This is a genomic window from Rhizobium sp. NZLR10 (assembly GCF_019685125.1).
Taxonomy (GTDB): Bacteria; Pseudomonadota; Alphaproteobacteria; order Rhizobiales; family Rhizobiaceae; genus Rhizobium.
In genome coordinates this window covers 114117-171787 of record NZ_JABDWE010000015.1, presented here as the reverse complement: position 1 = coordinate 171787, position 57671 = coordinate 114117, and the positions used below count along the sequence as shown (strand labels likewise).

Annotated in this window: 48 protein-coding genes and 1 tRNA gene (2 of these 49 cut by a window edge); 23 read left to right on the top strand and 26 right to left on the bottom strand. The window is 61.2% G+C overall.

Annotated features, from left to right (window positions below; all coding sequences use genetic code 11):
* Together pyc and HJB82_RS22130 are read right to left on the bottom strand one after the other, a co-directional pair.
* On the bottom strand, positions 1-1633 hold the start of the coding sequence (pyc, locus tag HJB82_RS22135; protein ID WP_221141414.1) for a pyruvate carboxylase. 1832 nt of this gene lie to the left of the window's left edge; the window shows 1633 of its 3465 coding nt (coding positions 1-1633); the start codon lies at positions 1631-1633; the stop codon falls past the left edge of the window.
* Positions 1634-1849: 216 nt separating this feature from the next.
* Positions 1850-2605, bottom strand: coding sequence for a LuxR family transcriptional regulator (locus tag HJB82_RS22130; protein WP_221141413.1), 756 nt, complete (start codon positions 2603-2605; stop codon positions 1850-1852).
* A gap of 319 nt (positions 2606-2924) precedes the next feature.
* Here HJB82_RS22130 and HJB82_RS22125 point away from each other — a divergent pair, with 319 nt between their 5' ends.
* Entirely contained in the window at positions 2925-4688 is a 1764-nt protein-coding gene (locus HJB82_RS22125; protein ID WP_207582242.1) for a glucan ABC transporter ATP-binding protein/ permease, read from the top strand.
* Positions 4689-5125: 437 nt separating this feature from the next.
* A complete protein-coding gene (locus HJB82_RS22120) occupies positions 5126-5479 on the top strand; it encodes a VOC family protein (RefSeq protein WP_207582243.1) in 354 nt (117 codons plus the stop codon).
* A gap of 52 nt (positions 5480-5531) precedes the next feature.
* Here the strand turns inward: HJB82_RS22120 and HJB82_RS22115 are convergent, their stop codons facing one another.
* From HJB82_RS22115 to HJB82_RS22055, 13 genes are all read right to left on the bottom strand, one after another.
* A complete protein-coding gene (locus tag HJB82_RS22115; RefSeq protein ID WP_207582244.1) occupies positions 5532-6770 on the bottom strand; it encodes an OpgC family protein in 1239 nt (412 codons plus the stop codon).
* A 100-nt stretch (positions 6771-6870) separates the two neighbouring features.
* A complete protein-coding gene (locus HJB82_RS22110) occupies positions 6871-15390 on the bottom strand; it encodes a GH36-type glycosyl hydrolase domain-containing protein (protein WP_221141411.1) in 8520 nt (2839 codons plus the stop codon).
* Positions 15391-15955: 565 nt separating this feature from the next.
* Positions 15956-16120 (bottom strand): hypothetical protein, encoded by a 165-nt coding sequence (locus HJB82_RS22105; protein WP_007632282.1) that lies wholly within the window; start codon positions 16118-16120, stop codon positions 15956-15958.
* Between the two features lie 143 nt (positions 16121-16263).
* Positions 16264-16452, bottom strand: coding sequence for a hypothetical protein (locus HJB82_RS22100; protein ID WP_207582246.1), 189 nt, complete (start codon positions 16450-16452; stop codon positions 16264-16266).
* Between the two features lie 162 nt (positions 16453-16614).
* Positions 16615-17364, bottom strand: a complete 750-nt coding sequence (locus HJB82_RS22095; RefSeq protein ID WP_207582247.1) for an ABC transporter ATP-binding protein — start codon at positions 17362-17364, stop codon at positions 16615-16617.
* Positions 17361-18194: an ABC transporter ATP-binding protein gene (locus tag HJB82_RS22090; protein ID WP_207582248.1), complete on the bottom strand. Its 834-nt coding sequence runs from the start codon at positions 18192-18194 to the stop codon at positions 17361-17363. Before HJB82_RS22090 ends, HJB82_RS22095 begins: the two co-directional genes overlap by 4 nt.
* Positions 18191-19126, bottom strand: a complete 936-nt coding sequence (locus HJB82_RS22085) for an ABC transporter permease (RefSeq protein WP_207582249.1) — start codon at positions 19124-19126, stop codon at positions 18191-18193. Before HJB82_RS22085 ends, HJB82_RS22090 begins: the two co-directional genes overlap by 4 nt.
* A complete protein-coding gene (locus HJB82_RS22080; RefSeq protein WP_207582250.1) occupies positions 19123-20190 on the bottom strand; it encodes an ABC transporter permease in 1068 nt (355 codons plus the stop codon). Before HJB82_RS22080 ends, HJB82_RS22085 begins: the two co-directional genes overlap by 4 nt.
* A gap of 18 nt (positions 20191-20208) precedes the next feature.
* On the bottom strand, positions 20209-21852 hold the full coding sequence (locus tag HJB82_RS22075; RefSeq protein WP_221141410.1) for an ABC transporter substrate-binding protein: 1644 nt from the start codon (positions 21850-21852) through the stop codon (positions 20209-20211).
* A 38-nt stretch (positions 21853-21890) separates the two neighbouring features.
* Entirely contained in the window at positions 21891-22949 is a 1059-nt protein-coding gene (locus tag HJB82_RS22070) for a dipeptidase (RefSeq protein ID WP_207582252.1), read from the bottom strand.
* A 157-nt stretch (positions 22950-23106) separates the two neighbouring features.
* Positions 23107-24132: an ABC transporter permease gene (locus HJB82_RS22065; RefSeq protein ID WP_221115416.1), complete on the bottom strand. Its 1026-nt coding sequence runs from the start codon at positions 24130-24132 to the stop codon at positions 23107-23109.
* Positions 24133-24166: 34 nt separating this feature from the next.
* Positions 24167-25708 carry a sugar ABC transporter ATP-binding protein gene (locus HJB82_RS22060; protein WP_221115414.1) on the bottom strand — a complete coding sequence of 514 codons (1542 nt, stop codon included), beginning with the start codon at positions 25706-25708 and terminating at the stop codon, positions 24167-24169.
* A 68-nt stretch (positions 25709-25776) separates the two neighbouring features.
* Positions 25777-26706, bottom strand: coding sequence for a sugar ABC transporter substrate-binding protein (locus HJB82_RS22055; RefSeq protein ID WP_221131615.1), 930 nt, complete (start codon positions 26704-26706; stop codon positions 25777-25779).
* A 373-nt stretch (positions 26707-27079) separates the two neighbouring features.
* Between HJB82_RS22055 and HJB82_RS22050 the strand changes: the two genes are divergently transcribed.
* Entirely contained in the window at positions 27080-27577 is a 498-nt protein-coding gene (locus HJB82_RS22050) for a DUF1993 family protein (protein ID WP_221141409.1), read from the top strand.
* 57 nt (positions 27578-27634) lie between these two features.
* Here HJB82_RS22050 and HJB82_RS22045 read toward each other — a convergent pair whose 3' ends face one another.
* Both HJB82_RS22045 and galE read right to left on the bottom strand, forming a co-directional pair.
* The gene (locus tag HJB82_RS22045) at positions 27635-29191 is read right to left on the bottom strand and encodes an alkaline phosphatase family protein (protein WP_221141408.1); all 1557 of its coding nucleotides are present in this window, start codon (positions 29189-29191) and stop codon (positions 27635-27637) included.
* Positions 29169-30152, bottom strand: a complete 984-nt coding sequence (galE, locus tag HJB82_RS22040) for a UDP-glucose 4-epimerase GalE (RefSeq protein WP_207582258.1) — start codon at positions 30150-30152, stop codon at positions 29169-29171. Before galE ends, HJB82_RS22045 begins: the two co-directional genes overlap by 23 nt.
* 247 nt (positions 30153-30399) lie before the next feature.
* Between galE and HJB82_RS22035 the strand changes: the two genes are divergently transcribed.
* Positions 30400-31044, top strand: a complete 645-nt coding sequence (locus tag HJB82_RS22035; protein WP_207582259.1) for a ThuA domain-containing protein — start codon at positions 30400-30402, stop codon at positions 31042-31044.
* A gap of 192 nt (positions 31045-31236) precedes the next feature.
* Here HJB82_RS22035 and HJB82_RS22030 read toward each other — a convergent pair whose 3' ends face one another.
* Positions 31237-31491 carry a DUF2934 domain-containing protein gene (locus HJB82_RS22030; RefSeq protein WP_207582260.1) on the bottom strand — a complete coding sequence of 85 codons (255 nt, stop codon included), beginning with the start codon at positions 31489-31491 and terminating at the stop codon, positions 31237-31239.
* A 201-nt stretch (positions 31492-31692) separates the two neighbouring features.
* Between HJB82_RS22030 and HJB82_RS22025 the strand changes: the two genes are divergently transcribed.
* Both HJB82_RS22025 and HJB82_RS22020 read left to right on the top strand, forming a co-directional pair.
* Positions 31693-33129, top strand: a complete 1437-nt coding sequence (locus HJB82_RS22025) for a DUF6880 family protein (RefSeq protein ID WP_207582261.1) — start codon at positions 31693-31695, stop codon at positions 33127-33129.
* A gap of 37 nt (positions 33130-33166) precedes the next feature.
* Positions 33167-33727: a thioredoxin domain-containing protein gene (locus HJB82_RS22020; RefSeq protein WP_221115410.1), complete on the top strand. Its 561-nt coding sequence runs from the start codon at positions 33167-33169 to the stop codon at positions 33725-33727.
* A 52-nt stretch (positions 33728-33779) separates the two neighbouring features.
* On the opposite strand, the gene HJB82_RS22015 is transcribed toward HJB82_RS22020, so the two are convergent.
* Positions 33780-33869: transfer RNA gene (locus HJB82_RS22015), tRNA-Ser, on the bottom strand.
* A gap of 304 nt (positions 33870-34173) precedes the next feature.
* On the opposite strand from HJB82_RS22015, the gene rplU reads away from it, so the two are divergent.
* The 4 genes from rplU (at position 34174) to HJB82_RS21995 (ending at position 36161) form a co-directional block, all read left to right on the top strand.
* Complete coding sequence (rplU, locus tag HJB82_RS22010; protein ID WP_003543907.1) at positions 34174-34491, top strand: 50S ribosomal protein L21; 318 nt, start codon at positions 34174-34176, stop codon at positions 34489-34491.
* A 33-nt stretch (positions 34492-34524) separates the two neighbouring features.
* On the top strand, positions 34525-34794 hold the full coding sequence (rpmA, locus tag HJB82_RS22005; RefSeq protein WP_003543909.1) for a 50S ribosomal protein L27: 270 nt from the start codon (positions 34525-34527) through the stop codon (positions 34792-34794).
* Positions 34795-34920: 126 nt separating this feature from the next.
* Entirely contained in the window at positions 34921-35577 is a 657-nt protein-coding gene (locus HJB82_RS22000; RefSeq protein WP_221141406.1) for a GNAT family N-acetyltransferase, read from the top strand.
* Positions 35574-36161: a GNAT family N-acetyltransferase gene (locus tag HJB82_RS21995; protein ID WP_207582262.1), complete on the top strand. Its 588-nt coding sequence runs from the start codon at positions 35574-35576 to the stop codon at positions 36159-36161. Before HJB82_RS22000 ends, HJB82_RS21995 begins: the two co-directional genes overlap by 4 nt.
* Before the next feature lie 39 nt (positions 36162-36200).
* Here the strand turns inward: HJB82_RS21995 and HJB82_RS21990 are convergent, their stop codons facing one another.
* Positions 36201-37067, bottom strand: a complete 867-nt coding sequence (locus tag HJB82_RS21990) for an endonuclease/exonuclease/phosphatase family protein (RefSeq protein ID WP_221141404.1) — start codon at positions 37065-37067, stop codon at positions 36201-36203.
* Between the two features lie 84 nt (positions 37068-37151).
* Here HJB82_RS21990 and obgE point away from each other — a divergent pair, with 84 nt between their 5' ends.
* The 7 genes from obgE to modC all read left to right on the top strand — a co-directional run bounded on the left by obgE (position 37152) and on the right by modC (position 44572).
* Positions 37152-38246: a GTPase ObgE gene (gene obgE / locus HJB82_RS21985; protein WP_207582264.1), complete on the top strand. Its 1095-nt coding sequence runs from the start codon at positions 37152-37154 to the stop codon at positions 38244-38246.
* Positions 38233-39402: a glutamate 5-kinase gene (gene proB, locus HJB82_RS21980; RefSeq protein WP_207582265.1), complete on the top strand. Its 1170-nt coding sequence runs from the start codon at positions 38233-38235 to the stop codon at positions 39400-39402. The genes obgE and proB overlap by 14 nt, the downstream gene beginning before the upstream one ends.
* The gene (locus HJB82_RS21975) at positions 39395-40678 is read left to right on the top strand and encodes a glutamate-5-semialdehyde dehydrogenase (protein ID WP_207582266.1); all 1284 of its coding nucleotides are present in this window, start codon (positions 39395-39397) and stop codon (positions 40676-40678) included. Before proB ends, HJB82_RS21975 begins: the two co-directional genes overlap by 8 nt.
* Positions 40679-40715: 37 nt before the next feature.
* Entirely contained in the window at positions 40716-41315 is a 600-nt protein-coding gene (locus HJB82_RS21970) for a nicotinate-nucleotide adenylyltransferase (RefSeq protein WP_246762703.1), read from the top strand.
* A gap of 491 nt (positions 41316-41806) precedes the next feature.
* On the top strand, positions 41807-42598 hold the full coding sequence (gene modA, locus HJB82_RS21965) for a molybdate ABC transporter substrate-binding protein (RefSeq protein WP_221115408.1): 792 nt from the start codon (positions 41807-41809) through the stop codon (positions 42596-42598).
* 208 nt (positions 42599-42806) lie between these two features.
* Positions 42807-43508 (top strand): molybdate ABC transporter permease subunit, encoded by a 702-nt coding sequence (modB, locus tag HJB82_RS21960; protein WP_221131604.1) that lies wholly within the window; start codon positions 42807-42809, stop codon positions 43506-43508.
* Positions 43505-44572, top strand: a complete 1068-nt coding sequence (gene modC, locus HJB82_RS21955) for a molybdenum ABC transporter ATP-binding protein (RefSeq protein WP_221115406.1) — start codon at positions 43505-43507, stop codon at positions 44570-44572. The genes modB and modC overlap by 4 nt, the downstream gene beginning before the upstream one ends.
* Here modC and HJB82_RS21950 read toward each other — a convergent pair whose 3' ends face one another.
* Positions 44573-44947 carry a winged helix-turn-helix domain-containing protein gene (locus HJB82_RS21950; RefSeq protein WP_221115405.1) on the bottom strand — a complete coding sequence of 125 codons (375 nt, stop codon included), beginning with the start codon at positions 44945-44947 and terminating at the stop codon, positions 44573-44575. It abuts the gene before it with no gap.
* Positions 44948-45155: 208 nt separating this feature from the next.
* Between HJB82_RS21950 and rsfS the strand changes: the two genes are divergently transcribed.
* The 6 genes from rsfS (at position 45156) to HJB82_RS21920 (ending at position 50913) form a co-directional block, all read left to right on the top strand.
* A complete protein-coding gene (gene rsfS, locus HJB82_RS21945) occupies positions 45156-45599 on the top strand; it encodes a ribosome silencing factor (protein ID WP_007632221.1) in 444 nt (147 codons plus the stop codon).
* A gap of 118 nt (positions 45600-45717) precedes the next feature.
* Positions 45718-46200 (top strand): 23S rRNA (pseudouridine(1915)-N(3))-methyltransferase RlmH, encoded by a 483-nt coding sequence (gene rlmH, locus HJB82_RS21940; RefSeq protein WP_207582272.1) that lies wholly within the window; start codon positions 45718-45720, stop codon positions 46198-46200.
* 163 nt (positions 46201-46363) lie between these two features.
* A complete protein-coding gene (locus HJB82_RS21935; RefSeq protein WP_207582273.1) occupies positions 46364-47764 on the top strand; it encodes a murein hydrolase activator EnvC in 1401 nt (466 codons plus the stop codon).
* Positions 47754-49076, top strand: a complete 1323-nt coding sequence (locus HJB82_RS21930) for a S41 family peptidase (protein ID WP_207582274.1) — start codon at positions 47754-47756, stop codon at positions 49074-49076. The genes HJB82_RS21935 and HJB82_RS21930 overlap by 11 nt, the downstream gene beginning before the upstream one ends.
* A gap of 76 nt (positions 49077-49152) precedes the next feature.
* Complete coding sequence (locus HJB82_RS21925; protein WP_207582275.1) at positions 49153-50346, top strand: divergent polysaccharide deacetylase family protein; 1194 nt, start codon at positions 49153-49155, stop codon at positions 50344-50346.
* Between the two features lie 33 nt (positions 50347-50379).
* Positions 50380-50913 (top strand): RNA pyrophosphohydrolase, encoded by a 534-nt coding sequence (locus HJB82_RS21920; RefSeq protein ID WP_221131602.1) that lies wholly within the window; start codon positions 50380-50382, stop codon positions 50911-50913.
* Between the two features lie 85 nt (positions 50914-50998).
* On the opposite strand, the gene bfr is transcribed toward HJB82_RS21920, so the two are convergent.
* From bfr to HJB82_RS31690, 5 genes are all read right to left on the bottom strand, one after another.
* Complete coding sequence (gene bfr / locus HJB82_RS21915) at positions 50999-51484, bottom strand: bacterioferritin (protein WP_003589587.1); 486 nt, start codon at positions 51482-51484, stop codon at positions 50999-51001.
* On the bottom strand, positions 51450-51848 hold the full coding sequence (locus tag HJB82_RS31695; protein ID WP_246762769.1) for a (2Fe-2S)-binding protein: 399 nt from the start codon (positions 51846-51848) through the stop codon (positions 51450-51452). The genes bfr and HJB82_RS31695 overlap by 35 nt, the downstream gene beginning before the upstream one ends.
* A gap of 122 nt (positions 51849-51970) precedes the next feature.
* The gene (locus tag HJB82_RS21905; protein WP_207582278.1) at positions 51971-55429 is read right to left on the bottom strand and encodes an error-prone DNA polymerase; all 3459 of its coding nucleotides are present in this window, start codon (positions 55427-55429) and stop codon (positions 51971-51973) included.
* Positions 55426-56871: a DNA polymerase Y family protein gene (locus tag HJB82_RS21900; protein WP_311043796.1), complete on the bottom strand. Its 1446-nt coding sequence runs from the start codon at positions 56869-56871 to the stop codon at positions 55426-55428. The genes HJB82_RS21905 and HJB82_RS21900 overlap by 4 nt, the downstream gene beginning before the upstream one ends.
* A 10-nt stretch (positions 56872-56881) precedes the next feature.
* On the bottom strand, positions 56882-57671 hold the 3' portion of the coding sequence (locus HJB82_RS31690) for an ImuA family protein (RefSeq protein ID WP_246762705.1). It continues 155 nt past the right edge of the window; 790 of the gene's 945 nt are visible here — the last part of the coding sequence; its start codon lies beyond the right edge, outside the window; it ends in the stop codon at positions 56882-56884.

Below are 57671 nucleotides of genomic sequence, written 5' to 3'. Positions count from 1 at the left end.
TGTCGGTCAGAAGCACGCGTTTTTCATTGCGCATCCATTCGCCGAATTTCTTCGGACCGAGCGTGTCGAGCAGTTGCTTCGTTCCATCCTTGACCGTGTTGCCATTGGCGTAGGGAACCACCGGCTGGGCAGCGTTATCAAGCGGCCTTGGCCTGTCCTTGGCCTCGGGATGACCGTTGACGGTGACGTCGGCCAGATAGGTCAAGAGCTTCGTCGCGCGGTCCTGGCGCTTGACCTGCTGGAAGAGTTCCGGCGTCGTGTCGATGAAACGTGTCGTGTAGCTGTTGTCGCGGAACTTCGGATGGCCGATGATCGCTTCGAGGAAGGTCAGGTTGGTAGCGACGCCGCGAATACGGAACTCGCGCAGCGCCCGGTCCATGCGGCTGATCGCTTCGGACGGGTTCGGCGCCCAGGCCGTGACCTTGACGAGCAGCGGATCATAATAGCGGGTGATGATAGCGCCCGAATAGGAGGTGCCGCCGTCGAGACGGATGCCGAAACCCGACGCCGAGCGATAGGCGGTGATGCGGCCGTAATCCGGAATGAAATTGTGCTCCGGATCCTCGGTGGTGATGCGGCACTGCAGCGCATGACCGTTCAGGCGGATGTCAGCTTGAGCGGGAACGCCCGATTCCGGCGTGCCGATCGCAAAGCCGTCGAGAATGTGGATCTGCGCCTTGACGATGTCGATGCCGGTGACGACTTCGGTCACCGTATGCTCGACCTGGATACGCGGATTGACCTCGATGAAGTAGAATTTGCCGGTATCGCTATCCATCAGATATTCGACGGTGCCGGCGCCGACATAATTGGTCGCCGAGGCGATCTTCATCGAATAAGCGGCAAGCTCCTGGCGTTGCGCTTCCGAGAGGTAGGGCGCAGGCGCGCGCTCGACGACCTTCTGGTTACGGCGCTGGATCGAGCAGTCACGTTCAAACAAATGAACGACATTGCCGTGTGTATCGCCGAGAACCTGGCTTTCGACGTGGCGGGCGCGTTCGACGAGCTTTTCCAGATAGACCTCGTCCTTGCCGAAGGCGGCCATCGCCTCACGTTTGGCCTCGGTCACTTCACGGGCCAGATCCTTCGGATCGCGGATGGCGCGCATGCCGCGACCGCCGCCGCCCCAGGAGGCCTTCAGCATGACGGGATAGCCGATCTCCTCGGCCATCTTCGCCACTTCGGCCATATCCTCCGGCAACGGCCCCGTTGCCGGCACCACAGGCACGCCGACCGAGATCGCCAGGTTGCGCGCCGCGACCTTGTTGCCGAGCTGGCGCATCGTATCGGCCTTCGGGCCGATGAAGATGATGCCGGCCTTGTTGCAGGCATCGACGAATTCGGGACTTTCCGACAACAGGCCATAACCTGGATGAATGGCATCGGCGCCTGAGAGCTTGGCGACGCGGATCACTTCCTCGATCGACAAATAACTTTCGATCGGGCCCATGTCCTTGGCAAGATGCGGGCCGCGGCCGACCTGATAGCTTTCGTCCGCTTTGAAACGGTGCAGCGCCAGTTTGTCTTCCTCCGCCCAGATCGCCACGGTTTTTATTCCAAGCTCGTTGGCCGCGCGAAACACGCGAATGGCAATTTCGGAGCGATTGGCAACGAGTATCTTGGAAATGGGCAAAACGGTCTCCTCAGGCGTTCAGACGCGGGCATGCTGCACCCGCGAAGGAAATTCTTAACTTCTTGTTACAGGAAGTTCAATTTCTCTTGCGACTGCGAAATGTAATTTCTCGCCATTCTGAATGCTGATGATGTCAGGCCGGATCGGACTAAATCATATTTCTCATCAAAATCAAAGGCATAGCATGAAAACCGCTCATCCTTTCGGCATCATGCTCTAGCTTATCAGGCGGTGACGGAAGGCAAGCGCCACCGCCTGCTGCCGGTTTTTCGCCTTTAGCTTGTTTTGCAAGCCGTTCATATACCAGTCGACGGTGTGGTTTGAGATCTTCAGCATCTTGCTGATTTCCATCGAGGTCATGCCTTCGGCGAGATAATGCAGGATCTCCATTTCGCGTCGCGTCAGCGGCGTGTCGGCCGGTAGCACGGTTTCCAGCGCCTCCGCCTCATCCTTCAGCTCGAGCAATCGCCAGAAGCTTTTGCGTGCCACGGCCTCGAAAAGGGCGATCTCCACCGGCGACAACTCGATCGGCTTGCCGGCGAGACTGAGGTTGCCGAGAATGCCGTTCCGTCCGTGGATCGGAAAGATATAACCGTCTTCCAGTCCGTGACCGAAAGCATCGACCATCATCTGCTCCATCCGACGCTTCTGCGCATCCTTGCGGAATGCTGCCAGGCTTTCCCGCCAGCGGAAAGGCCGCTGCGCATGAGCGAGGTAGCGCACCATCGGATCGATCAGCACATATTTTTTCGCGGTATAGATTTGCGGCCATTGTTGCGGCCAGCGGCCGGCAAGCGCCGCAGCCCAAGGTTCCAGATTCTGCTGCGCCGGATTCTGCGGCAAATGGCGCCGTAGGCCGTAATATTCGAAGCCGCAATCTTGGATGACCTGCTCCAGCTCGGTAACCACGGCCTGAGGATTTGACGTTTCTTCCAGAATGATAAGCAATTGAATTAACAAATTAATATTCACAAAATGCCCCTTGCCCGGACGGATGCCCGCATCGAGGCCGTCGGCGGCTTTTCAAATTGGTCGCGAAACGGTCTTCTTCAAAAAATGCAGTCTCTAATTTAATGCTGCGCTAAATATTTATTAAAATGCAAGCGCAAATTGTTGCAGGGATATAACCGAGCAGAAAATTCAGCGCCATAGTCATCTCGTCGAATCCCACGATAATGCGATCGGGTTACTCGTCGCCTCGATGGACCCTGAATACTCCGTTAATCGCCGGTTCAGGTAACCTTTTGTAGCATCGCATCATCCAGTTTCGCAGATGCATAAGAGGTTCGACGTGACGCTATTCAAGGTCTATGCAAGAGCTCTGCGCTATCTCAGCGCCTACAAGCTGCGCGTATCCCTGGTCGTGGTCGCAAACATCGTTCTGGCGACAATTACCATCGCGGAGCCGATCCTGTTCGGTCGCATTATCGATGCGATTTCGGGCAAGGGTGAGGTCAAGCCCATCCTTTTCATGTGGGCGACCTTCGCCGTTTTCAACACGGTTGCCTTCGTCCTGGTCGCCCGCGAGGCCGACAGGCTGGCCCATGGCCGGCGCGCGACGCTGTTGACGGAAGCCTTCGGCCGGATCATCTCCATGCCGCTTGGCTGGCACCATCAGCGCGGCACCTCAAACGCGCTGCATACATTGCTGCGCGCCTGCGAGACGCTGTTCGGTCTCTGGCTGGAATTCATGCGCAACCACCTGTCGACGGTTATCGCGCTTGCCCTTCTGATACCGACGGCAATGGCGATGGACCTGCGCCTTTCCGCCGTGCTCATGGTGCTCGCCGTCGCCTACTGGATGATCGGTCGCGTCGTCATGAGCCGCACCAAAGACGGCCAGGCTTCGGTCGAAAACCATTATCACACCGTCTTTTCGCATGTCAGCGACTCGATCAGCAACGTGTCTGTCCTGCACAGCTACAACCGCATCGAGGCTGAAACCAAGGCGCTGAAATCCTTTGCCGACCGCCTGCTCGAAGCCCAGTATCCGGTGCTCGACTGGTGGGCGATCGCCAGCGCGTTGAACCGCATGGCGTCGACCATTGCAATGATGGTGGTCCTGATCATCGGCACCATGCTTGTTCAGGCCGGCCAGCTGCGCGTCGGCGACGTCATCGCCTTCATCGGCTTTGCCAACCTGCTGATCGGCCGCCTCGACCTGATGCGCCAGTTCGCCACGCAGATTTTCGAAGCCCGTTCCAAGCTCGAGGAATTCTATGCGCTCGAAGACTCGGTGCGTGAACGCGAAGAACCGGCCGGCAATGGCGAGATCAAGGACGTCAAGGGTGCGATCGAATTCCGCGACGTCTCCTTCGGCTTCGGCAACAGCTCGCAGGGCCTGCACAATGTCTCCTTCTCGGTGAAGGCAGGCCAGACGGTCGCGATCGTCGGCCCGACCGGTGCCGGCAAGACGACGCTGGTCAACCTGCTGCAGCGTGTTTACGACGCCCAGGGCGGCCAGATCCTTGTCGACGGCACCGATATCACCAAGGTGACCCGCAAGTCGCTGCGTCGTCACATCGCCACCGTCTTCCAGGATGCGGGCCTGCTGAACCGTTCGATCAGCGACAATATCCGCCTCGGCCGTGAAGGCGCCAGCGAAGAGGACATGCGCCGTGCGGCCGAAGCCGCCGCTGCCGCCGACTTTATCGAGACCCGTGAGGATCGCTACGATACGCATGTCGGCGAACGCGGCAACAAGCTCTCTGGCGGCGAGCGTCAGCGCATCGCCATCGCCCGCGCTATCCTCAAGGACGCGCCGATCCTGGTGCTCGACGAGGCGACCTCGGCGCTCGACGTCGAGACTGAAAACCGCGTCAAGGCCGCAATCGACAACCTGCGCCAGAACCGCACCACCTTCATCATCGCCCACCGCCTGTCGACGGTCCGCGAAGCCGATATGGTGCTCTTCCTCGACGACGGCCGCGTGGTCGAACAGGGTAGCTTCGACGAACTCAGCCACAGCAACGGCCGCTTCGCCGCCCTGCTGCGCGCCAGCGGTATCCTGACGGACGAAGAGGTCCGCAAGGCCCATACCACCGAAGCCGCCTGATCGGCTTGGGTTTCAAACAAAGGCCGGAGGGGTAACCCCCTTCGGCCTTTTTTGTTGGGCTGGGTTAAGAGGCTGCATCGAACGGCATTCCTACGACACGCTTTCAGACTTTGCTTTATCCGAATACCGCTGTGGACGATATGCATTGGCACTGTGCCGTGTGGATATCCCTCTGCCCTGGCGGGCATCTCCCCCACAAGGAGGGAGATCGGCTGGGCGCGATGGTTTCCCCAAACAATGACCAACTGATGTCCCGCACGGCAGTAGAGAGGAATTCAGGGCCAACCACTGGCCGATCTCCCCATCTGTGGGGGAGATGCCCGGCAGGGCAGAAGGGGCTCACACGCAGCAACGTCTCGATTCCAAGCCAAACCGATTGACCACCCTACCGATCTTCCTAATTTCCGGTTTGATACCGACTACCGAAGGGAAAAACCATGAAGGTCCTGCGCATCGTTGCCAATGTCCAGGCACCTGACATCACCATGGCCCGGCGGTTCTATCAGGATATCCTCGGTCTTGACGTCATCATGGATCACGGATGGATCGCGACGTTCGGCGCCCCGCGCTCGATGACCGTTCAACTCAGCGTGGCCAGCGAAGGTGGCTCCGGAACGCCGGTACCGGATCTCTCGATCGAGGTCGACGACCTCGACGCCGTGTTTAAGGCAATGTCGGCGGCTGGCTTTCCCATCGAATACGGCCCGGCCGATGAGCCCTGGGGCGTCAGGCGCTTCTATGTGCGCGATCCTCTGGGCAAGCTGGTGAACATCCTTGTTCACAAAAACTAAGCCGGCGGCCATCGGCCGCCGGCTCCCTTCATCTCACAGGCATACCCAAAGCCTATTTCCGATCGTTGCGGCGATAGACGTTGGCCGTTCCGCCAATGCGAACGGGCACCGGGACGCTGGCGAGCTCCGTGACCAGTTTCGCCTTGACCTTGCCCTGCTGGCGCTTGCGTTCGAGATAATAGGCATAGGCGAATTGCGTCGCGATACCAACGATCACCAAGAGCGGACCGACCAGCGGATCCTTATTGGTAATATAGAGCACTACCTGGCCAATCATGGCGAGGATCGTGCCGGCGACGAAAATGTTCAGCGAATGGCGGCCGAGGATCGCCAGCGGATGGTCTGCAGGACGGCGCAGAATGCGCGAGAGCGCCGGAATGCTGATGACCAGATAGGTCAGTGCCAGCACGTGCAACAGACGCGGCAGCGACAGGAAGGTCTTGTCGAAACCGGTGATGACCGTCGGCAGGCCAAGTGCGGCCAGCGAATTGCCGAAGACCCAGAGCTGGCCGGTCACCCAGACAAAGGACAGCGCGACGTAACCGGCAGCGGCCGCAAGCAGCAGCCGATGCCGGGGGATGGTGCCGCCGCGCTTGATATGCAGCATCGAAACGATGCCGATCGAAAACAGGAACTGCCATGAAAGCGGATTGAGGAACCAGTAGCTTTCGATCAGCATGTTGTGCGGCGCCACTTGGTAGATGCCCGCAAGCAGCCAGACCGTGCCGGAAACGCCGAGCGCCAGCAACGGGCTCCGGGCATTCAAAAGCAGGATGATCGGCACCATCAACATCAACGCGCCGTACATCGGCAGGATATTGTTATAGCCGATCTGGTGGCCGAGCAGCAGCAACGCCGGAATGCCTTCCTTCAGGTTCATCAGCACCGCCAGGATGTTGATTTCGACCAGCAAGCCCGGCCGGTGAAACAGCCACGCGCCGCAGATAAACAGCGCCAGCGTCATGAAGGTGGTGATCATGTGGGCGAGATAGAGCGTGAAGGCGCGCTTCACCGCCTTGATCGCCATCGTCAGCCGGTTGCCCGGCCGGAACCCGGAACCGTAGGCAAGGCCGACGGCAATGCCCGAGATCAGCACGAAGGCTTCTGCAGCATCGGAAAAACCGAAATTCTTCGTCGTCAGATATTCGAAGATCTGTCCAGGAACATGGTTGATGAAGATCATGATCAGCGCCACGCCGCGCAAGACGTCGAGCCTTGTATCACGTATTGGCGCGGCGGCGGATAGGGAACTGCGCCCAGTGACGATGGCTTGGGTCGGCGTGCTAGCCATGGGTGTCTCCTTGTCATCCGATTTGCAAACGCGACGGCGGCCAAAAGGGTTCCCTTTTGGCCGCCGCGAATCGCCGTGTTTTTCAGCGTGGAGAACGCTGTTATCCGAGCGGATATCCCTCTTCGGGATCGGTGACTTCGCAGCCGTTGATCGTCAGAGTGTAGCCGCTGTCATTGGACGCTTTTGAGACCGAAATGCGGTATTTGCCGCCGCCCTGCTCCACCTCTGCCGCAAAACCGTCCCATTCCGACGGGAGCGACGGCCGCACATAGAGCCGGCCGCCCTTCAGCCGGATGCCGAGGATGCCTTCGACGGCGGCGCGGTAGAGCCAGCCGGCGGAGCCGGTATACCAGGTCCAGCCGCCGCGCGACGTATAGGGCTCATGGCCGTAGACGTCGGCAGCCACGACATAGGGTTCGACCCGGTATTGCTCCGCCGAAGCCTTGTCGAGCGCGTGGGTGATCGGGTTGAGAATCTGGAAGCAACGGAAGGCATCATCGCCCCGCTTCAGCTCCGCCAACGCCATCACCACCCAGGTTGCGGCGTGGGTATATTGTCCGCCGTTTTCGCGCACCCCCGGCGGATAGGCTTTGATATAGCCGGGATCCCTGGCGGAATTGACAAAAGGCGGCGTGAACAGCCGGATGATCCGGGCATCCTCGTCGACCAGCTGGTCGAGCACAGCGTCCATCGCTGTGACGGCGCGGGCCGGATCACCCTCGCGCGACAGCACGCTCCATGACTGCGCAATCGAATCGATCCGGCATTCCGGGCTTTCCCTGGAGCCGAGCAGCGCACCGTCGTCGAATGTGCCGCGGCGATAGTAGCCGCCATCCCAGGCCGCAGTTTCGAGCGCCTTCTTCAGCTCGATCAGATGCGCCGACCAGCGCTCTATGCGGGCCGTGTCGCCGCGCTCTTCGGCATAGGGAATAAAGGAGCGCAATGCGCCCGCCAAGAACCAGCCGAGCCAGACGCTGGTGCCGCGCCCGCCGACGCCGACGCGGTTCATCCCGTCGTTCCAGTCGCCGCCAAGGAACAGCGGCAGGCCGTTTGCCCCCTTGCGGGCGATGGCGAGATCGAGCGCCAGCGCCGCGTGCTCGTAGACGCTCGCCTTGTCCTCGGAAATCTCCGGCCTGTAGAAGGAGTCGTGCTGGCCTTCGAGCAGAGCCGGCCCTTCCAGGAAGGCGATCTGCTCGTCGAGCACGCTCCTATCGCCGGTGACGCTGCAATAATGATGGATCGCGTAAGCGAGCCAGACGACGTCGTCCGAGATCAACGTGCGCACGCCCGCACCCGTTCCGGGCAGCCACCAATGCTGCACGTCGCCTTCGCGGAATTGGCGTGACGCGGCATTGAGGATCTGCCCGCGGGCGAGGGAGGGTTCGTGCAGCACGAAGGCCAGCGTGTCCTGCAGCTGATCGCGGAAGCCGAAGGCGCCGCTTGCCTGGTAGAAGGCCGTGCGGGCCATGATGCGGCAGCCGAGGCTCTGATAGGGCAACCAGGTGTTGACGAGATTATTCATTCCACGATCTGGCGTCGATATCTGCAGCCTGCCGGTAAAATCCCGCCAGAAGGTTCGGTTCGCCTCGACGGCATCGTCGAACGAGGCCTTGCGGATCTCGGCGATGACTCTGCGCGCTTCTTCCTCCGTCGGCGTATCGCCGAGGAAGAAGGTGAAGTCGCGCTCCTCACCGGCGCCGAGCTCGATGTCGATGGCAAGCGCTGCGGCCGGATCACCGTCGAGGTCGGCCGTGCTGGAAAGGGCGGCGGCGGAGGTAACGGCCTGCGGCGCGTGGATCGTTCCCGCCTTGCCGACAAATTCGCGCCGGCTTGCCGAGAAGCTCGAAAGGGCCTCGCTCGCCGCGAAGAAGGCGGTGCGGCTGGAATAATCGATGCTGTAGGGATTGGTGGCAAACAGCGCCCCAGTCTCCTCGTCATATCTAGACAGGATGAACGGTGCCGTGCGTGCCGCATTGCTGCCGAGGATCCATTCGACATAACCGTAGAGACGCAGCTTGCGGCTGGTCGAACCGGTGTTGCGCAAGCGCAGGCGCTGCAGTTTAACCGGCCTTTCGCGGTCGATCGTCTGCGTCAGCTCGAGAGCGATATCGTTCTGAATGCTGGAAAAGACCGAATAGCCGAGCCCGTGACGGGTTTCGAAGCGGATGTCCGGCCGGCCGGAAAGCGCTGCGAACGGCGTCATGACGGCACCGCTCTCGAGATCGGTCAAATAGAACGCCTCGCCGGAACGGTTGACCACCGCATCGTTCGACCAGGAGGTCAGCTGATAGTCGCGCGAATTGGCGCTCCAGGTGAAGCCGGAGCCCTCAGCCGACACGTGGAAGCCGAACCTGTCATTGGAGATGACATTGATCCACGGCTGCGGCGTCGCGTGACCTCCGGGCAGCCGAACGACATATTCGCGTCCATCGCGGGCAAAACCGCCAATACCGTTCCAGAAGTCGAGATCGCCTTCCTCCTCGATGACGACGGCGGGCACGACAGGCGGCGGCACCGGCGCAACACGCTTGACCGGGGCCTTGTTGCGCTCGGCCCGTTCCATCTCCTGCAGCTCCTCCTTGGAGGGCGCAAACAGCGCCACGGCGCGGCCGATCTGGTCGACCACCTTGCCGTTCTTCGTATGCAGCGTGACGCGGGAAGCCGCAATCAGCGCGTGATAGGTGCTCTCCTCCATCAGGTCCTTGCGAACAGCAAAGATATGCTGGCGCAAGCCGTCGGCCTGGCCCATGCGGCGCACGTTTTCGCACATTGCGTCGAGCGCGTGCTGCATATCCTGCGCGTAGGAAGAGGCGCGTTCGTTCATGATGACGAGATCGGCGGTGACGCCGCGCGAACGCAGATATTCCTGCGCCAGCAGCGCCTCGCGGGCGATCTCGAGATCCATATCGTCGTTGATGCGCAGCGTGAAGATCGGGAAGTCGCCGGAGATCGCCAGCGGCCAAAGCGCCGATTGCGACTGCAGGCCGGCCTCGACGGTCGCCTCGTCCTTGCGCAGCTGCATGTCGGGATAGACGAGGTAGCGTCCGAGATGCTGGAAGGCCGCTGCCTGCTGCGAGGTAACGCCGACATGGCGCATCTGCACCTGCGTGCGCGTCCAGGCTTGCACCAACTCGTGGTTGAAAGCGTCGGGATGACGGTAGCGATTGACCGCCTTGTCGACTTCGTCGCGGTTTGGCGCAGCGATCGTCCAGAAGATCACGCTGACTTTCTTGCCGGCCGGCACGCGGACGGTGCGACGCAGCGACATCACCGCATCGAGCATGAAGCCGTCGCTGCCGGAAAGCGTAGCGCCCGGATCGAAGGCTGCCGCATCGGCAAGGCTGCGGCCACGGCCGATGAATTTGCGCCGGTCGGTCTCGAATTCCGTGTGGCGGGTGTCGCCGGCATTGTCGACGATCAAGTGGGCGATGCTGATGTTCGGTTCGTTCGGATCGCGCTTGTTGCGTTCGGCGCGGATGACGTCGCCGCGCTTGCCGATCTCGGTCTTGACGAACATCCGGGCAAATGCCGGATGCGCATTGTCGGTATCGTCGGAGGTGATCACCGGTTCGAGATAGGAGGTGACTTCGATGAAACGGTCTTCCCCACCCATGTTGAGCAGGGTGACGCGGCGGGCCTCGGCATCATGCTCGGTCGCAATAATGCACTCTACCTCGCTTGTGAGGTCGCCGACCGTCTTGGTGAACTGCGCCTTCTCGTCGGCGAATTCGACCTTGATCTTTTCGCCTTCGACGCCCTTCGGCTCCGAGGTCGTCGACCACCATTCATTCGTGGCCGTATCGCGCAGGAAGATGAAGCTGCCCCAGCGGTCTTCGGTCGGATCGGCTTTCCAGCGGGAAACGGAGAGGCCGTTCCAGCGGGAATAACCGGCGCCCGTAGCCGTCAGCATCAGCGAATAATGGCCGTTCGACAAGAACACGAGTTCGCGATCACGCGAAGCCGGATCGCTGATCTTCCTGATCTCCGGCCGCAGCAGGTCGTCCTGGATGCTGGCCGGCGTGTCGGATTCATGCTTGCCGCTCATCACCGGAATGTCGCGCGGCGCCTTTTCCTGCAGCAAAAGCTCCGCTGCCTCGATGACCGGATCGGCGTGGAAGAGCTCGCGCAGATGACCATTGAAGGCGACGTTGGCGACGGCGGCGATCGACATGCCGTGATGGTGGGCATAATAATTATAGACCACAGCGCATTTTTTGCCTTCCGGCACGCGCGTCGGCGTGAAGTCGACGGCATCGTGGAAGCCGAACTTGCCGAGCGCACCGACCTTGCGCAGCCTCTGCAGATTTTCGAGCGCGGCCGGCGGGTCGTACTGGCTGGCGAGCAGCGATGCATAAGGCGCAATGACGGCATTGTGGCCGAGGCCGCGCTTCAGGCCGAGCGTCGGCACGCCGAAATTCGTGTACTGATAATTGAGATTATGGTCGCGGGCATTGAAGGCCGCTTCCGAGATGCCCCACGGAATTCCGAGCTTGCGGGCGTAATTCATCTGTTCGACGACGACCAGATTGTTGGTCTGGTTGAGAATCCCTCCGCCGCGCTCCTGCATGACCAGCGGCGGCATCAGATACTCGAACATCGAGCCGGACCAGGAGACCAGCGCGCCGCGCGACCCCACAGGAACGACCTGGCGGCCGAGGCGATACCAGTGCTCCGTTGGCAGATCGCCCTTGGCAATGCCGAACAGGCTAGTCAGGCGACATTCCGAGGCGAGAAGATCGTAGCAGGCCTGGTCGAGTTCACCGCTTTCGACGCGGTAGCCGATCGACAGCAGGCGCCGCTCGGGCCGGAACAGGAAGCCGAAATCCATCGAGAACGCCAGATCTCGGGCTTTGTCGCGCAGTGCCACCAGGCGCGGCCTCAGCGCATCGACTTTGGAAAGGTCGAAGGTGCTGTCGGAAATATGCGCCTCACAGACCTTCACCAGGGAGGCCGCCCATTGGGTGACCTCTTCGCTCTGCTTCGACTTGACCTCATGGTCGAGATTGGCGGCGAGCTTCTCGATGTCGCGGGCGAGAACGGCGAGATTGATGATGCGGATCGAGGCGAATTCATGCTCGCGCTTGACGGCGGCAAGCGCATTCTGGAAGCCGACGATGCGTTCCTCCAGGCGCCGGCGCAGCGGCCGCACGGTCTTGCGGTCGTCGGGCAGGTCGGCCAGCACTTCACCGAGAATGCCGGCTGTGTCGCCGACGCCGTCGAGGTTGCCCTGCATATGAGCGGACGGCGCCTCGGCCCAGTTGCGGCAGGCCGACGAAATGGCGATCAGATGGCCGGCGAGATTGCCGCTGTCGACGGCCGAGACATAACGCGGCCCAAGCGTCTGCAGCGTATCGGTGTGATACCAGTTGAACAGATGGCCGCGGAATTTCTCCATTCTGTCGATCGTCGAAATCGTCTGCTCCAGCCGCTCGAGCGTCTCCTCGAAGGAGAACCAGCCGAATTGCCGGCCGGAAACGACCGAGAGCAAATAGACGCCGATATTGGTCGGCGAGGTGCGCGCCGCAACAATCACATGCGGCGTTTCCTGGATATTGTCCGGCGGCAGATAGTTCTGCTCGGCCGTGGTGAAGGTCTCGAAATAACGCCAGGTGCGTCGGGCGATCTTGCGCAGTTCGCTCGACACCGAATCGGCGACCTCGAGCCGGTCCTCGGTCTCTGCCGACTGGCTGACATACCAGGCGACGACAGGCGACAGGATCCACAACAGCGCGAAGGGAATGCCGACGACGAAGGCGCTGCCGCCGGGGAGGGCTGCAAACCCAAGCGCCAGCAGCGCCAGCGCCGGTGCGTGCCACATCCCTTTGTAATAGGAGATCAGCGTTCCCTGGCCGCTGGCGTGAACGCTGGCGGCGGTCCGCCACTGCAGCATCAGCTTGCGGCTGACCAAGAGGCGGTAGAGCGAGCGGCCGATCGCATCGGCCATCATGGCGGCCGAATCGGCGATGAAGACGATACGCAGTGCAACCTGCGCATTGGCGGCCGTGATATCGGACCAGACCGTATAGAGGTGGGCGCGGGCGATGATATCGCTGGTGCGCGGAATGATGCCGTTGATCAGCGACAGCGTCGGCGCGACGAAGAGGCAGAAGATCAGCAGAATCTGCCAGATCAGTGCGCCGAGCGGGCTCATGAAATACCAGCCGAGCACGGAGGCGAAGAACCAGGCGATCGGCGTCAGCGAGCGGCGCAGATTGTCGAACATCTTCCAGCGGCCGAGTGCCGTGACACCGTATTTCGGATTGAACATATAGGGCAGCAGCTGCCAGTCGCCACGCGCCCAGCGATGCTGACGCGAGGTCTCGACCTCGTAGCGGATCGGGAAATCCTCAACCAGTTCGAGATCGGTGACGAGGGCGCAACGCGCCATCGAGCCTTCGAGAAGATCGTGGCTGAGCACGGAGTTCTCATCGATCCGACCCTTCAGCGACGCCTCGAAGGCATCGACATGATAAAGGCCCTTGCCGGTGAAGGTGCCCTCGCCGGCCAGATCCTGATAGACGTCGGAAACGGTGAAGACGTAAGGATCGAGGCCGCGGTTGATCGAAAAGACGCGCTGGAAGACCGATGCGTCCTTGCCCGTCGTCAGCGACGGGGTGACGCGCGGCTGCAGCACGCCATAGCCGCTTTCGACACGGCCGGTTTTCGGATTGATGACCGGCCGGTTGATCGGATGATAGAGCTTGCCGACGAGCTTGGTGACGGCATCGCGCATCAGGCGCGTATCGGCATCGAGCGTCATCACATATTGCACCTTGGCCGGCACGGTGTTGGCGCCGGGCAGATAGGTCGTGTCGCGGTCGCCGCGCAGCAGCATGTTCAGCTCGTGCAGCTTGCCACGTTTGCGCTCCCAACCCATCCAGACGCCTTCGGAGGGATTGTAGAGACGGCGGCGATGCAACAGATAGAAACGCGTCTTGCCGTCATAGGCATAGCGGGCGGAAAGATTGGCGATCTCGCGCCGGGCATAGTCGAGAACCTCGAGATCGGCGGGCGTTTCCTCGGCCTCGCTGTCCGGCCAATCGCTGAGCAGCGCGAAATAGAGCTCACCGCGCGGATTGGCAAGATAATGAACCTCAAGATTGCGCACGTGGTCGTCGACGCTGTCACGGTTCGAGATCAGGCAGGGCACGACGAGCAATGTGCGCGCATCCTCCGGAATGCCTTCCTTGAACTCGTATCCGACGAGGCGCGCCGGCGTCACGAAGAAGGACAGCACGGTGTTGAAGAGACCCGTCGCCCCTTCCGACGCCGGCACTGAGAACATGATCAGCAGCAGGGCGATTTCGATCGCCCCCATGCCGGCATTCGCCATGAACCGGCCGACGATCGCCATGGCGATGATCATCAGCAGCATGACGGGCACGGCAATTGCCAGCCAGTTGAACCGACGCACGGCGCGCACGAAATGCTGGATGATCGTCGGGCGATAATTCGCCCGCGCCTCCAGCTTCGGCCGCTGCGCGCCGGACAGGAAACCGCCGACATTCGGTTCATGCGGCTGCGGCTCGTCGGAGGCCTTGGCAGCAGCCGTCATGTCGAGCGCCAGCTGGGCGATTTCCATTTCCGTCAGCGGCGAGCGTTTGGCCAGCTTTTCGATCTGTTTGCGATATTTGTTGCGCGAGCCGGAATCGAGGATGCCGTAATCGGAATGCTCCCAGAGCAGTTTGTCGACATGGCTTACCTGCTCGACCCAGACCGACCATTCGGCATCGTCGATCTCGCGAAGGCTGCGGATGATGTTGCCCATCGTCACGTTGCCGGAAGAAAGGCGGCTGTGTTCGGCCGTCGTCGTCTCTTCGCTGTTGCGGCCGAGTTCTTCCAGCCGCTCGTCGAGCCAGGTGATGGCGAGACTCGACGTCTGCGAGCCGTCACGAAGGCGATAGAGGAACTGTGTCGAGAAAGTATTGTCCTCGGCAAGCGGTTCCAGCGTCTTCAGGTAGGCCGCCGCCCCGGCCGGATCGGTCAGCCGCACCAATTCGTCGGCCGCCTCGTTGGCGCGGCGGCGCAGGCGGCGGCTGGCTTCGACGCGGCTGGAAATGCGGCGAAGGTTTTCCACGAGCACGTAGCGCACGAGCGAAGGCAATGCCCAGAGTTCGCCGATCCTCAGCGTCTCGCTGGCCTGAAAACCGTCGACCAGCGCCGTCAGGCTTTCCTGCGAGATCGTGCTATGGGTATGGGCGACGTAGAGCCAGGCAAGCACGAGGGTGCGCGGCACCTCGACACCGCCGACGACCATGGTCGGCAATTCGCGATAGAAGCGGCGGGGGAAGTCGCGCCGCACCTCCTGGATCGCCTCTTCGACGATATAATGATTGTCCAGCAACCATTCTGCCGCCGGCGTGATCGTCTCGCCTGCTTCGACGTCGGTCGCCGTGGTCCGGTAGACGCGCAGAATTTCCTTCTCGTTTTCCTTATGGCGCGCGAAGAAATCGAATGGGGCGAAAGCCGGCAGCTGGTCGACGCCGTTGCGGGCGACCGCATCGCCCATCGCCTTGATGTCCTCGATGGCAAGATAGGTCGAGCGGATCGAATCGTTATGATCGATCTGCTTAATCTCGGGTTCGCGCGGAAGGCTCGGAGAAAGATTGGAAATAGACATGGGTTCGGTTCTGGATCCAAACGAAGTTATGGCTGTTTTGCGCAGCCTTTTGCACTGCTTATCATGACTGCTACATGAACGGAGCCCCATTCTTCAAAGATCGATGAAGCCGGGGTGAACGACACTTGGGCCAAGCTATGCAACGGGCTGAGCTCTGGCAAAGGACGCGGCCCGACGGGTATTGGGACCATCGATACCTCTCCGCGAAAGCCATGTCGAAAATTTGGACAGTATCGAAATAATTCAAGTCAAAAAGCACCGGCCACCCTCAGCGAGCTGATCTGGGCGGTAGGCACAAAAATGCCGGCACTAAGGTGCCGGCAGGCAGGAACTCATCGATTCCGGTCGCACCAACAAGGTCGATGCGGCCGTTTTCGATGAATGAAAGAAGGACGGAAGAATGATGATGGGATCGGCTTCGATCAACCAGAGCAAGATGCCCCCTTATGGCAACTCGCCTTTGACATTCGAGTGTCGGGAGAACGCCGAATGAGATGTTCCGGAATTCAATAAGGGCGAAAACCGCCCGCAGCTGCCGGCATCACCGGCGCCTGCCATTTGCCGATTACCCGACGACCCCGCAAACCATGGCGACGACGAACAGGAATGCCGCGGTGAAGATCGCTCCATGAAGCAGCGTCTGAAGCCTATGGCGCGTGGTGAGCACCTTCTTGGCCGGGATGGAACCATACTGGTTCACGTGAGCATGCGAAATACCCAGATCTGCCATATGTCGCCTCCGTTGTTTTCGTGCGGCCGGTTGTGCGGCTCGCGTTGATATTCGTATTTTCTCTATCAAGTAGGTAGAGATAAAATTCCGTCCAGAGCGAACGGAGGAGAAAATTCAACCAGTCCTTTTAGCAGCCCGCCATTTTAGCAGAGTACGCGCCATGCCCAGATCAACGAGCGCTCGACGGCGTTCTCGCTTTGCGGCGAATTGGAAGACGTGTCGATCAGCCGGCGGTCCTTTTCCGCGGGAAGAGATACCGAAATCTGTTCCCTGCGATCGGCTTTGACCGGAGGATCTAGGTAGCCCATGGTCATCCCGCCGAGAAAGAACATGCCTCAACCTCCATCGATCACGAAAGCTAACAATCGTTAACAGGATCATGACAGAAGCAGGGCAGCTGTCAATAGTCTAGTTGAATGGTCGTCTTTTAGGGAAGTCTTATCCTTAACGCCGACCCTGACCCCTTCTTTTCAACGGGTTGAAAAGATTGTCTTTCAGGCTTTGACAAACCCCTTGCTGGCGATCATCAAATTTTTCGTGTAGTCCTCCCGAACCGCGCCGCTTGCCAGTTCTTCCGAACTCAACCGTTCGACGACAGCGCCGTTGCGCATCACGGCCAACCTTTCGCACATATGGGTGATGACGCCGAGATCGTGGCTCACCATCACGAATGTCAACTTGCGGTCGCGTCGGATCTGCTCCAAGAGATTCAGCACCTCGGCCTGCACCGAGGCGTCGAGCGCCGAGGTCGGCTCGTCGAGCAGCAGGATCGACGGTTCGACGATCAATGCCCGAGCAATCGCCACACGCTGCCGCTGGCCGCCGGAGAGCTGGTGCGGGTAGCGGAAACGGAAGCCGTTGCCAAGGCCGACCTCGTCGAGCGCGCGGGCGATACGCGCCTCGCCGTCGTCGATGCCGTGAATCGCCAGCGGCTCGAGCAGGAGCCGGTCGATCGTCTGGCGCGGATGTAGCGAACCATACGGGTCCTGGAAGACCATTTGCACGCGGCGGTAGAAGATTTTACTGCGTTTCGAGCCCTTCAACGCTTCGCCGTCGATGTTGATCGCCCCGCCGCTGATCGGCGCCAGCCCGGCCACGGCCCTCAGCAAAGTCGATTTTCCCGAGCCGGACTCGCCGACGAGACCGAAGGATTCGCCGCGCTCGACCGTGACGCTGACATCCTTCAGCGCGTGGAATTGATCGTAGACGACGCTGAGATTTTCGGCCTCAAGAGCGGCGCTCATGCCGCCCACTCCGGCCTGCGATCGAGCACCGGCAGCGGATGACGGCTCTGGCCGATCTCGGGCATACAATTCAGCAATCCCTTCGTATAGGGATGCTGCGCATGTTTGAGATCGGCGGCCGCGAGCTCCTCGACGATCTTTCCGGCATACATGACGATGACCCGGTCGCAGAAGGACGAGACCAACCTCAGATCGTGGGAAACGAAGATCAGCCCCATGCCGCGCTCCGCCACCAGCCTGTCCATGATTCTCAGCACGTCGAGCTGCACCGTCACGTCGAGCGCCGAGGTCGGCTCATCGGCAATCAGCAATTCAGGCCCGGCAATCAGCATCATGGCGATCATCGCCCGCTGCCCCATGCCGCCCGAAACCTCGTGCGGATGCAGGTCGAAGACACGTTTCGGATCGCGGATCTGCACCGCTTCCAGCATGGCGAGCGCGCGCTCGCGCGCCTCCGCCTTGCCGACCCTCTCATGGGTACGCAGCGTTTCGCAGATCTGCCGCCCGATGGTCATGACCGGATCGAGCGAATATTTCGGATCCTGCAGGATCATGGCGATGCGCTTGCCGCGCAGCCTGCGTCTTTCGCCGGCGGAAGCCTCGATCAGGTCGATGCCGTTGAAATCCAGCCGGTCGGCCGTGACGATAGCATGTTTCGGCGTCAGCCCCATGATCGCCCTGCCGGTCTGCGATTTGCCGGAACCGGATTCGCCGACGATGCCGAGTCTTTCCTTGCCGAGCGTGAAGGAGACGCCGCGCACGGCCTCGATCACGCCGGTGCGCGTGGGGTAGCTGACCTTGAGCTTATCAACCGTCAGAAGTGTCGTCATTGGCCGCTTTCCTTCGGATCGAGCGCGTCGCGCAGGCCGTCGCCAAGCAGATTGAAGCCGAGGCTGACGATGAGGATGGCGATGCCGGGCATCGCCGCGACCCACCATTGATCGAGGATGAAGCGCCGTCCCGAGGCAATCATCGCCCCCCATTCCGGCAGCGGCGGCTGCGCCCCGAGGCCGAGAAAACCGAGACCGGCGGCGGTCAGGATGATGCCCGCCATGTCGAGCGTCACGCGCACGATCAGCGAGGAAATGCAGAGCGGCATGACATGGCGCAGGATGATGCGGAACGGCGAGGCGCCCATCAGCTTCACCGCCGAGATATAATCGGACCGCCGGACCGTCAGCGTCTCGGCGCGGGCGATGCGGGCATAGGGCGGCCAGGATGTGATGGCGATGGCGATGATCGCGTTCTGAATGCCGGGACCGAGCGCGGCAACGAAGGCGAGCGCCAGCACCAGCTTCGGGAAGGCAAGGAAAATATCGGTGATGCGCATCAGCGTCGCATCGACCCAGCCTCCGGCATAACCCGATACCGTGCCGACGATCAGACCGATCGGCGCCGAGATGACCGCGACGAGCACGATGACGAACAGCGTCAATCGCGATCCATAAATCAGCCGCGAATAGATGTCGCGGCCCTGATCATCAGTGCCGAGCAGGAATTCCCCCGTTCCGGGCGGCAGCAGACGGGCGTTGCGCAGATCGCCAACGACGGGATTGTGCGTGGCGAGCAAATCTGCAAAAGCGGCGATGAAAAGCAGCGCGATGATGATCAGCAGGCCGACGACGGCGAGCCTGTTGGCCGTGAACTGCCGCCAGGTGACGTAGGCGCGACCGAGCCGTGCCTGCATGCGCGATTGCGGCCGGTCGGAAAGCAGCCATTCGCGGCGGCTCATCGGCTGGGATGGGCTGGCGGGAACCGTCATCGGTTTCGCGTCCTCGGGTCGAGTGTCCGGTAGAGAAGATCGGACAGAAGGTTGATGCCGATGAAGACCGTGCCGATAACGATCGTCCCGCCGAGCACGGCATTCATGTCAGCGTTCTGCAGCGAATTGGTGATGTAGAGCCCGATGCCCGGCCAGGAAAAGACGGTCTCGGTCAGCACCGATCCTTCAAGCAGGCCGGCATAGGAAAGCGCGATGACGGTGACCAGCGGCACGGCGGCATTACGCAGCGCATGGCCCCAGATCACCCGCGTTTCCGAAAGCCCCTTGGCGCGCGCGGCAACAATATATTCCTGGGAAAGCTCGTTCAGCATGAAGCTGCGCGTCATACGGCTGATATAGGCGAGCGAGAAATAGCCGAGCAGCGATGCAGGCAGGATGATGTGGCGGAAGACATCGTAAAACACATCCCATTGTCCCTGCCAGGCACTGTCCAGCAGATACAAGCCGGTGATCGGCGTGAACGTGTATTCGAAGACGATGTCGATGCGGCCGGGAAACGCCACCCAGCGCAGCTGCGCATAGAAGATGACGAGCGAAATTAGCGCCAGCCAGAAGATCGGCACCGAATAACCGATCAGGCCGACGACGCGCACGACCTGGTCGGCGATGCTGCCGCGACGCACGGCGGCGAGAACGCCGAGCGGCACGCCGACGAAAGCACCGATGAGCGTTCCGAGTGTCGCGAGTTCGATGGTTGCCGGCAGGACACGGCGGATATCGACCATGACCGGATTGGTCGTCAGCACCGAATTACCGAAATCGCCGGACAGTATGCCTTTGATATAGATGAAGAACTGCTGATAGAGCGGCAGGTTGAAGCCCATCTCCTCGCGCACGCGCTCGACGACATGGGTGGGGGCGCGATCGCCGAGAATGGCGAGCACGGGATCGATCGGCACAACGCGGCCGATGAAGAAGGTGACGGCCAGAAGGCCGAAATAGGTGGTGACGGCGGCAAACAGGAACCGCCCCAGCGCCTTTGCGAAGGCGCCGGCACGGCCCTTTCGGGGCCGCGCCGCCTGTGTCGTTTCGACGGTGCTCAAGCGGCCAATCCTGCCGGACTATTCCTTGGCGATCGGACCGACGAAATTGGTGTCGAAGCTCGGACCCAGCTTGAAGTCCTTCACGCTTTTGCGGTAGCCGGCCACCTCGGTCTGCTGGAAGATGAAGACGAAGGGGCTGTTTTCAAGATATTTCTTCTGGATATCCTGATATATGGCGGCGCGCTTTACAGCGTCGCGTTCCAGAAGCGCTGCCTTGGCTTGCTTGTCGAGTTCCGGCGCTTCCCAGGTATTGCGCCATGCGAGCGTCTTCACCGTGCCGGCATCGGAATTGTCGGGATTGCCGGTAAAGGTATCGGCATTGGAATTCGGGTCGAAATAGTCCGACCCCCATTGGCCGATATACATGTCGTGAGTGCGGGCGCGGTATTTGGTCAGCGTCTGCTTGCCGTCGCCCGGAATGATTTCCATCTTCACGCCGGCCTGCGCCAGCGTCTGCTGCATGGATTCGGCGATACCGGTCACCGGCTGAGTGTTGCGCACGTCCATGGTGATCGAGAAACCGTCCGGTACGCCGGCCTTGGCGAGCAGTTCCTTGGCCTTGGCGACATCGAGCTTGTAGGGATTTTCGTCGAGCGCGCCGAGCTGGCCCTTCGGCAGGAAGGTCTGATGGATTTCGCCGATTCCCTTGATCAAAGTTGCGCCGATCGCATCATAGTCGACCAGATACTTGAAGGCTTCCTGGACTTCCGGCTTCTTCAGATTCTCGTTCTTGTTGTTCAGGCTGACATAATAGATCGTGCCCTTCGGCGCACTCGTCGTTGCGAGGTCGGCATTCTTCGAAACGGCGTCGATGTCGCCAGGCTCGAGGTTGCGGGCGATATCGATGTCGCCGGCTTCGAGCGCCAGCCGCTGCGCAGCACTTTCCTTCATGTAGCGGTAGATGACGCGGTTGAGCTTTGCCTTGTCGCCGTAATAATTGTCGTTGCGTTCCAGAACGACCACTTCATTGGCGCGCCATTCGCGCAGCTTATAGGCGCCGGAGCCGGCATAGCCGGTCTTCAGCCACTCATTGCCGAAATCGCTGTCGTATTTGTGCTCGGCATCGGGCGTCACCGCCTTCACATGCTCCATCACCAGCTTCTTGTCGACGACGGAAGCGACCGTTGCCGTCAGGCAGTTGAGCACGAAGCTCGGCGCATAGGCCTTGTCGACGGTGAACACGAAGGTGCCGGCATCGGCCGCTTTGGCTTTTTCCGTAACGTTGTCGCCGGTCAGGCCGAATTGGGTGAGGATGAAGGCTGGGCTTTTGTCGAGCTTGACGGCGCGCTCGAACGACCAGGCGACGTCTCCGGCGGTGATCGGGTTGCCGGAGGCGAATTTCAGGCCCGATTTCAGCTTGAACGTATAGGTCAGACCGTCATCGGAAACACTCCAGCTGTCGGCCAGATCGCCCTTCACCTTGGATGTATCGTCCATGTCGAGACGGACGAGCAGGCTGTAGCTGTTGGTGGTAACTTCGGCGGTCGAGAGCTCGAACGCCTCGCCCGGATCCATCGTGATGATGTCATCGATGGCGAAACCCTCGACCAGCGTATCCTTGGGCGTCTCGGCGAAGGCGGCGGGTGCTGCCATCATCAGCAGCGAAAGTGCCGCTCCCGCGGAAAGCAGTCGGAAATTGCGGCTGAGCTTGGTGATCATCATGGTCCGTTCCCCTTGTTTTTTGATTGGATACGAAAGGCTTAGGCACGGTCTTCCCGCCAAGCCTTTGCCAGAATGCGAAGCCAGTTTTCACGGGCGAGTTTGGTCAGGTCAGCCTCAGCATAACCAACCTCCCTGAGAGCGGCAATCAGCTTCTGATTGCCCGCTGCATCGCCGATTTCCTCAGGAATAGTGGCGCCGTCGAAGTCCGATCCGAGGCCCACGCAGTCGATGCCGATGCGGTTCACCAGATAGTCGATGTGGCGGATCATGTCGGCAAGCGGCGTATCGCCGTCCGAACGCCCATCGGGACGCAGCATGGCGGTGGCATAGTTGATGCCGACGAGCCCGCGGCTTTCGCGGATTGCATCGAGCTGCCTGTCCGTCAGATTGCGCGCGACCGGCGTCAGCGCATGGGCGTTGGAATGGCTGGCGACCAGCGGCTGGTCCGTCGTCTTCGCTATGTCCCAGAACCCCTTCTCGGTGATATGGGCAAGATCAATCAGGATACCGAGGCGATTGCATTCCCTCACCAAAGCGAAACCGGCGTCGGTCAGGCCGGGTGCCGTGTCCGGCGACATCGGAAAGGCGAAGGGCACGCCGTAGCCGAAGACATTGTGCCGGCTCCAGACTGGCCCGAGCGACCGCAGCCCCGCCGCATAAAACACTTCAAGCGCCGAAAGATCGGCGCCGATCGCCTCGCAGCCTTCCATGTGTAGGACGGCGGCGAAAATATCGTCGACCATGGCGCCGCGGATATCCTTCACCGTCCGGCAGAGCCGCCAAGCACCCGCCTGGTCGAGCCGCAGCGCGATCGCCGCCATTTCATTGGCAATGGCAAGGGAAGGCAGCGGATCAAGAGGGGCCGCCATCGGCGTGATGTAACGGCCATCGGCATCAGGATCGGCGAAGACGAGATCGCCCGAGGGAATATAGATGGCGCAGAGACCGCCCGAAAGTCCGCCCTTTTTGGCCCGGTGCGCATCGATATGGCCGACGGTCGTGCCGTCTGCGAATTCCGCAATCGGGTCGCTACCGTCTTTTGAATGTGTCCAAAGTCGAAGGAGAACGTCGTTGTGACCGTCAAATACGAATTGCATCTATCTTCCTGCGCTGCCCGATCGGGCGAGAATGAAGACCAGAATAGAAAAGCTGACGGAATTCGCCACCTCTTTTTTATAAATTCCGTCTTCACGCGCCAAAAACGGAACGGGGGCCGAAGCCCCCGCAAAAACCATCGGATCGCATCATCTGAGATCAGTGCTTGCGGCGCTTCTTCTGTCTGTAGACGTCGATGACCACAGCCGCGACGATGATCAGACCCTTGACGATCTCCTGGTAATAGGCGTCGATCCTGAGGAAGGTGAAGCCGGAGGTCATGACGCCGAGGATGATGGTGCCGATGACCGTGCCGGTGATGCGCCCGACGCCGCCGGTGAGCGAGGTGCCGCCGATGACGGTCGCGGCGATCGCATCGAGTTCATAGCCGACGCCCATGCTTGCCTGTGCGGTTTCCGCGCGTGCCGCCGTGACGATACCGGCAAGGCCGGCAAGCAATCCGGCAATCACATAGACCTTGACGAGATGCGCCTCGATATTGATGCCGGAAACGCGCGCCGCCTGCGGGTTGGCGCCGATGGCATAGGTGAACTTTCCATAGCGGGTGTAGCGCAGCGCGATGTGAAAGATCAGCGCAACGACCAGGAAGACGACGACCGGCCAGGCTTTGGTTCCGATGAAGTGAAACTGCTCGGTGATCCCGGAAACCGGCTGTCCCTTCGTATACCACTTCGCGACACCGCGGGCCGAAACGAACATGCCGAGCGTTGCGATGAACGGCGGGATTTTCGTGTAGGCGATAAGCGCGCCGTTCGCCAGACCCGCCGCCGCCCCGATCAGCAGGCCGACGAGGATGGGCACGACAGCCGGCAAGTCAGTCAGCGAGGGGAAGACGGCCCGCCCCCAGGTCGACGACTGGGCGAAACTTGTCGCGATCATCGCCGTCATGCCGACGACCGAGCCCGAGGAAAGATCGATGCCGCCGGTGATGATGACCTGCGTGACGCCGACGGCGATGATGCCGATGACGGAGACCTGCAGGATCATGATCGTCAGGCGCTGCGAATTCATCAGGAAGCTTTGGCCGATGAACATCCAGCCGAGCGCTTCATAGATGAGCGCGATGCCGACGAGCACCAGGAAAATGCTCAGCTCGGTCGGTAAACGCCGCCGCCTTTGCCGGGTTGCGAGCGGAGCCGCTCCCTCTGCTGCCTTGGTAGTCATGTCAAACCTCCCTTGGGCGATCGCAGGCCACGCATCACTGCGCGGCCAGCTCCATCACCTTGATCTGCGTTGCTTCATCGCGATTGAGGAACCCGGTCACGCGCCCCTCATGCATGACCATAATGCGGTCGCTCATCCCGAGAACCTCAGGCATCTCGGACGAAATCATGATGACTGCGACGCCGTTTCGCGCCATCTCGGTGACCAGCCGGTGGATTTCCGCCTTGGCGCCGACATCGATGCCACGCGTCGGCTCGTCGAGAATGAGGATCCGCGGATTGGTCAGCAGCCAGCGCCCGATCAGCACCTTCTGCTGATTGCCGCCCGAAAGATTTTCCACCCGCTCGTAAAGGTTAGGCGTTTTCACCCGGAGTTTTTTTGCCATGTCTTCGCAGGTCGCCTCGAGCGCGCCCTGCTGCACGAAGCCGCCCTTGACGTATCTGTCCTGGAGCACGGCGATCTGCATGTTCTCGAGAATATCGAGGATCAGCAGACAGCCGGTGTCCTTGCGGTCTTCGGTGAGGAACGCCATCTGGTGGCGGATGGCCTCGGTCGGCGAAGAAATCGTCACCGGCTTGCCGTAGAGTTCGATCGAGCCGGAGCTTGCCGGCGTCACCCCGAACAGCGTTTCGGCGACATTCGACCGCCCGGAGCCGACAAGGCCGGCCACACCGAGTATTTCGCCGGCTCTCACATCGAAGGAGACGTCGCGAAACACCCCCTTGAGACAGAGATCCTTGACGGAGAGCATGACCTCGCCGATCGGCACCTCTTCCTTGGGAAACATCTGGGTGATCTCGCGCCCGACCATCATGCGGATGATGTCGTCGCGGGTAACATCGGTCGAGGCATGCGTGCCGATATATCGGCCGTCACGGAAAACGGAGAACTCGTCGGCGATCTCGAAAAGCTCGTTCATCTTGTGGGTGATGTAGACGATGCCGATGCCCTGGGCCCTGAGGTCGCGGATGATGCGGAAAAGATGCTCGACCTCGCGCTCGGTCAGCGCCGAGGTCGGCTCGTCCATGATCAGCACGTCGGAATTATAGGAAACCGCCTTGGCGATCTCGACCATCTGCCGGTTGGCGACCGAGAGGTGCCGGACCTCGATATCGGGATCGATCGCGATATTGAGCCGGGTAAACAGCTCTTCGGTCATGCGATGCATCACGCCGTGATCGATGAAGCCGAAGCGGTTCTTCGGTTCGCGGCGGATCCAGATATTTTCTGCGACCGTCATGAACGGCATCAGGTTCAGTTCCTGATGGATCATGGCAATGCCGTTCTCCAGCGCGTCGAGCGGAGATTTCAGCTGGATCTCGATCCCTTTCAGGCGAATATCGCCCTTGTCGGGGATGTAGATGCCGGCGAGGATCTTCATCAGCGTCGATTTGCCGGCGCCGTTTTCGCCCATCAGCGCATGCACCGAGGCGCGCTTCAGCCGGAACTGCACGTCATCGAGTGCAACGACACCGGGAAATTCCTTGCGAACGCCCTCGGCGCTCAAGAGATATTCCGCATTGGGAACTGCACCGCTCGCACGCACGGCGGCCATGGTTGTCGGGCTGACGGCCATATCATCTCCTCCGGATACGGACAGGCGGAAAGGATGCGGGCTTTGCCCGCATCCTGTTGGCACTCGTCTCAGTTCTTGGTGACGAAGTCCTTGACGTTGGCAGGGGTGACGAGCTGGAAGGGAATATAGACCTTCTTGTCGATCTTTTCGCCCTTGGCGAGCTTCAGCGCCGCGTCGAGCGAGCCCTTGCCCTGGCCGGCGGCATCCTGGAACACGGTGACGTCGAGATCACCTGCCTGCATGGCGGCAAGCGCGTCCTGCGTGGCGTCAACGCCGCCGACGACGACCTTGGTCATGTCCTTGCCGGCCGCCTTCAGCGCCTGGATGGCGCCGATCGCCATTTCATCGTTGTTGGAGATGACGGCGTCGAATTCGATGCCGCTGGAGAGCCAGTTGGCCATCAGGTCGGCGCCCTGGGTGCGATCCCAGTTCGCGGTCTGCTCTTCGACGATCACCAGACCCTTGCATTCATCGGTCTTGATGACGTCATGGACGTCCTGGGTGCGCATGCGCGCAGCCTGGTTGGAAAGCTCGCCCATCATGACGATGGCCTTGCCCTTGCCGCCGAGGATACGGCAGACTTCCTTGGTTTCCAGCGTGCCGGATTCCTGCTCGTTCGAGGCGACGAAGGCCTGCTTTTCCGGCAGCGTATCGACATTGACCGGCTGGCGGTTGACGTAAACCAGCGGGATGCCGGCATCGGCGGCGAGCTTCGACATCGCCGTGGTCGCATCGGTATCGACAGGGTTGACGATGATTGCATCGACCTTGGAGGCGATGAAATTCTGGATCTGGCTCTGCTGCTTGGAAACGTCGTTCTGCGCGTCTTCGACCTGCAGCGTCACACCGCTCAGCGTCTTTGCATAATCGGTCATGCCGTTGCGCAGAACGGTCAGAAAGTTGTCGTCGAATTTCGCCATCGAAACGCCGACGGTTTCTGCGTGAGCGGCCGTCGACATGACGAGCGCCATCGCAGTGCCCAGGATAAACTTTTTCATTTTCACTTCCTCCACAAAGCGGTGCCCGGCTGCACCCTCCTCACGCCGGAGCTCCGGGCATTGCCCTGGAGCCGCAATTTTCTCGCCGCCTCTCCCGCGGTGTCCCGTGTAAAACGGAACAAACAAACCGTAAAATTTGCTCTTCGGAATATTCATTCCATTTTCTGGGAACGACGTCAAGCCTCTTTCGCGGCGACGAGATATAGATGAAGGCGCAATGCCGCGGACGTCACCATCAGCGCCCGCATTGCCTCTGTTGTGAAAGACCAACGCCGCCTCCATCTATGGAAGGCTCGAAGACAAGACCGCGGCCGCAGGCGTCTTCGATATCCTCGACGCGGCCGGTCATTTAAAGATTTTGGAGACAGGACCAATGTCCATTTCGATCTATCGCCTCACCGTTCCGATGTTTCAGCGCGGCCTCGCCAGCCTGAAAACCTATCTCGACAAGGCCGAAGCCTATGCCAAGGAAAAGAATATCGATCCCGCCATCTTGGTCGCCGCGCGCCTCGCGCCCGACATGCTGCCGCTTTCCGGCCAGTATCAGCGCGCCAGCGACAGCGCCAAATTCACCCTCGCCCGCCTGACCGCGACCGACGCTCCGAAGTTCGAGGACAACGAAAAGACGTTCGACGAGCTGCGCGAGCGCCTGGCAAAGACCGACGCCTATCTCGCCAGCTTCTCCCAGGAGGCGCTGGAGGGCACCGAAAGCCGTGAGATCACCCTGCCGGGCAAGAGCGGCATCGTGCTCCCGGGTAACGAATATGTCACCGCCTTCGCCCTGCCGAACTTCTATTTCCACGTCACCACCGCCCACGCCATCCTGCGCAACCAGGGTGCGCCGATCGGCAAGCGCGATTATCTCGGCTAAACAACAAGCGGTTCCACGCACGGTTTGCGTCCGGAATGGCATGAAGACAAAGCTCTATCAGGGCCGGCGCGTCACCGGCCCTTTTTCCGTCAGCTCGGTATAGGCGAGCGTCTGATCGAGATGCCGCGCCCGGAGCGACAGCAGCCTTTCGGCATACTCGAGCCGGATCGCCGCATAGGCCGGATCCGCCGCGACATTGTCGAGCTCCATCGGATCGTCGCTGAGATTGAAGAGCAGCGGCGGCAAGCCGGCAAAATGCACATATTTGAACCGCGCATCGCGGATTACTGCGAGATTGCATTGATTGGATTTCAGCCCGAAATGCCGCTCCGCCTCGCCCGCGGCGATATCGCGGAAATCGAATTCCCAGAATGCCGCGTCCCGCCAGCCCGACCCGCTCCCGCCGTCGACAAACGGCATCAGCGACCGGCCGTCGAGGCCGTTCTTCGCGTCGATGCCGAGCTTTTGGCAAAGGGTCGGAAAAATATCCGCGGCACTGGTGAATTCGTCGGCGACCCGGCCCGCGGCACCGCTTGCGGGATCGCGAATCACAAGCGGAATTTGGTAGCTGCCGTCGAAAAAGCCGCCCTTCCCGAGCGTCCAGTGATCACCCGCCATCTCGGCATGGTCGGAGGTGAAGACGATAAGCGTATCGTCCCAGGCGCCCGCATCCTTCAGCGCCTGCCAGATCCGGCCGAGCTGCGCATCGACCTCAGCTATCATGCCGTAATAGATCGCCCGGATCGCGGCGAAATCCTCGCCGCTCCAGCCGCTGAGCAGCCCCGTTGCTCCGCGGATAAAATTGCCTTTGTCAGAACTCCGCATGGCATAAGCGAGATAGGGATGAGCGTCCTGTTCCGCCTCGCGGTTTTCCGCACGCGCAAAGGCCGGCCCCTCGCCCGGCTTGAACATCCGGTTGAACGGCTCCGGCACGGAAAAGGGCGGATGCGGCCGCAAGAACGAGACATGCGCGAACCACGGCCGATCCTGTTCGCCGAGCCAGCGAACAAACTCGCCGGCCAGGAAGGCCGTCTGGGTCTCGTCGCTGGAATAGGCCGGCGCCGCGTCGGAAATGTCGCCGGCCCGCGCGCCGACGGGAATGTGGATGTCGCGGCTGACGGCATTCGCATGCCCACGCGACCTCAGCCAGGAGAGCCACTGCCTTTCATGCTCCGGCAGCAGCTGGCGTGAGGTAAAGCCCGGCAGCACGCCTTCATAACTCGTCAGATGCGGATCGCTTGCATCCATCCCGCGCGGATCGGGCGCCGTGTCCGTATAGCCGAACAGCGTCGGGTCGTATCCCGCCCGCCGGGCGGCCAGCGCCAGATTGTCGAAGCGGGCATCGAGCGGCGAACCATTGCGGCAGACCCGATGGTTCATCTGGTAGAGGCCGGTATAGAGCGTGGCCCGGGCCGGCGAGCAGGGCGCTGCCCCGGCATAGTGCCGCCGGAAGAGCGTGCCTTCGCGTGCCAGCGCATCGACATTGGGCGTTTTCACGCAAGGGTGACCGACGGCCGACAGGCAATCGCCGCGCCACTGGTCCGCGGTGATCAGCAGGATGTTCGGCCGGCGAACCTTCTCAATTCTGGGCTCAATGCTGGTTGGTTTTTGCATGCCAGTTCCAGGCGGAGCGGATGATCTGACTGAGATCATACTGCGGCACCCAGCCGAGCACGTCGCGCGCCTTGTCGTTGTTGGCGACCAGCGTATGCGAATCGCCTTCGCGCCGGCCGATATACTCGACAGGGAAAGGCCTGTTCGACACGTCCTCGATCGCGCCGAGCAATTCCCTGACCGTCGTTCCGGTGCCGGTGCCGAGGTTGAGCGCAACGGATTGGCCGCCCTTCAGCAAATATTCGACGGCGCGCACATGCGCATCGGCAAGATCCAGCACGTGGATATAGTCGCGCACGCAGGTGCCGTCGCGGGTCTCGTAATCGCTGCCGAACACCTTGAAGCCCTGGCGGCGGCCAAGTGCCGCGTCGATCGCCAGCGGTATCGCATGCGTCTCCGGCTGGTGCCACTCGCCGATCCGGCCTTCGAAATCGGCACCGGCCGCATTGAAATAGCGCAGCACCACCGAGCGCAGGCTTCTGTATTGATCGTAGTCGGCAAGCGCCTGCTCGACGATATATTTCGTCCGCCCGTAGGGATTGATCGGCACCTGCCGGTGGGTTTCGTCGAGCGGCACGCTCTGTGGCAGACCGTAGGTCGCGCAGGTGGAGGAGAAGACGAAGGCGTTGATGCCGGCCGCCTGCGCCGCCGACAACAGCGTCAAAGTGCCGACCACATTGTTTTCGTAGAAGGAGACCGGATCTTTCACCGATTCGCCGACCTCGATCAGCGCCGCAAAATGCAGGATCGCCGCCGGCTTGTGCTTGGCCAGCACCTCATCCAGCCGGGCGCGATCGCGAATATCGCCTTCCTCGGCCGGCCCCCATTTGACGAACTCGCGGTGGCCGTTCGAAAAATTATCGAAGACGACAGGCTTATAGCCCTTGTTCGCCAGATCGAGGCACGTATGCGAGCCGATATAGCCGGCGCCGCCGACGACAAGAACCGTTTCCCCTGCCATGCACCACCCTTATTATTAGAAAAAGACGAAAGAAGCCTAGACGAGATAGACGTCAATAAAAAGAAGGAATTGCGATAAGCGTGAACGAACAATACGTCAAATGCCGAAGCCGGCGCGACCCGTGCGATTTGCGCCAGACCGGCGGCATTCAGAATTATTCGCGTGATTTGCATAAGTGCCCGATCTAAGGGGCTTGCACCGCCATGTGATGATCAACGTCCGCGGCCATCAGCCAGGGAGAGCGCGAATGAGGAAGGCATTGGTCGTTTGGGGCGGCTGGCAGGGCCATGAGCCGGAGCAATGCGCTCATATCGTCGCCGACCTGCTGCGCGAGGACGATTTTGCGATCGAGGTCACCGGCGATCTCGGCATATTCGGGTCTCCGACGCTGGCGAAGCTCGATCTGTTGGTGCCGATCATCACCGGCGAAACGCTCGAAAAAACCCATGCGAGCGCCTTGGTCGAGGCGGTGCGCGGCGGGCTCGGGCTTGCCGGCCATCACGGCGCGCTCGCCACATCCTTCAAGGAAAGCGCCCCTTTCCGCTATGTCTCCGGCGTCACTTGGGTCGCCCATCCCGGCAATATCATCGACTTCCGCGTTGCGGTCACCCGCCAGGACGATCCGGTCATGGAGGGCATTCCCGATTTCGACTACCGTTCGGAGCAATATTATCTGCACTATGATCCGACAGTCGAAATCCTGGCGACCACCACCTTCACCGGCGCATACGATCCGGCAGCCCGCAATGTCGTGATGCCCGTCGTCTTCAAGCGCCATTTCGGCGCCGGCCGCATCTTCTATTCCGCTCTCGGCCATGTCGCCGCCGAATTCGACCATCCCTATATGCCCCTCATCCTGCGCCGCGGCCTCGGCTGGGCCGCCCGCCAGTAGATTTGGGAAGGGTCGCGCGTCACGGATGGTGACGGGCGATGTCAACCAAGTCCACGCCTTGAGGGTGGCCGATCTCGGCAACGCTTTCGGTATTCCTCGATGCCGGCTTCATTGAAGTGGCAAGACGTCTGACCGATCGTCCGCCTGGAATGCCGCTGAATATTTCGGCAACCCGGGAAATTGTAATACGGCCTAACGGACCGCTTTCAGCTGCCGATCGTTGTCGACGGCGGGATCCGCCTCGTCAAAGATCCGCATCAGCCGCCCAGCTGCCTTCAGCTTCTCGATGAGATCGTTTCCATCCGGCGAGGCCTTCGTCAGCTCCAGCTGCTCGAACTCCCTCAGCGCCTGCGCCCAATGACTTTCCCCACGCCCATCCGGCCTGCCTTCTGCTTCCCACAATGAATAAGCGCGCTGGCTGACCCAGGCGTCTCTATTATGACTCATGATTAACCCCAGCGGAAAATTTGGAAGCAATATTCGACAGCCAACAAGGTGCCAAAACCGGCTTTAGGAGTCGTTACGAGGCAGCGTTAGTTTTTAGATAATACCTAGGTACCAAGGGATTATCCCCTTGCACACACTTCCAGACCTTGGCCTCGCATCGCCTCCGGGATAGGGTCATCGCAGAAACGACAGCGATGACCGATGGCAGCCAAGACAACACTCAATGCGAAGAATCTCGAACCTCTCGGCGCGCAGCGCCTTGCCGAACTGCTGATCGAAATCAGTACGGGCAGCGCCGCCCACAAGCGACGGCTTCGAATGGAGCTTGCCGGCAATCACGGCAGCGTCGAGATCGCACGGGAGGTGCGAAAGCGGCTTGCCAGCATTGCCCGGGCTCGCACCTTCATCAACTGGCACAAAGTGAAGGCGCTGAAGAGCGACCTGGAAACCCAGCGCAAGACGATCACGGAGAGCGTTGCCGCCGATAATCCCGAGGAGGCCTTCGAGCTGATCTGGCAGTTCCTCGCCCTGGCGGATTCGATTTTCGAGAGATCCAACGCCGGCAGCGAGTCGCTCATCCAAAGCTTTCGGCAGGCTTGCGAGGATGCCGGCGCCATCGCGGCATCCGCAAAGATCGAGATCGACGTCCTGGCCGACAAGGTGTTCAGAGCCGTGCAGGACGATGGCTACGGTCTGTACGAAAACCTGATTGCAGCGATGACGCCAGCCCTCGGTCATGATGGCCTCGATCGCTTGAAAGATCTTCTTGTCCAATGGGCCAAGGAACCGGAAGACAAACCGGCGAAGGACAAGCGCGAGGTCATCGGCTGGGGCAGCGCAGGCTCGGTTTACGAGGATGAGATCTACGCCACGAGCCGGGAATTGACGGTGCGCATTGCCCTGCAGGAGATTGCCGATGCCCAGGGGGATGTCGATGCCTACATCGCTCAGCAACCCGCGGAAACACGCAGCACGCCGATTGTAGCGGCCGAAATCGCCGATCGTCTGCTCACCGCCGGGCGGGCGAAAGAAGCGCTTGCGGTGTTGGGTGAGGTCGATACGAGAAGCTTGGCCGATATCCCGCTCGAATGGCAGCTGGCTCACATCGCGACGCTTGAGGCCCTGGGGCGCGCGGACGAGGCGCAGGCCTATCGATGGACGTGTTTCGAGCAATCGCTGCATCACCAGCATCTCAAGGCCTTCCTCAAGCGACTGCCGGATTTCGACGATCTCGAAGCCGAAGAGAAGGCATTCGTCCATGCCCAGGCTTTCCCGGATATTCACCGGGCACTGGCGTTTTTCCTGAATTGGCCGGCACCTGCCGAGGCAGCGAAACTGGTGATCAGGCGGAAGGCGGAACTGGACGGCGATCTCTATGAGCTGATGCCGCCGGCTGCCGAGGTTCTGGCGGAGAAACATCCGCTCGCAGCAACCTTCGTCTTGCGCTCCATGATCGATTTCACTCTCGATAGCGGCCGGTCCAGCCGCTATAAATACGCGGCGAGGCATCTTGCCGACTGCGCATCCTTTGCCCCTCATATCGACGACTTCGGCAACGCCAAATCCCATGACGCCTATGTCACAGACCTGAAGCGTCGGCACGGCAAGAAGCATGGCTTCTGGAGCCTGCTGACCTAAGTCGCTCGGGATAGCTTATCTTTCGGAGAGGAATTCCATGACAGGCGCCCAATGGCAGGCCGACCCGCTCACCTGGGGAACCGGACCGCGTATCTTCGAAATCTTCCTGGAGCCGACCTGCCCCTATTCGGTCAGAGCCTTCAACAAGCTCGATGCGCTGCTCAGCCAGGCTGGCGAAGACAAGATCACCGTCAAGATCCGCCTGCAGTCGCAGCCGTGGCACATGTATTCCGGCGTCCTCGTCCGCTGCATCATCGCCGCCTCGACGCTGGAAGGCGGCAAAGACACCGCCAGGAAGGTGATGGCCGCCATCGCCGCGCATCGCGAGGAATTCGAATTCGAGCGTCATGCCGGCGGCGCGAACATGGACGTGACACCGAACCAGATCATCGAGCGCCTGGAAGGCTACAGCGGCATCAAGCTGAAGGACGCCTTCGCAATCCCGAATCTCGACCGGGAGATCAAATGGCACTGCAAATACGCCCGGCAAAACGGCATCCACGTCTCGCCGACCTTCACGATCGACGGGCTGGTGCAGGCAGATATGAGCAGCGGCGATGAGGTTGGAGCCTGGGTGAAGAAGGTGCTGGGCCAGTGACACCAGCTATGCCGACGTTCAAAAATTGCTGGCGTTGACGCCCGGGAGCTTATGGCGGAGAGGGTGGGATTTGAACCCACGATACCCTTGCAGGTATGCCGCATTTCGAGTGCGGTGCATTCGACCACTCTGCCACCTCTCCGCGGTCTGGTCGGCGCTTGTTCGGCGCGGGCGTTCTCATAACGGGCCTATGACAGGTTGGCAAGCCGAAAAGTCGAAGCATTCCATCCTTTTGCCTTGACACCTTTTTGTCACTCGCGTATCTCGGCTGCGCACTAGGTTCGGAGTAATCCGTGCCTCGGCCGTCCCGCGCTCGCGCGGGGCTTCACCGGCAGGACGAATTCGAGGATTAGCCTCTGAAATCCCTGCTTAACTTCGACTGATAAAAAGACGGCCACCCTGCTGAAGCAGCGGGGAGAGCTGGAACGAACATGAAAGGATAAAAAATGTTCGCAGTCATCAAGACCGGCGGTAAACAGTACCGTGTGGCAGCCAACGACGTGCTGACCATCGAAAAGCTGGAAGCCACCGCTGGCGATTCCATTGAATTCACCGAAGTGCTCGTGATCGGCGAAGGCGCCGACGCTGCGATCGGTGCGCCCTTCGTAACCGGCGCCTCTGTCAAGGCAGAAGTCGTCGAACAGAACCGCGGCAAGAAGGTCATCGCCTTCAAGAAGCGCCGTCGTCAGAATTCGAAGCGTTCGCGCGGCCATCGTCAGCATCACACGGTCGTCCGTATCACGGACATCGTGGCTGCCAAGTAAGATCAACGGGACAGGGTTTAAAGGAGAACTCCAATGGCACACAAAAAAGCTGGCGGTTCATCGCGCAACGGTCGCGATTCTCAGTCCAAGCGCCTTGGCGTGAAGAAGTTCGGCGGCGAAGCCGTCATCGCAGGCAATATCATCGTGCGTCAGCGCGGTACTGAGTGGCATCCGGGTTCCAACGTCGGCCTCGGCAAGGATCACACGATTTTTGCGCTTACCGCCGGCAATGTGAACTACCGAACCAAGGCCAACGGTCGCGTCTACGTGTCTGTCATGCCGAAAGCGGAAGCAGCGGAATAAGCCGGTAGCGCTCAAAAACAGCCGGCGTCTCATCGACCCGGCTGTCCGTATCAGGTTCAGTCTAGAAAACAGGGGAGATGGGGCGCCATCTCCCCTTTTTCTTTGTCCAAACAGGAGGACTGAACCATGCAAGGCGAATTGTTAAGGGTAGACCAATCACGGTCGCCCCGGGAAGACCAGGTGTCTTCCGAAGAACGGCTGAGGCCGGAACGGTTAAGGACCGATTGCCCTGTCTTGTTATCGGAAAGGCTCGTCATGCGCGCGCCCCACGAAGAAGACATCGACGCCCTTGCCCATCTCGCCAACAACGCCAAAGTCGCCACCATGGTATCGCGTATGCCGCACCCCTATACCGCCGATGATGCTGCTGACTTCGTGCGTCGCACGAAAAATGGCGAAATTGGCAAGTGCGTCTATGCGATCACCAAAGCCGAAAACGGCGCCTTCGTCGGCTGCTGCGGCGTCGAGCCGCATGCCGACGGCAGAACCGTCGAGATTGGTTTCTGGCTGGGCGAGCCCTATTGGAACAAGGGTTATACGACCGAGGCCTGCCATGCCCTGGTCGATATGGTGTTCAGGACCCGTCAGGACGTCGATCAGATCGACGCCCGTTGCCGGGTGATGAACGTCGCCTCGCGCCGCGTCATTCAGAAGTGCGGCTTCCAGTTCCAGGGTTCGGGGCTCGCCGCCTCGCTGGCGCTCGGCAGCAACGTGCCTGTGGAATGGTACAGGCTCGACCGCAAGACCTGGATGTCCCTCAGAAGCTGGGGGAACATCGCATGAGCACGACCGCGCTGCAAAGGCCGGAGACCAAGCCGATGATGCCAGGCCCCGCGCCTGTCATCTCGACCGCCCGGCTGACGCTCCGCCCTCACAGGCTGAGCGATGCGCCATCGATTGCGGAATCGCTGTCCGATTTCGCCGTCACGCGCATGCTGTCCCGCGTACCCGCGCCGTTCGACCGGCAGGATGCGCTGGATTGGCTGGTCCCGGTCACATCAGGCGCCCTGCCGGACTGGCCGCTGGCGATCACCGGCAAGGACGATGTCCATATCGGTAACGTCGCCATCGAGCTGCGGCATGGCCGCTGGCACCTCGGTTACTGGCTGAACCGCTACTACTGGCGGCGCGGTTATATGAGCGAGGCGGTGGCGGCGATCATCGAGCGCTTTTCGCGCCGCATGCCGGAGACGCCGATCCATTCAGGCGTCTTCTCCGACAACCCGGCTTCGCTGCGCTTGCAGGAGAAGCTCGGTTTCCGCATGACGGGTTGCGGCGAAATCTATTGTTTCGCCCGCAACACCATGGTCTCGCACATCGAAACCGTGCTGCAGCCGGGCATGCTGCAGCCGCGCAAGGTGGCTTAATCAAAAAGGAGATGTCGCCGCCCCGCGGCGGCGTCTCCGTCAATTGCCGATCTCGACCCATAGCGGGAAATGATCGGAGCCAACGGATTGCGTATCGATCCGGGCGGATTTCAACCGGCCCTCGAGGCCGCAACTGACGAAGCAATAATCGAGATGCATGCGTTCGCCGTGATCCTCGGGATTCATCCAGCTGTAGCTCTCCGGGCGGTAGGCCTTGAGCGCCGCAAAGGCGTCGACCGGCGTGCCGATCCTGGCGATACGGCCGTAATATCCGCCGACGGCGCCGGCAAAGGCGCAATATTCCGGCGATTCCGGCTCCATGTTGAAATCGCCCATGATGACGTAATCCTCCGGCAGCGGCGGCTCCGGCAGATCGAATTCGCCGCCCCCGGTCAGCGATCCACCCTCCTGAACGAAAGCGTTGATACGGGCGTTCAGGAATTGCAGTTGGGCGATGCGCTCGTCTGGAGAGACGTGGTCGAGATGGACGGAATAGACGCGGATCGCCCCGCCGGGTGCCGCGATCACCGCCTCGGTTGCGCCGCGCTGCAGGTTGATCTTGCCGACCGTCCGGCTGCGCGGCAGAAGCAGCGTTCGGGTCGAAAGGATCGGCCAGCGCGACAAAACCATGTTGCCGAACTGGAAGCGCGTGCCCGGCACCCGCTGGCGCCTGCCTTCATCAACCTCGACAAACATGTCGCAGGCCGGTCCATACACCCAGAAATGGTCGGGAAACACGGCTGCAATGTCGGCCACCGTGTCGGCAAAACCGTTGCGCGAGAAGCCGCGGGTCACCTCCTGCAGCGCAATGACATCGGCGCCCTCAAGGCTCCGGGCAATGCGCGTGAGATCGTACCTGCCGTCGAGACCAAAGCCGTACTGTATGTTATAGCTCGCAAAATTCACGATAATCTTTGACCTCCGTCGGAACCGCCTATATCGAATGGGCCAAGACGGGCCGTCCAACTGCCACCGGATACTGGAAGTAAAATGAAATTTCTCGACGAAGCAAAGGTCTATATTCGATCCGGAGACGGCGGCGGGGGCAGTGTTTCCTTCCGGCGCGAGAAATTCATCGAGTTCGGCGGCCCGGATGGCGGCGATGGCGGACGTGGCGGCGATGTCTGGGTCGAGACCGTCAACGGCCTCAACACGCTGATCGATTTCCGCTTTCAGCAGCATTTCAAGGCGACGATCGGTACCCATGGCATGGGCAGAAACCGCACCGGCGCCAATGGCAGCGACGTGACGCTGAAGGTTCCCGTGGGAACCCAGATCTTCGAGGAAGACCGGGAAACGCTGATCTGCGATCTCACCGTCGAAGGCCAGCGTTATTGCCTCGCCCATGGCGGCAATGGCGGCTTCGGAAACGCTCATTTCAAGACCTCGACCAACCAGGCGCCGGATTGGGCCAATCCCGGCCTGCCCGGCGAGGAAAAGACCCTCTGGCTGCGGCTGAAGCTGATTGCCGATGCCGGCCTCGTCGGCATGCCAAATGCCGGCAAGTCGACCTTCCTTGCATCCGTCACTCGCGCCAGGCCGAAGATCGCCAACTACCCCTTCACCACGCTGCATCCCAATCTCGGCGTCGCCACCATCGACGAACGGGAATTCATTCTGGCCGACATTCCGGGCCTGATCGAAGGCGCCCATGAGGGTGTCGGCATCGGCGACCGGTTCCTCGGCCATGTCGAGCGCACCCGCGTGCTGCTGCACCTCGTCTCCGCCCAGGAGGAAAAGGTCGGCAAGGCGTATAAGACGGTGAAGCACGAGCTCGAAGCCTATGGCAACGAGTTGACGGACAAGCCGGAGATCGTGGCGCTGTCGCAGATCGACGTGCTCGACGAGGCCGAACTGAAGAAGAAGACCAAGGAATTGGCCAAGGCCTGCGGCAAGACGCCGTTCCAGATTTCGGCCGTCACCGGCAAGGGCATGACCGAGGTGCTGCGCGCGCTGCGCGACATCATCGTCGAGGAAAATGCCGAGGAAAAGCCGGCCAAGGTGCTGAAGCAGCGCCATCGCGACATTGTTGTCACCGATGAGGCTGAGGACGTTGGCGAGGATGGAGCCGATGACCAGCCGTAAGCCGCTTGGCCGCTATCGCCGCGTCGTCATCAAGATCGGCTCGGCCCTGCTCGTCGACCGAAAGGCCGGGCTGAAGAAGGCCTGGCTCGACGCCATGTGCGCCGATATCTCAGGCCTGAAGGCCAAAGGCATCGATGTGCTCGTCGTGTCATCAGGCGCAATCGCGCTCGGCCGCTCGGTGCTCGACCTGCCCTCGGGTGCGCTGAAACTGGAGGAAAGCCAGGCCGCTGCCGCCGTCGGCCAGATCGCCTTGGCGCGCGCCTGGTCGGAGAGCCTGTCGCGCGGCGAGATCGTCGCCGGCCAGATCCTGCTGACGCTTGGCGATACCGAGGAGCGCCGCCGCTATCTCAATGCGCGGGCTACCATCAATCAGCTTCTGAAAATCGGCGCCGTGCCGATCATCAACGAAAACGACACGGTCGCCACCAGCGAAATCCGCTATGGCGACAACGACCGCCTGGCCGCCCGCGTCGCGACGATGACCGGCGCCGACCTGCTCATCCTTCTTTCCGATATTGACGGCCTCTATACCGCGCCGCCGCATCTCGACCCGAACGCCACCTTCCTGGAGACGATTTCCGAAATCACCCCGGAGATCGAGGCGATGGCTGGCGGCGCAGCCTCCGAGCTCTCGCGTGGCGGCATGCGCACCAAGATCGATGCCGGCAAGATAGCGACGACATCGGGCTGCGCCATGATCATCGCCTCCGGCAAGACCGACAGCCCGCTGTCGGCGATCGAAAACGGCGCGCGTTCCTCCTGGTTCGCGCCGTCCGGCACACCGGTGACCGCCCGCAAGACCTGGATCGCCGGACAGCTGCAGCCGGCCGGCGAACTGCATGTCGATGACGGCGCCGTCACCGCACTCGGGGCCGGCAAGAGCCTGCTTCCCGCCGGCGTGCGCAGCGTTACCGGCCTGTTCAGCCGCGGCGATCCGGTGGCGATCATCGGCCCCGCCGGCCGCGAGATCGCCCGCGGCCTGGTCAGCTACGATGCCGAGGACGCCCGCCGGATTGCCGGCCGCAAGTCGGCGGAGATCGAGGCCATTCTCGGTTATCCCGGCCGCGCGGCCATGGTCCATCGTGACGACATGGTGATGACCGCACAGGTCGGTTCGAAATCGGAAAGGCAGAAGAAGGACGCGAGCTATGCTTGATACCGTTGCGCCAAGCCCTGACATTGACGCGCTGATGAATGACATCGGCCGCAAGGCAAAGGCTGCCGCACGACCGCTGAGCTTTGCGTCCGCCGAGGCGAAGAACAGGGCGCTGAACGCCATGGCCGATGCAATCCTGGCCAACAAGGCTGAGATTCTTGCCGAGAACGTCAAGGATTTGCAGGACATCGAAGGCACCGAGACGCTTGCCTCCTTCGTCGACCGGCTGACGCTGAACAACAAACGCGTCGCCGAGATGGCCGAGGGGCTCCGCGCCATCGCCGCCCTTGCCGACCCGGTCGGCGAAGTCATCGCCGCCTGGGACCGGCCGAACGGCCTGCAGATCGAGCGCGTCCGCACGCCGCTCGGCGTCATCGGCGTCATCTTCGAAAGCCGGCCGAACGTCACGGCTGATGCCGGCGCCCTCTGCCTCAAGGCGGGCAATTCAGTCATCCTGCGCTGTGGCTCGGATTCGCGCCGTTCATCGCAGGCGATCCATGCCTGCCTTGTCGAAGGTCTGAAGGCGGCAGGACTTCCAGAGCATGCTATCCAACTCGTCCCGGTCACCGACCGCGCCGCCGTCGGCGCCATGTTGCGCGGTTTGGACGGGGCAATCGACGTCATCGTGCCGCGCGGCGGCAAGAGCCTGGTCGCCCGCGTGCAGAACGAGGCCCGGGTGCCGGTTTTTGCCCATCTCGAAGGCCTCTGCCATATCTATGTCGATGGCTCGGCCGATATCGAGATGGCGAAGAAGATCGTCGTCAATGCCAAGATGCGCCGCACCGGTATCTGCGGCGCGGCCGAAACCCTGCTCGTCGACGGTGCGGCGATCGGCACGCATCTGACGCCGCTGCTCGAGGTTCTCATCGATGCCGGCTGCGAGGTCCGCGCTTCGCCAACCGTGCTGAAGGTCGCCCCCGGCCTGAAGCCCGCAACGGAAGAGGACTGGTCGACCGAATATCTCGACGCGATCATTTCGGTTGCCGTCGTCGACGGCATATCGGGCGCGATCGCCCATATCCAGACCTATTCCTCGAACCACACCGAGGCGGTGATCGCCGAGGATCCCCACGTCGTCGCGCGTTTCTTCACCGAAGTCGATTCGGCGATCCTGCTGCACAATGCCTCGACCCAGTTTGCCGATGGCGGCGAGTTCGGCATGGGTGCGGAGATCGGCATTGCCACCGGCAAGATGCACGCTCGCGGCCCCGTCGGTGTCGAACAGCTCACCTCCTTCAAATATCGGGTGCACGGCGCCGGACAGACGCGGCCCTGACGTGACGGCGGAGAGTTTGGACCGGCATTATCTCCGCATGCCGCACAGCGAGCGCGGCATGGTCGTCGGTCTGTTCGGCGGTTCGTTCAATCCGCCGCACCAGGGCCACGCGCTCGTTGCCGAGATCGCAATCAAGCGGCTCGGCCTCGACCAGCTCTGGTGGATGGTTACCCCCGGAAATCCGCTGAAGAGCCGCAACCAGCTGGCACCGCTTACCGAGCGTATTGCCGAAAGTGAACGTGTTGCCGCCGATCCGCGCGTCAAGGTCACCGCCTTCGAACAGACACTCGGCGTCAGCTACACCGCCAATACGCTCGCCCGCGTCAAGGCCCGCAATCCGCATGTGCATTTCATCTGGGTCATGGGCGCCGACGGCCTGCAGACCTTTCACAAATGGCAGAAATGGCAGGAAATTGTCCGCACCTTCCCGATCGCCGTGATCGACCGGCCGGGCGCGACGCTCTCCTACCTCTCCTCGAAAATGACGCGGACCTTCGATTTCGCCCGTGTCGACGAAGATGATGCCCGTATTCTCTGGAAGAAGCAGGCCCCGGCCTGGACCTTCATCCACGGGCCGCGCTCCGGCCTGAGCTCGACGGCAATCCGCAACGGCTCGTCGCACGGCCAAGCCGAATAAATTTCAAGGAAGGTTCGAAAACGAGAAAGCCCGACGGGGGAGGATCCGTCGGGCTTATAAACTCGATCGACAACTGGGAGGAGGAGTGTTGTCGACCCTATCGAGCGGCTATGGGAGGAGGAGGTCGCCGCTTCGATGCTCGTGTTTTATCATATTCCGCACGAAGGTGAATATCGATTGGTGCATTGCAGCAATGCACCAACTGCAATCCTGTCCGAATAGGCCGCTTTGGCGCTGCCGTTTTTATCGGCGGAATCAACGGAGCATGGTTCTGCCGCCGGAGAATTCTTGAAGTTTACAAAAGTGCAGCCTGGATATTCCGGCTCTATAGATCCCATTTTGCGTCCAAGCCATGCACTCGCCGAATGTTTGAAGCATTGGGTTCCTACGAACGAGACGGCCGGTGCGCTATATTTTTCCGGATATATCCCTAGCCAAGGCGCGCTACCCGTTATATTCGTCGCAATATTTCGAACCTTGGAGAATGATTTATGCAAGACCGCCGCCGATGGATGAAACTGGCAACCGTCGCGCTCGCCGCGCTTTGGTTTGGCGCAGCAGCGCTTCCAGCGCCCGCCGGCGCGGCCGAAAAGCTCACCGTCTTTGCGGCGGCGAGCCTCAAGGATGCGCTCGACGCCGTCAATGCCGCCTGGACCAAGGAGAGCGGCAAGGAGGCCGTTGCCTCCTATGCGGCAAGCGGGGCGCTCGCCAAGCAGATCGAAAACGCCGCTCCCGCCGATATCTTCATCTCGGCCGACCTCGACTGGATGGACTACGTCGCCAAGAAAAACCTCATCAAGGTCGACACCCGTTCCAACCTGCTCGGCAACAGCATCGTGCTCGTTGCCGAAAAGGACAAGGCAAAACCGGTCGAGATCAAGCAGGGCTTCGATCTTGCCGGGCTCCTGGGCGACGACAAGCTTGCCATGGGTGAGCCGAAATCGGTTCCGGCCGGCAAATACGCCATGGCCGCGCTGGAAAAACTCGGCGTCTGGAAATCGGTGGAAACCAAGGTCGCCGGCGCCGAAAGCGTCCGTGCTGCTCTCGCCCTCGTCTCCCGCGGCGAAGCGCCTTACGGCATCGTCTACCAGACGGACGCCGCGGCCGATAAGGGTGTGGCCATCGTCGGCACCTTCCCGGCCGATTCGCATCCGCCGATCATCTACCCGATCGCCATACTTGCCGAGAGCAAGAATCCGGACGCAACAGCCTATCTCGACTTCCTGAAATCCGACAAGACAGCCGCCTTCTTCACGGCGCAGGGTTTTACTGTCCTGAAATGATGGGCTGAATTGATTGCGGAATCAACAGTGACAGCTTAGCGTGAAGGCTCACATAGGTTCAAAGTCGGCAACTCCTCTTTCGTCATGCTCGGGCTTGTCCCGAGCATCTGCCCGGCACAAGGCCGAGGATGACGTCGGAGAAGGAGCGAGATTTGTCGTCAAACTGAGGCTCGCCTGAGCGAGCCTTCGATCTTGGAGATAGCTGCATTTGAATATATTGGGCCTGAGCAATGAGGAATGGACGGCGATCCTGCTCAGCCTGCGTGTCTCTATTGTCGCCATGCTGGCGAGCCTGCCCTTCGGCATCCTCGTCGCCCTGCTGCTTGCTCGCGGTCGCTTCTGGGGCAAGTCGGTGTTGAACGGCATCGTTCACCTGCCGCTGATCCTGCCCCCTGTCGTCACCGGTTTCCTTCTCCTCATCCTGTTCGGCCGCCGTGGTCCGATCGGCAGCCTGCTCGACCAGTATTTCGGCATCGTCTTTTCTTTCCGCTGGACGGGTGCGGCGCTCGCCTGCGCCATCATGGCCTTTCCGCTGATGGTGCGCAGCATCCGCCTGTCGATCGAGGCGGTCGACCGCAAGCTCGAAGAAGCGGCCGGAACGCTCGGCGCCGGTCCCGCCTGGGTGTTTTTAACGATCACCCTGCCGCTGACCTTGCCCGGCATCATCACCGGCATGATCCTTTCCTTCGCCAAGGCAATGGGTGAATTCGGCGCGACGATCACTTTCGTTTCCAACATCCCGGGCGAAACCCAGACGCTGTCGGCAGCGATATACACCTTCACCCAGGTGCCGGGCGGCGATGCCGGCGCACTGCGCCTGACAATCGTCGCCATCGTCATTTCCATGGCCGCGCTGCTCGCCTCCGAATTCCTCGCCCGTCTCGCCGGCCAAAGGATCGACCCGGAATGACGCTGATCGTCGAGGCAAAACAGAGGCTCGGCACCTTTTCGCTCGACGCCGCCTTCACCTCCGAACGCGGCGTCACCGCGCTGTTCGGCCGCTCCGGCTCCGGCAAGACCTCGATGATCCGCATCATCGCCGGCCTCGCCCGCCCGGACGAAGGCCGCGTCGTCCTCGACGGCGAGCCCCTGACCGAAACAGCAACCGGCATCTTCGTCCCGAAACATCGCCGCCGCTTCGGTTATGTCTTCCAGGAGGCCCGGCTTTTCCCGCATCTCAGCGTTCGGGCCAATCTCGCCTATGGCCACTGGTTCGCGGCCCGAACGGCACGCGGTGAAAGCTTCGATCACATCGTCGACCTGCTCGGTATCGAGCCGCTGCTGGAACGCAGCCCCGCAAAACTTTCCGGCGGTGAGAAGCAGCGTGTCGCCATCGGCCGCGCCCTTCTCTCCGCGCCCCGCCTGCTTCTCATGGATGAGCCGCTCGCCGCCCTCGACGAGGCCCGCAAGGCCGAGATCCTGCCCTATCTGGAGCGGCTGCGCGACGAGACGGAAATCCCGATCGTCTATGTCAGCCATTCGATCGCCGAGGTGGCGCGGCTGGCAAACCAGGTCGTCGTCATGCGCGACGGCAAGGTGGAAGCGACCGGCCCGGCCGTCGACATATTGAGCCGCTTTTCCACCGCCTCCGACCGGCGCGAGGCGGGTGCCCTGCTGGAAGGCACGGTCGAAAGCTTCGATGCGCTGCACCGCCTGTCGGTGGTCGCCCTGAAATCCTGCCGGCTGCATATCCCCAGTGGGGCCCTTACTTCAGGCAGACCGGTGCGCATCCGCATTCCGTCCCGCGACGTCATGCTGGCGACCACCAGACCCGAGGGCCTCAGCGCGCTGAACATTCTCGAAGGCAGGATCGCGGCGATATCGTCGGACGAGGACGGAACGGTGGAAATCCGGCTTGATTGCGGCGGCGATATCATTCTTTCCCGCATCACCACACTCTCCTGCGAGCGTCTCGATCTCCAACCGGGAAGTGTCGTCTTCGCCGTCGTCAAGACCGTGGCCCTGGAGGCCTGATCAGCCGTGTCGCTGCTGCAGGTTGCGCTTGGCCTCGAGCCAGGCGAGATCGCCGGCAAGGCTCGTGCGCATCGTTTTTTCCATCCGGCGGAAACGCTCGAGCAATTCCTCGCCGAACGGCGTCAGCGCTGCGCCACCGCCCTTCTGCCCGCCGCGCTGCGGCTCCACCACCTGCTCGCAGAACATCCGGTTCATCTCGCTGACCAGCAGCCATGCGCGGCGATAGGACATGTCCATCGCCCGCCCCGCCGCCGAGATCGATCCGGTCTGGCGGATATGCTCCAGCAGCTCCATCTTCCCATGGCCGAGCCGATCCTCATCCGGGAAGCTGATTCGCAGGACGGGCACGAGGGTTTTTGCGGCTGGATCGGTCATCGAATCGTGAAATCGTGAAATTTGCCGCACTTTACGCCGTGGTACGGAAACTGTACACCGGCCGCACAAGCAGCCCGAGCGGCAATATTCTTCAATTCGGACGCCAGATCGGATTTTCGACCGTTCTGTATCTTAGCGCGTCTTGAAACATTAGTGGTTTGATGCCTATCTTAACCATGGTCCGGTCTCGATCGGATCTGTGTTGTGCATGGTTTGTCATTCCAGGAAAGGGAAAGCACTGACAACAGTACACGCCAAGGGAAAAACGTTCGCCGTTATCCCGAAGAGTGCGGAACGTGGCGCCGATGCCGCCGCCCGCGCCCTAGAAACCGTCCTCGCCAGCCTCGAGGACTCCAAAGCTGAAGATATCGTCACCATCGACATTGCCGGAAAATCGGCGCTGGGAGACTACATGATCGTCGTCTCCGGCCGCTCGAGCAGGCATGTCATGGCGATCTCGGATCATCTGCTCACCGACCTGAAGGACGACGGCCTCGGTACGGCCCGCGTCGAAGGTCAGGAAGGCGGCGATTGGGTCCTGATCGACACCGGTGACATTATCGTGCACGTGTTCCGTCCCGAAATCCGCGAATTCTACAACATCGAAAAGATGTGGGCGGCTCCGGATATGGATGAAGAAACACGGCACTGACAGGCGGTCCGGCATTCTGCCCGACGCCTGAAACGTGGCATTGACTGGCCGGAAAACATCAGAAGCCGGCCGGTGACGCCTTGTGCGCAAGATGTGCCGCATCAGCAGGAGCGGATGAATGCGAGTTGGTCTTTTTGCGGTGGGACGGCTGAAATCCGGCCCCGAAAAGGATCTTGCGGCCCGTTATTTCGACCGTTTCGCCAAGGCCGGCCCTGCCGTCGGCCTCGAACTGTCCCGTATTGCCGAAGTTGCCGAAAGCCGTGCTTCCAACGGGGAAACCCGCAAGCGCGAGGAAGCGGCGCTGCTGTTGAAATCGCTTGCCGATGGCAGCATCCTCATCCTTCTCGACGAACGCGGCAAGGCGCTTGACAGCGAAGCCTTCGCAAACCTGCTCGGCTCCTATCGCGACCAGGGCAAACGCGAGCTGACCATTGCCATCGGCGGCGCCGACGGCCTCGATCCATCCCTCTACGACCGTGCCGACACCACGCTTTGCCTGGGCAAGATGACCTGGCCGCATCAACTCGTGCGCACGCTGATCGCCGAACAGCTTTATCGCGCCGTGACCATCCTGTCCGGCCACCCCTATCACCGCGTCTGATTCCCCGCCGCTCGGCAATTCGCATTGTCACGCAGCCGTGTTCTGTCAGCCGGCTGTTATGCTTCAAACTTTCTGGCAAAGCGTGCCAAATCAGCTTAGTCTGCACGCGTTTTGAGAAAGTGCCCCAACACGCATGACGAGAGAAGCAACCAGGCGATACCGCATGATCCTGCCGGCTATCGCAGCCGGGGTCGGCGTGGCGGTGATTGCCGTGTCGGCAAATCCCTTCATCGTCCTGGCGCAAGATGCCGCCCCCGAGGCAGCACAATCGGCACCGCAGCCGGCAGGTGAGCCGGCGCCTCCCGATCCGGCCGCCGAACTGGCCGCCAAACGGGATCAGACCCGTACCGAACTCGAAACCCTGTCGAAAACGATCAGCCTCTCCTCCGACAAGGTGAGTGCGCTTAAACAGAGCATCGCCGATCTGGAAAAGAGCACGCAAAGCATCCGCCAGGCACTGATCGAGTCCGCGGCCCGCCGCAAGGCGCTCGACAAGCAGATCCTGGCAAGCGAGAAGAAGCTTGCCGATCTCGGCGTCAAGGAGGATGGCATCCGCCGCTCCCTGCACGAGCGCCGCGGCCTCCTGGCCGAGGTGCTGGCAGCCCTCCAGCGCATGGGCCGCAACCCACCGCCCGCTTTGCTCGTCACCCCTGATGACGCGCTCGCCTCGGTGCGCAGCGCCATCCTGCTCGGCGCCGTCGTGCCCGGTATCCGCAAGGAGACTGACAAGCTTGCCGGAGACCTTGCAAGCCTCGCCGCATTGCAGACCGCAAGTACCGCCGAGAAGGCCGGCCTGACCGCGACGATGACGAACGGTATCGAGGAAGAGCGGCGCATGGACCTGCTGCTTGCCGAAAACGACAAGCTCAGCCGCAGCAATGCCACCGAACTCACCGCCGAGAGAAAACGCTCCGAGGAGCTGGCGGGCAAGGCGACCAGCCTTGAAGGCCTTGTCGCCTCTATGGAATCCGAGATCGCTTCGGTGCGCGACGCTGCTGCCGCTGCCCGCCAGGCGGAGGAGAACCGCAAGCTGATGACGGACGAGCAGCGCGCCCAGGCCAAGGCCTTGGCCGACAGCGGCGTGCCCGATAAAAACCGCATTGCGCCCGCATATCCCTTCGGAGAATTGAAGGCGAAATTGGAGGTGCCCGTCGCGGGCGATATCCTGCGCCAGTTCGGCGATGCCGACGGCACCGGGCACGAGGCCATGGGAATGACGGTCGCCACCAATCCGGAGACGGTGGTGACGGCGCCTGCGGATGGGCTGGTGGTTTTCGCCGGCGCTTTCCGCAGTTACGGCCAGATGATCATCCTCGACACCGGCGATGGGTACCACTTGGTTCTCTCGGGAATGGATACGATCAATACCCGTCAGGGAAAGTTCGTTTTCTCCGGCGAGCCGCTCGCCGTGATGGGTGCGAAAAGAGTGGCAAGCGCAACTGCATTGGCGCTGGCAACGGACCGGCCAACGCTTTACATTGAATTTCGAAAGGACGGTAAACCGGTCGATTCCCGACCATGGTGGACCGCCAAAGACACTGGAAAGGCACGCAATGATTCGTAGGGCTTCTTTTGTTCTGGTCGGCGCATTGATGGGTGCGACCGCAATGAGCGTCATTTACTCGGCGGGTGCGCCGGCAGAAGCGGCCGGATCCTCGACGTACAAGGAACTCTCGGTGTTCGGCGATGTCTTCGAGCGAGTGCGCGCCCAATACGTGACGCCGCCGGCCGAAGACAAGCTGATCGAGAACGCCATCAACGGCATGCTCTCCTCGCTGGATCCGCATTCGAGCTATATGAATGCGAAGGACGCCGAGGACATGCGCACCCAGACGAAGGGTGAGTTCGGCGGCCTCGGCATCGAAGTCACCATGGAAGACGACCTCGTCAAGGTCATCACCCCGATCGACGATACGCCCGCCGCCAAGGCCGGTGTTCTCGCCGGCGATTATATCTCCGAGATCGACGGCCAGTCCGTGCGCGGCCTGAAGCTGGAAGACGCCGTTGAGAAGATGCGCGGCGCCGTCAACACACCGATCAAGCTGACGCTGATCCGCAAGGGCGCCGACAAGCCGATCGAGCTGACGATCGTCCGTGACGTCGTCGCCGTCCAGGCCGTCAAGTCGCGTGTCGAGGACGATGTCGGTTATCTCCGCATCATCTCCTTCACCGAGAAGACCTATCCTGATATGGAAAAGGCGATCAAGAAGATCAAGGACACCGTTCCGGCCGACAAGCTGAAAGGTTATGTCCTCGACCTGCGGCTCAATCCGGGCGGCCTGCTCGACCAGGCGATCAATGTCTCCGATGCCCTGCTGGAGCGTGGCGAAGTCGTTTCGACGCGCGGCCGCAATCCCGATGAAACCCGCCGCTTCAATGCCGGTCCGGGCGACCTGACGGATGGCAAGCCGGTTATCGTGCTGATCAACGGCGGTTCGGCTTCCGCATCGGAAATCGTCGCCGGCGCTCTTCAGGATCTGCGCCGCGCCACCGTTCTCGGCACACGCTCTTTCGGCAAGGGCTCCGTCCAGACGATCATCCCGCTCGGCGAAAACGGCGCGCTGCGCCTGACCACGGCGCTCTATTACACGCCGTCGGGCCGCTCGATCCAAGGCACCGGCATCACCCCCGACATCAAGGTCGAGGAGCCGCTGCCGCAGGAACTGCAGGGCAAGATGGTGACCGAAGGCGAATCCAGTCTGCGCGGCCATATCAAGGGCCAGAGCGAGACGGACGAAGGTTCGGGCTCGGTTGCCTATGTGCCGCCGGACCCGAAGGACGACGTTCAGCTGAACTACGCGCTCGATCTGCTGCGCGGCAAGAAGACCGATCCGGCCTTCCCGCCAAACCCTGACAAAGCCGTCGTCGCCAAGTAATGATCACCTCAAGGCCGGGCGAGTTGCCCGGCCTTGACCCTTTCTGCTGTTTCCCGGTTTTGGAGCGGGCGAAAAATTGGGAACGGACCTGCATGCGCCTTTGGGCGGCAACCGCAAAACTGGCAGCCGGCGGCCGGGTGTTTTGCGCCTGGGCCGCATCGCCGCCAGTCTTTGTCTTTTCGCGATAGGCGGCTTTTCCCTCTATACGGCGTTTCGCGGCGATGGGCTCGAACGCACCAAACCACCAGCGGCAGAACGAGCCGCAACGCCCCCCAATACGCCTCCGCCACCGACGACAACCGCCACAAAGACGCCGGACGGCATGCCGCGCGCCGAACCGCGCTCAGGCGCCACTGTCGAACAGATGGTCACCGGCGACGGCTCCGTCGTCACCAAATACAGCCCCCGCCCGCGCGATGGCAGCGGGCCGGTGCTGGTGGATGCCATGCAGATCGGCCAGGATCCGCGCATGGCGGCCCAGCCGAATGAAGCACTGCTCGAACAAACCCCGTTTGGCAGGCTTCCGATCGTCGGTCCCGATGGCCGGCGGCCGATGGATCAATATGCCCGTCCCGCGTCCGGCGCGCGCGGTGTCCGCATCGCCATCGTCGTCAGCGGCCTCGGGCTCAGCCAGACCGGAACGCAGCGCGCCATCGCTGAATTGCCGGAGGAAATCACCTTTGCCTTTGCCGCAAGCGGCAACAGCCTGCAGCGCTGGATGCAGGAAGCCCGCCGCGGCGGCCACGAAATTCTTCTGCAAGTGCCGCTCGAGCCGTTTGATTACCCGACGAATGATCCCGGTCCGGAAACGCTGCTGACCACGAAACCGCCCGCCCGCAATATCGAGAACCTGCACAAGGCGATGGGCGAGATCACCAATTATACCGGCGTCATGAATTATCTCGGCGGACGTTTCCTGTCCGATTCCACCGCCATGGAACCTGTCATGCGCGATATCGGCAAGCGCGGCCTGCTGTTCCTCGACGACGGCACGTCGGCGCAGTCGAAGACGGCGGCGGTCGCCAAGGGAACCGAACTGCCCTATGCCTTCGCCGATCTGCAGCTCGATGGCCAGCTCGATATAAACGCCGTCCTGAAGAAGCTCGACGAGCTCGAGCGCATTGCCCGCAAGAACGGCCAGGCAATCGGCGTCGCTTCGGCTTTCGATGAGAGTGTTGACGCCATCGCCAAATGGAGCGAGGAGGCTGCGATGCGCGGCATCGAGATCGTCGGCGTCGCCGCCCTTTCCACCGATCCTCGTAACCCCTGAAATCCCCGAGAAAATCCTTGAACGGAGAAGAAGATGAGCCAGGCGACCGTGAAAGCCGAGGATCTGCCCTACCGCCCTTGCGTCGGCGTAATGATCCTGAACCGCGCTGGCCTTGTCTGGGCTGGACGACGCATTCCCGACGGCAATTCGGAGTATGACGGCTCGCCGCAGCTCTGGCAGATGCCTCAAGGGGGCATCGACGAGGGCGAGGATCCATTGGACGCCGCCTACCGCGAACTCTACGAGGAGACCGGCATCAAGACGGTGACCTTGCTTGCCGAAGCGAGAGACTGGATCAACTATGATCTGCCGCCGGCACTGATCGGTATCGGGCTAAGGGGAAAGTTCCGCGGCCAGACGCAGCGCTGGTTCGCCTTCCGCTTCGACGGCGACGACAGCGAGATCGCCATCAACCCGCCGCCAGGCGGCCACGAGCCGGAATTCGATTCCTGGGAATGGAAGCCGATGCAGGAATTGCCGGGGCTGATCGTTTCCTTCAAGCGCAGCGTCTACGACCAGGTGGTGGCCGAATTCCAGCATCTGGCAGCATTGCAGTCGGAAGACTGATCGATACCGGATGATCGGACGGGTCGGCAGCTGATACCGTCAGATGCGGAACCGGCCGCCCAGGCGGCCGGCTTGTCATCGAATACTATTCGGCTTCGTTGGCGGAATCGGCGTTGAGCTGGCCGTATTTGCTCTCGCCGATTTTCCCGAGCAGATCGAGCTGCGTTTCGAGGAAGTCGATATGGCCTTCCTCATCCATCAGCAGCTCTTCGAAGAGCTTCATCGAAACGTAATCACCGGCCTCGTGACAGATATCGCGCGATTTCTTGTAGGCCGCGCGGGCGTCGTATTCGCCGGCGAGATCGGCTTCCAGCACTTCCTTGACGTTCTGGCCGATGCGCAGAGGCGCAAGGGTCTGCAGATTGGGATGGCCTTCGAGGAAAATGATGCGGGCAACAAGCCGGTCGGCATGATGCATCTCTTCGATGGATTCGGCGCGCTCCTTTTTGGCGAGCTTGGTGTAGCCCCAGTCCTCAAGCAGACGATAATGAACCCAATATTGATTGACCGCCCCGAGCTCGAGGAACAACGCCTCGTTAAGCCGCTCGATGACCTTTTTGTCGCCTTTCAATGTCCGCTCTCCTGTTTTCCTCATGGAATTGCTTCAAGCGGGACATGAAATCAAATATCTCGGCCTCCGTCGAGTGGCGACGGGCATGATACTCCTCGGTTGTCTGCACAATGATGTCGACGACGTTTGGAAAGCAGCCACAGCAACGACCGCGTTTTTCCATGGCGTGATAGACCTTCGCCGGCACGATAAGCTGCCAACAGTCTTCGTCGAGAAGGTTGGTGATAACCTCCCGGATTTCCTTGTCGGTTATATAATTGCAGCTGCAGACAAGCACGTCTTCATTCCAAACATGACACTGACTATCGTGTTTTCTGCTAAAGAAGATGGTGGCTGTCAAGAAAAAATTCGAGCCCCGCATCAGAGAACAGCGGCGTCCGAATCGGGCCACAGGCATATCGCTGGTGATTATGTAGCGGTTCCAGGGGGATGCAGCCAGAAAGCAGATGAAGGCGCACCGCATGGCCCTGATCGGTGCGATATTTATTAATGGAAGTTGCGGCCGCGCGGCATCACCACAGCGGTTTCCGCTGCGCCGGAATTGCTGTCTGTGGCAGCCATCCGTTTTTCCAGCTCCGCCCTCTCTTGTGCAAGCTTTTTCTGCCGCTGATCGACTCCCGGTCTCAGCACTTCGTCTGCTCGCTCGCAGACCCCGAAACGCCGGGCCTCGCGTTGCAGGATACCGAGCGTCGGCGTCATGTCTTCGATATGCTCGACGACGGTATGGATCACACCGCTCTGGCTTTGCAGCCTGCCGCGGATTTTCACCAGCCGGGCGCCCATCACAACCGAACGGTATGTGTCGAATATCTTGTTCCAGACGATTGCATTGGCCACCCCGGTCTCGTCCTCAAGCGTCATGAAGATCACGCCCTTGGCCGAACCCGGCCGCTGGCGCACCAGCACGAGGCCTGCGATCGTCACCCGATGCCCGTTTGCGACCTTTAAAAGATCGACATTGCGCGTCACGCCCACCTTGCGCAATTCCTCGCGCAGGAAGGAGACCGGATGCGCCTTCAGCGACAGCGAGAGATAACGATAATCCTCGATGACCTGCTCTCCCGGCAGCATTTCAGGCAGCTTCGTTGCAGGCTCGATCTGGAGGTCGAGATGACGGGCCTGCTCGAAAAGCGGCAGCTCCTCGGCGGCGCTCTTCACATCCAGCGCCCGCACAGCCCAGAGCGCGTCGCGTCGTGATAGTTTGAGGGATTGGAACGCATCCGCATCCGCCAGTCGCTCGATGACGGATTTCTGCAGGCCAGACCGCAGCCAGAGATCCCGAACGGAGCTGTAGCCTTTGCCTCGATTTCTGATGAGCAGCTCCATCTCTTTATCCGAAACGCCCTTGATCTGCCGAAAGCCGAGCCGCACCGCGTGCCGTGCCTTGATGACCCCGCGCATCTCATGGTGGCGAAAATCGATGGCATTCGGATCGAAAGCGGCCGCTTCCAGACCGCAGTCCCAGTCGGATTCGTTGATGTCGACCGGCAGGATTTTTACCCCGTGCTCGCGTGCATCCCGCACCAGCTGCGCCGGCGCATAAAACCCCATGGGCTGGGAATTCAGCATCGCCGCGCAGAAGACGTCGGGATAATAGGCCTTGAGCCATGAGGAGGCATAGACCAGCAGTGCAAAGGAGGCGGCATGGCTTTCAGGGAAACCATATTCACCGAAGCCTTTGATCTGGTTGAAACACTGCTGTGCAAATTCCGGGGCATAATCCTTTGAGACCATTCCCTCGAGGAACCGCTTCTCGAAATTGCCGATCGTGCCGGTTCGCTTGAATGTCGCCATCGCTCTGCGAAGCTTGTCGGCTTCTCCAGGCGCAAAGCCTGCAGCTGTGATGGCGATCTGCATCGCCTGTTCCTGGAACAACGGCACGCCGAGGGTTCTTTCCAGAACCGCTTCCAGCTCCTTACTCGGATATTCGATCGGGATATTCTTGGCCCGCTGCTCCCGGCGCTTCAGATAGGGATGTACCATATCGCCCTGGATCGGTCCTGGCCGGACGATCGCCACCTCGATGACGAGGTCGTAGAATACCTTCGGCTTAAGACGCGGCAGCATGCTCATCTGCGCCCGGCTCTCGATCTGGAAGACGCCAAGCGTATCGGCCCGGCCCATCATCTCGTAAACCGGCCTGCCTTCGTCTCCATGCTCCCTGTTGCCGAGATCTGCGAGCGTCTTCTTCACGTCGTAATGCAGTTCAAGCAGCGAAAAACCCTTCCGCAAGCAGGTCAGCATGCCGAGCGCCAGCACATCCACCTTGAGGATCTTGACATTGTCGAGATCGTCCTTGTCCCATTCGATCATGTAGCGATCCGGCATTGCCGTCTTCATGATCGGCACCACTTCATCGAGCCGGTCCCGCGTGATGACGAAGCCGCCGACATGCTGGGTGAGGTGGCGCGGAAAGCCGAGAAGCTCGGAGGCATATTTCAGCACGTTCCTGGTGACCGGATCCTTGATATCGAGACCAGCCGCCTTTGCATCCCTCTCGGAAAGATTATCCTCCGACCAGCCCCAGATGAGGCTGCTGATCGCCGACTGGACATCCTCCGACAGCCCGAAGGCCTTGGCGACCTCGCGGCCGGCCGAACGGGTACGGTAGGTGGTCACCCCCGCCGTCAGCCCGGCATGTTCTCTTTTGTAGGTTCTGTAGATGAACTGGATGACCTCTTCGCGCCGATCATGCTCGAAATCGACATCGATATCCGGCGGTTCGTCGCGATCCATCGAAATGAAACGGTCGAACAGCAGCGTGCTCTTTTGAGGATCGACTTCCGTAATTTCGAGACAATAGCAGATGACCGAATTTGCCGCCGATCCGCGTCCTTGGCACAAGACCTTGAGGTCATAACGGGCGTGCTGGATGATCCTGTGAACCGTCAGGAAGTAGGAAGCGTAGTTCTTGTCGCCGATGAGTTTTAACTCGTAATCGATCTGCGTCGCCACCTTGAGCGGAACACCCTCGGGATAGCGCCTTGCGGCTCCTGCCCTCGTCAGCCTCTCGAGCGTCTGCTGCGGTGTTTCGCCGGGATCGTTTTCAGGTGGATAATTATGCTCCAATTCCTTCAGCGAAAAGCTCAGCTTGCCGAAGAAGGCCTGGCTATTTTCGATCGCACCAGGATAGTCCCGGAAGATCCGGACCATTTCACGTGAATCCTTGAGGTAGCGCTCGGCATTCGGCGCCAGCAGGAATCCGGCTTGCGCTATCTGTATATGCTCCCGGATCGCGATCACCACATCCGAAAGCGGCCGGCGTTCAGGATGATGATAAAGCGGCTGGTTGGTCGCAATCAGCGGCACGCGATTTTGTGCCGCAAGCATGGCAAGCACCGCAAAGACCTGCCTGTCGCGGCCGTCATAGGCTGGCGCCAGCGCCATAAAAAAAGCCTTGCGGAACCGTCTGCGAAATCGTTCCAGATAATCTTCCAGCGTCGACTGACCCGCCTGATGATCGATAAGGGTGCGATCGGGAACGAGCGCAAGCATCATCTCGTCCCCCCATTCCATCAGCTCCGCTTCCGTGAGAATGCAGCTTCCCTTGACCGCTTCTTCCTTCAGATTGCCGGCGCTGAGAAGACGGCAGAGATTTGCCCAGCCCCGCCGATTGCGTGGGTAGGCGAGGATATCAGGCGTGTCATCGGAAAAGACGAGGCGGGCGCCCGGCTGAACCCGGATCGGATGGAGAATCGTTTCTTTTTTCCCTTGCTTCTCCGCCTGGGCCATAATCGCATCGCGGTTCTTGTATCTCTCCTCGAGCTGCTCCGCCTGCGCATGCGCCCTGACTACGCCGGCAACCGAATTCCGGTCCGCAATCCCGAGACCGCCGAGCCGGAGATGAGCGGCCTGCACGACCATCTCTTCCGGACTGGCGGCGCCTTCGAGAAACGAAAAATTCGTTCTCACGCCGATCTCGAAAAATGCGGACCCGCTCTTCATGCAAACACACCGTGCATGAACCAGCGGGGATCAAGTTCCCGGCCGTAGAAACCGCGACGATAGATCCAGAAGCGATGTCCGGTCTCGTCCTCGATACGGAAATAGTCACGCGCCTCGGCGTCATCCCCGTCGATCCACCACTCCATGGCGATCCGTTCCGGCCCTTCGCTTCTTGCCACCTGATGCTGCATGCGCCGCCAGCGGAAAACCTGCGGCGGGCCATCGGGCACTTCGGCAAGCATGATTTCGACCGGCTCCGGCGTGGCAAAGAGCCGTAGCGGACGCTCTTGGCGGAAAGGAAGTTGGATGTCCTGCGCCGCTTTCCGCCTGGGAAGACTATCCATCACAGGAACCGTGATGACGGCGCGTTCCGGCACATGGCTCTCGCGGAGCTGGAAGCTTTGCAGGCAATCCGCGCCAAGCCGGGCCGAGACCCGATCGACGAAGGCCGAAAGCGAGATTTCTCCCTGGCGGTCGCCCTCGAAATCAGCCTGTGCCTCGTTGAAGGGATCATGCCGCAACACATTCAACCGCAGGATTTCGAAACCATAGCCGGCATCGAGATCGTCATAGACCGCCTGCAATCGCTCGGAAAAAAGCCCGGCAATGAACTTTGGTTCGCGAAGCGGCTGCGAAGCGCCGACGGAGATACGAAAGACCCTGCCGTCGACCCGGAACAGCACCAGTTCGAACACCCGCCCGCCGGCGCCTCGCGCCTCCAGCGACGGCTGCAGCGACATGGCGACCTGCCTGGTGACGGCAAGGATCTGTTCTTCCGTCCCGATCGGCTCGATCAGGCGGCTTTCGGCCGAGAGACTGGCAACCGGACGCCGGGGCGAGACCGGCTCCTCTTCACGTCCGAGCGCCTGATCGAGACGCAGAAGCAGCCCCGGGCCGAACCGGCGGGTCAGCGGCGCCCGCGGTGCATCGATGACGTCGCCGACATATTTCAGACCGAGCTTCTTCAGGGCATCGACGGTTCGTCCTTCCAGCCGCAAGGCCGCGACCGGCAAGGGCAGCAGCACATGCTCCGTTTCCTCGTCCTCGATCACGCCGCCTTGCCCGAAGCGCGACGCGGCCCAGGAAAGGCCTGGCGACGACGAGATCGCCCCGCGCGCATCGAACCCCATATGAAAAAGCCGCGACAGCACATCTTTGAGAAGCGTCTTTTCCCCGCCGAAGAGATGGGCGCAGCCGCTAATATCCAGAAACAGGCCGTCCTTGCCGTCGAACGCCACCAGCGGCGTATAGCGGTCGCACCAGTCGGCAATGGCCTCCAGCAACCGGCGGTCGGCCTCCGGATCCTCTTCCGCGACCTCGAGCAATGGGTACATGGCGCGCGCTTCGGCAACGCCCTGCTCCTTCTTCAGGCCCAGCCTCTCGGCCAACTCGTCCAGAGCCGTCAGCCGCATCGCATTGTTGAGCTTGCCGGAACAGACGATAGGCGGCGTCTCAGGACGCCCTTTCGAACGCCAGGAGAGCCCCCACCGCCTGCGGGCGATTCGGTCCGTTGGCAGATGCGGGAAGCTGAGCGCTAGAATCCGTTGACTGTTCGCTTGGAGGACGAACGAGGTTTGGTTCGGCGACAGGGAGAAATTCGCGTTCATGGGGGTTCCACTCCAGAAAAAAGGAGAGCGGGGCCGGGTTACGGCTCTTCTCCAGCGTCAGACGGAAAATCGGATTGCCGATGCTGCCGGAAAGCTTCGATCCATCCGGCAATGGCCGCAGACCGGACGGGGCCGGCTCGACATGCAGACGGAAGGCCGCGCTGCTCGCCTCCTCCGCCCCGGCTTGACGGACAATAAAGAGCGGACGGCGGGCAGCACGCGCCCGAAGGCTGAGCCTGCGGCTTTCGGTCAGACCGAAATGGGCGGGATTGCCGCGCACTTCGAAGATGACGGCCGAAAAAGCAGCGCTTTCCACCGCCGTCTCCACCAGCCAGAGCGCCTCGTCCAGCTTGCGCGGCGCCGCATGGAGAAACCGCTCCGGGCTCAGCCCGAAATCCAGAAGCCCGGGGGCATAGGGACGGCCGGCCTCCAGCGTGCCGACAGCATCGCCGATCCAGAGGAACGGCGAAAGCCTGCCGGCATCCGCTTCCTGCTTCTGCAGCCGCGCTGCGACAGCCATTGCCAGCCCGCTGGCAGCACCTGCATCGCGAGACAAAATCGAGCGGAATTCGGTGATTGCATCGAGCGGCAGACCGCCTTCCAGCGCCTCATCAAGACATTCCACCCCAAACGCC

Excerpts from the sequence above, each read along its gene's own strand:
- HJB82_RS22070 (WP_207582252.1), bottom strand. The coding sequence starts at position 22,949 with ATGCAATTCGTATTTGACGGTCACAACGACGTTCTCCTTCGACTTTGG.
- HJB82_RS22075 (WP_221141410.1), bottom strand. The coding sequence starts at position 21,852 with ATGATGATCACCAAGCTCAGCCGCAATTTCCGACTGCTTTCCGCGGGA.
- modA (WP_221115408.1), top strand. The coding sequence starts at position 41,807 with ATGCAAGACCGCCGCCGATGGATGAAACTGGCAACCGTCGCGCTCGCC.
- HJB82_RS22035 (WP_207582259.1), top strand. The coding sequence starts at position 30,400 with ATGAGGAAGGCATTGGTCGTTTGGGGCGGCTGGCAGGGCCATGAGCCG.
- HJB82_RS22095 (WP_207582247.1), bottom strand. The coding sequence starts at position 17,364 with ATGAGCGCCGCTCTTGAGGCCGAAAATCTCAGCGTCGTCTACGATCAA.
- HJB82_RS22050 (WP_221141409.1), top strand. The coding sequence starts at position 27,080 with ATGTCCATTTCGATCTATCGCCTCACCGTTCCGATGTTTCAGCGCGGC.
- HJB82_RS21935 (WP_207582273.1), top strand. The coding sequence starts at position 46,364 with ATGATCCTGCCGGCTATCGCAGCCGGGGTCGGCGTGGCGGTGATTGCC.
- HJB82_RS21950 (WP_221115405.1), bottom strand. The coding sequence starts at position 44,947 with ATGACCGATCCAGCCGCAAAAACCCTCGTGCCCGTCCTGCGAATCAGC.
- HJB82_RS21905 (WP_207582278.1), bottom strand. The coding sequence starts at position 55,429 with ATGAAGAGCGGGTCCGCATTTTTCGAGATCGGCGTGAGAACGAATTTT.
- rsfS (WP_007632221.1), top strand. The coding sequence starts at position 45,156 with ATGGTTTGTCATTCCAGGAAAGGGAAAGCACTGACAACAGTACACGCC.
- HJB82_RS22025 (WP_207582261.1), top strand. The coding sequence starts at position 31,693 with ATGGCAGCCAAGACAACACTCAATGCGAAGAATCTCGAACCTCTCGGC.
- HJB82_RS22045 (WP_221141408.1), bottom strand. The coding sequence starts at position 29,191 with ATGCAAAAACCAACCAGCATTGAGCCCAGAATTGAGAAGGTTCGCCGG.
- galE (WP_207582258.1), bottom strand. The coding sequence starts at position 30,152 with ATGGCAGGGGAAACGGTTCTTGTCGTCGGCGGCGCCGGCTATATCGGC.
- HJB82_RS22100 (WP_207582246.1), bottom strand. The coding sequence starts at position 16,452 with ATGTTCTTTCTCGGCGGGATGACCATGGGCTACCTAGATCCTCCGGTC.
- HJB82_RS22105 (WP_007632282.1), bottom strand. The coding sequence starts at position 16,120 with ATGGCAGATCTGGGTATTTCGCATGCTCACGTGAACCAGTATGGTTCC.
- HJB82_RS22120 (WP_207582243.1), top strand. The coding sequence starts at position 5,126 with ATGAAGGTCCTGCGCATCGTTGCCAATGTCCAGGCACCTGACATCACC.
- modC (WP_221115406.1), top strand. The coding sequence starts at position 43,505 with ATGACGCTGATCGTCGAGGCAAAACAGAGGCTCGGCACCTTTTCGCTC.
- rpmA (WP_003543909.1), top strand. The coding sequence starts at position 34,525 with ATGGCACACAAAAAAGCTGGCGGTTCATCGCGCAACGGTCGCGATTCT.
- HJB82_RS22020 (WP_221115410.1), top strand. The coding sequence starts at position 33,167 with ATGACAGGCGCCCAATGGCAGGCCGACCCGCTCACCTGGGGAACCGGA.
- HJB82_RS22055 (WP_221131615.1), bottom strand. The coding sequence starts at position 26,706 with ATGAAAAAGTTTATCCTGGGCACTGCGATGGCGCTCGTCATGTCGACG.
- HJB82_RS21995 (WP_207582262.1), top strand. The coding sequence starts at position 35,574 with ATGAGCACGACCGCGCTGCAAAGGCCGGAGACCAAGCCGATGATGCCA.
- rlmH (WP_207582272.1), top strand. The coding sequence starts at position 45,718 with ATGCGAGTTGGTCTTTTTGCGGTGGGACGGCTGAAATCCGGCCCCGAA.
- HJB82_RS22115 (WP_207582244.1), bottom strand. The coding sequence starts at position 6,770 with ATGGCTAGCACGCCGACCCAAGCCATCGTCACTGGGCGCAGTTCCCTA.
- HJB82_RS22000 (WP_221141406.1), top strand. The coding sequence starts at position 34,921 with ATGCAAGGCGAATTGTTAAGGGTAGACCAATCACGGTCGCCCCGGGAA.
- rplU (WP_003543907.1), top strand. The coding sequence starts at position 34,174 with ATGTTCGCAGTCATCAAGACCGGCGGTAAACAGTACCGTGTGGCAGCC.
- HJB82_RS21975 (WP_207582266.1), top strand. The coding sequence starts at position 39,395 with ATGCTTGATACCGTTGCGCCAAGCCCTGACATTGACGCGCTGATGAAT.
- HJB82_RS21930 (WP_207582274.1), top strand. The coding sequence starts at position 47,754 with ATGATTCGTAGGGCTTCTTTTGTTCTGGTCGGCGCATTGATGGGTGCG.
- HJB82_RS22110 (WP_221141411.1), bottom strand. The coding sequence starts at position 15,390 with ATGTCTATTTCCAATCTTTCTCCGAGCCTTCCGCGCGAACCCGAGATT.
- proB (WP_207582265.1), top strand. The coding sequence starts at position 38,233 with ATGACCAGCCGTAAGCCGCTTGGCCGCTATCGCCGCGTCGTCATCAAG.
- obgE (WP_207582264.1), top strand. The coding sequence starts at position 37,152 with ATGAAATTTCTCGACGAAGCAAAGGTCTATATTCGATCCGGAGACGGC.
- HJB82_RS22085 (WP_207582249.1), bottom strand. The coding sequence starts at position 19,126 with ATGACGGTTCCCGCCAGCCCATCCCAGCCGATGAGCCGCCGCGAATGG.
- HJB82_RS21970 (WP_246762703.1), top strand. The coding sequence starts at position 40,716 with ATGCCGCACAGCGAGCGCGGCATGGTCGTCGGTCTGTTCGGCGGTTCG.
- HJB82_RS22090 (WP_207582248.1), bottom strand. The coding sequence starts at position 18,194 with ATGACGACACTTCTGACGGTTGATAAGCTCAAGGTCAGCTACCCCACG.
- HJB82_RS22060 (WP_221115414.1), bottom strand. The coding sequence starts at position 25,708 with ATGGCCGTCAGCCCGACAACCATGGCCGCCGTGCGTGCGAGCGGTGCA.
- HJB82_RS21920 (WP_221131602.1), top strand. The coding sequence starts at position 50,380 with ATGAGCCAGGCGACCGTGAAAGCCGAGGATCTGCCCTACCGCCCTTGC.
- HJB82_RS22065 (WP_221115416.1), bottom strand. The coding sequence starts at position 24,132 with ATGACTACCAAGGCAGCAGAGGGAGCGGCTCCGCTCGCAACCCGGCAA.
- HJB82_RS22030 (WP_207582260.1), bottom strand. The coding sequence starts at position 31,491 with ATGAGTCATAATAGAGACGCCTGGGTCAGCCAGCGCGCTTATTCATTG.